This window comes from Huintestinicola sp., assembly GCF_050874005.1.
In the GTDB taxonomy this organism is placed as follows: Bacteria; Bacillota; Clostridia; order Oscillospirales; family Ruminococcaceae; genus Huintestinicola.
Map to the genome: position 1 here is coordinate 1 of NZ_JBNMJV010000024.1, position 45,380 is coordinate 45,380.

Sequence of the window (45,380 nt, forward strand, 5' to 3'; positions counted from 1 at the left end):
AAAATGGTTGAGGAAATCAAGGACTTGATGGTGGACGTTCTATGCGGAGAACGGACTGTAATATCCGAGGGAAAACGTGTGTCCGAGGAAACGGCGAAAGCTGCTTACAGAAAGATAACCTTTGACCACGTTCAGTATGTTATGCACAGCCTTGTGAATTACCCCGACAAGATAAGCAGGATAGACCGCTTCCTGACAACTTCGCTGTTCAACTCCGTTTATACGCTGATGAACTCCACCTTTGCAGGCTTTGAACACGATATGGGAATGAAGCTGCTGTTATGATATGGAAAATTGAAAGGAATGAGGAAAGTGGCTGAACTTTTGCTTGTGGCAGCTGTATTTGAGATTTGCCGAAGAATGACCAAGCACAGGCTTAACGGAAGAAAAAATCACAGCACCCGTTATGAGTGCTGCGATAAAAATGTGACAAAAAAATCTTATTTTTTAAACAGTGACTTTAATTCCGAAGGTACTTTTCTTGGACTTTGAATGTTTCCACAAATTCCGTATTCTCGTAATAAAGACATCGGATATTTATTGTCATACTTTTCCAAAAGGGTAAGTTCCATATGAGTTGGATACTTTTCATAATTGCTGCCATCAATAACAAAATCTGAATCATCAATTTCAATTGAATCAAGAAGAACTTTTGTTATTTTGCATTTGAAACGAATTTCTGAATAGGGCTTGCTGACATAAATATATATTATGTCCCCGATTTGCATATTTTTATTAGATTGTTTCCAATCAAGCTTTGTGATTGTTGCAAAGGCTTTTTCAACATCATAATACTTTACATTGCAAGGAATGATCCATTCTTCCATAAGTGCTTTCTCCTTAAAAGTATTACTTGGTTTGGTGGTAAACTCTATCAACTTCAATATCGTGACAATGCCATACACGGTATAATTTTTCTCACAACATATTCCGATTGTCGAGCAGTTTATCCCGACCAATTTCCAAAACCATTATACCATATCCGCACAGAAAAATCAAATATAAATTTAAAAGAAAGGACAACAAGCCAATGAGAAAGAACAAGAAATCCTGTTCCATTTCCGAATTTTGCAGGAACAACAATTTCCGAACGCTTGAGTTTTACAAAATGTTGAGCAGACACCCGGAGCTGGCAAGAAAAATGAAAGCCAATTCCGCAGGGGAACGTGTGCTTGACGAGGAAGCAATGATGACAGCAAGGGCAATTCTTCGGAAAGAGAAAATCGAGGACAGGCGGAAACGTTCTGCTGCCGATGCTGCCAATGAGATAAATACTCTTGCTACTCAGATCGAAGAACTCAGAAAGGAGGTCGGCAGGCTCAAATGTGAAAATCAAAGATTGAAAAAAGTTATCGTATCACTTAGAACAGAAATAAGAAAACAAGACGAGGTGTTATTATGTCAAAGAAGAAAATGACGCTGAAGGAATTTTCCGAACGCTATGAGTGCTGTTATTCGGCGGCAGGCGTTAGGCTGAAAAAGCTGATTGCAAAAGACAAGAAATTTGCAAAGCACGTTTCCCGTAAGGGCAGAATGTATCTGCTTGACGAATATGCGGCGGAGCTTCTCAAACCAAAGACAACAAAGAAAGCATCGGTATCAAGCTCCGACATCGAAAAGCTGAAAGAGGAACAGCAGCTTTTGGCTGCCAAGCAGAGGGAGATTTCCGAGAAAATCAGACAAACGGAAAATTCTCTTTTCATTCAGAGGAATGAGAAGATCGCCGCAGCGGTTTTCAAAGCTCTGGGCAGAGAGTATATGCCCGGTGATGAAGTCCGCATATCCGAATATCTTGCAGGGTGCGATGATTTCAAAATCTATATGAACACCAAAACAGAAGAAGTGGAGGAAGAAAATTGTGTGTGACAAGAGAAATGAGAGAACAACAAACGGCGGTACATTCAGAAAAACGTTCAGCCGAACAGACAGAAGGGCGATAATATGAACGGTATGCTTATAGAGGAAATAGAAAAGCTGGATCGGAACTTTCTTATCCGACCTTGAATCCTGCTACTTTTAGTTGCGGGCACGTATTTACGTTATTTTCATGTGTTATGAAACCCAAAGATAACAGAATGCTAGCTGATCTTTGCCTTGCCCTGCAGGCACAGTGACAAAACAGACAATGCTACAGATGCGGGCATTTCAGGCATGACCTGTACTGTTTCTGAAATAAGCTCCACCATTTCTCTCAGCACCGGCGGCAGGCAGCCTACCGGGAACGGAGGAGTGGATTTTACACGCTTTAGTGGTGTGGGGTAGGGAATATTGTCGGAAATAGGGGTTACTGTTGTCTCGTTCAATTTTTGCTCCTTTCTACTTGACTTTTGTAAAATGTACTGTTATACTTAATACATACAAATGAAATTCAGAATTATTTGCATTATCTGAAATGGTGGACAAGAATATGGCATTTATTTGTTGTATTCAGTGTAACTGAACATATTATATAATATTCAGTTCAGAATGTCAATAGAAAATGAAGCAAAATTCAGTGTGTCTGAATATTTTGTAAGAATTTACAATAATATGGAGGGCGAATTGTGGATTATTTACGATTAGAAGAGCTGTGCAGAGAAAAAAATATCTCTACAAGCAAGCTCGCAGAGATAGTAGGAGTTAGCAAGGGAAATACCAGCACATGGAAAAAAGGCGGAAATCCAAGCCTTGAAGTGCTATGTAAAATGGCCGAAGCCCTCGACTGTACTATAGATTATCTGTTGGGTAACGAGAAAATAAATCTTATGCCAAGCAAGAAATATAATGCGTTAATGGTACTGGAAGCATCTCAGGCTGATTATCTGAGTAACGGCTGCAGGACAGATCGACCCGATTCCATTGATTTAGACGAATACAGCATTATTGCAAAATATCTTAATTGTGACCCTAAATTTCTGATCAATGGGTCAAACACTACTTATGTTCCTGCTCTGAAAGATAGAGCTGCTGATTCTTTTGATAAGGATATGGTTTTTGATATCATCAACCTTATGAGCTATCTTCCCGGAAATGATGAGGAGAGGGTAATGCAGCTGCAGATATCAAGGATAGTTCTGCATAATCTCGCAATGTGTGGCTTTGATGAAGCGTCTGTACGGGGATATAATGCTATTGCATCAAAAACTCTTGATTTTCTGTATTCGGGAGAGGTCGATTACAAAAAGCATCACGCATATGGTCTGAGATTTAACGATCTTCGAAGCCTTAATGTCAAAACGGGTATGAGCTATCAGTATATGTTTACGGGTATAAAGAACAGTAGGGACAAGGTGTAATTCTATTGTCCGCGGTTGTCCCGCCATTGTCCCGAGATAATAAATGTAGCAAATGGCTTTATAGCGCTGTTTTAAGGTGGTTTTGCTTCTATTGTCCCATTGTCCGTGCTTTTCTATGTTTCTGTGAAGATTTTTACACAACAGATATGGTATAATGACAATGGAGAATATTTTAGTAGGATAATGGAGTGAGGATAATGAAAGCATATATACAGACTGACAGCAATGGAATACCGGATTATGACCATTTCAATGCATATCATGGCTTTTCACAGATGGGCTTTGAAACAATATTTTTTATACATATGAGCAGATAAATAAGTCCGAAAGGCAGGATATAATAGTTGGCTTTTCCGGTCCTGTTAAGGTACGGTTAAGAGATTTCGGTATAGAGATACCAAATATAGATTATCCTGAGTCTATTCAGAAATATCTTGGAAGAAACATTAGAAAGACAACATTGAACACCGTAAGCAATGATCCTCAGATGTGGAATGCTTTCATCAAGCCCATTAATAATAAAAGCTTTTCCGGGCGTGTAGTCAGAAGTGCTCATGATCTTATAGGTTGTTCTTCAGGAGGCGAGGATCAGGAAGTGTATATAAGCGAACTGCTTGATTTTGTTTCGGAATATCGTGTTTTTGTGAGATATGGTCAGATACTTGATATGAGGCACTATCATGGCAGGTGGGATATTTTTCCCAATTCTGAGATCATCAAGACATGTATCAAGGATTATTCCGATGCTCCTAATGCCTATGCTATTGATTTCGGAGTGACTTCAGATGGTGGAACATACCTTATAGAGGTAAATGCTTCCGGGTCAATTGGCTCTTACGGCTTGGAACCTATTTCATATGCAAAATTTATGTCCGCCAGATGGGCAGAGCTTACAGATACACAAGATGAATGTGCATTTGATATTTTATAAAGAAAAAGGTGATAATATGCTCCCCGAAGGATTATATGAACAGGTAATTTCAAAAGCACTTGACAAAAAGCTCAGCGAGGATAACGGGATAAAGTATGATGCTGCGCCTATCGACAATGCAGAAGCACCGTCTATCCTATCGAAATACATAGCCGAAATTGTAGAAAAAGGACTTATGCAGGTGCAGGGAGAAGACATTTCGGGACAGCTTTCCCTTGCAAACAAGATCATTTCCGCAATAACAGAGGTAACAGGTGACGAAGAATTTGACGGGAGCAGCGTTGAGGAAAAAGCACAGCAGCTTCTTGCAGTGGTGAAGAAGCAGAATAATATTGTCTCTGTTACCGATAAAATAGACATTCCCCGTCCCGAAACATCACTTTCTGCAAGCTCACTTTTCACAGGCTCGCTTAATGAACCGAGCATGATGACCGAGCTGAAAAAGGAGATATGCTCCGCTGACAGGGTGGATATGCTTGTTTCATTTATCAAGTGGAGCGGTCTGCGCCTTATAATAAATGAACTGAATGATTTTACAATGAGAGGCGGAAGGCTGCGGATAATCACGACTTCATATATGGGTGCGACCGATGTAAAGGCAGTCGAGGAGCTTCGCAAGCTGCCGAATACCGAGATAAAAATATCATATGATACCAAACGCACAAGGCTTCATGCAAAATCCTATGTTTTTTACAGAAATACGGGCTTTACCACTGCATATATCGGTTCGTCAAATCTTTCAAATGCTGCTATTTCAAGCGGGCTTGAATGGAATCTGAAAATTACCGCACACGATCAGCCAGATACCATAAAAAAGATAAATGCAACCTTTGACAGCTATTGGAATAGTGCCGAATTCTCCGACTATTCCGAAAATGATGTCGATAAGCTTGCCGAGGCTTTATCTGCGGAAAAATACAGCTTTACCGACAATGATAACTATTCCTTTGACATAAATCCATATCCATATCAGCAGGAAATTCTTGACAGTTTATTGGCAGAACGCAAGATCAGAGGGCATTACAAAAATCTTGTTGTTGCTGCGACGGGTACGGGCAAAACCGTCATTTCTGCATTTGATTACAGGCGATACAGAAAGTGCAATCCGCAGTCGCCGTGCAGATTATTGTTTGTTGCGCATCGTGAAGAAATTCTGCGTCAAAGTCTGAAATGCTTCCGAGGTGTTCTGCATGACGGAAATTTCGGTGATTTGTTTGTGGGCGGCAGCAAGCCTTCAAGTTTGGATAATCTTTTTGTGTCCGTGCAGACGCTTAATTCACGTTCGCTTACAGATATTACAACTCCGGATTATTATGATTTCATAATCGTGGACGAGTTTCATCATGCGTCTGCGCCTACATATCAGAAGCTGCTTGAATACTACAAACCGAAAATTCTCCTCGGTCTGACTGCAACTCCCGAGCGTATGGACGGAAAGGATATACTTGATTATTTCGACGGGCGAATTGCTGCGGAGATACGTCTGCCCGAGGCTATTGACAGAAAGCTGCTTTGTCCGTTTCAATATTTCGGCGTGTCGGATAATGTTGATCTTTCCGATTTGAAATGGTCAAGAGGCGGATATGACAGGACTGCCCTTTCAAATGTTTACACGGGAAATGACCTGCGAACATTTCAGATACTTGACAGCGTCAGAAAATATGTTACCGACATAAATGCGGTTATCGGAATTGGCTTCTGCGTTTCAAAGGCGCATGCGGAATATATGGCAATGCGTTTTTCGGAGAATAATATTCCGTCTGCAAGTCTGACCTCAGACAGCAGTGATGATGTGAGAAAGAGTGTTCAGAAGCAGCTTGTAAGCGGCGAGATAAAGTTTATATTTACCGTTGATCTTTATAATGAGGGTGTGGATATCCCCGAAGTAAACACGATACTTTTTCTTCGTCCAACAGAAAGCTTGACTGTATTTCTGCAGCAGCTGGGACGTGGACTGCGTTTATCCGAGGGCAAGGAATGTCTGACAGTTCTTGATTTTATTGGTCAGGCAAACAAAAAATATAACTTTGAGCAGAAGTTTGCGGCACTGCTTGCTAACACAAACAAAAGTGTTCAGAGTGAGATAAAGAACGGTTTCATATCACTTCCGAAGGGCTGTTATCTGCAGCTTGAAAAGAAGGCGAAGGAGTATGTTCTTGAAAACATAAAGCGTGCTATAGGCAATAAAAATGCTATTGTTTCCCGTATTGCAACGTTTACCGAGGACAGCGGAATGGAGCTTACTCTTGCAAATTTCCTTGAATATTACCGACTTGACATTAGTGCGATATACGGGACAAAATCCAGCTTTGCACGTCTTTCAAAAGTAGATTTTCACGAAGAAATTGAAGATGTGATGACAAAGGCATTTGCGAGAATTTGTGCAATAGATTCCCGAAGATGGATAGAATTTCTCATAGAATATCTGCCGAAAATATCTCAGTATTCACTTTCCGATTTTGATGAATGTCAGGTGCGAATGCTTCAAATGATGCAGTTTACCATATGGCAGAGATCCTATGAGGACTGCGGATTTTCCGATTTGCTGGAAGGCTTCAGACAGCTTGAAAGGTCGCCTGTAATGCTTGGTGAAATGCTTGATATTCTGCGTTATAATTATGACAGGATAGATTTTATAGACAAGCCTGTTGATCTCGGATTTGATTGTCCTCTCGATCTGCACTGCACATACACCCGTGATCAGATACTTGTGGCGCTTGATTTTATGAAGCCGAATACTGTCCGTGAGGGTGTGAAATATCTGCCTGATAAAAAGGTCGATGTACTGTTTGTTACTCTGAACAAGTCGGATAAGGATTATTCTCCCACAACGATGTACAATGATTATTCTATTAACGAGGTGCTTTTCCATTGGCAGAGCCAGAGTACCACATCTGACACAAGCGCAACGGGACAGCGTTATATCAATCACAGGGAAACAGGGGACAGAGAGCTTATTTTTGTCCGTGAGTACAAGAACAACAAGCTGGGTGCAGCACCGTATACGTTCCTCGGGATCGCTGATTATGTCAGACACGAAGGCTCAAAGCCCATGAATGTTGTTTGGAAGCTGCGGGAGCCTATTCCTGCTAAGTATATTAAGAAAACTAATAAGTTGGTGGTGTAAATGTTAGAGGTAGTTGCAGCAATAATCCGCAAAGGCGAAAAATTCCTTATCTGTCAGCGTCCTGCAAATAAAAATCTGGGTCTGCTGTGGGAATTTCCGGGCGGCAAGGTCGAAGCGGGTGAAACCAACGAACAGGCTGTCGTTCGTGAGTGTATGGAGGAGCTTGGAGTGACATTGCAAGTTGACAGCTTCTTTATGGACGTTACTCATGAGTATCCCGACAGGACTGTGCATTTATCGGTGTATAACTGTTCGCTGACCGACGGTGAGCCTGTTATGCTGGAGCACAATGATATGCGTTGGATAACTGCTTCACAGTGTGGCGAATTTGAGTTTTGCCCTGCGGATATGGAGATATTAGTGAGGCTTGTTAAATGTGAAAAGGCATATTTATATGATCATTTCTGTCCTGTTTATAATAGAATCATTGATTCTGAGTTGTGTTACGAAAGTGTTATGTGTTTAAGTGGCTTCTTTACTATTTCTTCGATTGAGGAGCTGCATAGAATCTTTATTCCTGAAATGCGTGAAATGTGTGATAAATGTCCGTTCAGTGATCTTTCATGATATTTCTCGTTAGTGATTCTCAGCTTATTGATCCACGATATATGGAATACATTCCTTCTGAAAATTATTTCAAGCTAATGATTATGCGGTTCTGTGATGGTAAAGAATAATATTGACTTGACAAATATTCGCAAATGTGTTATTTTATATTTGTAACCTAAAATGCGTTGCAAATATAAAAAGGTGATCAAATGAAAGATTATTTAGAAAAAACACTCCGGCAGGAGGTATCAATAAAAGCCAATAACAGCTTGTGTGATAAGCTGCCATTGGCTTTTAACCCAAGAATTGCCGCAGCAGCAGGGGATATGCAGATGAACAGGACCGTAGGACTTATCGCAGGCGTTATAATTATGGTGCTTTTCACCTACGTTATTTCCGTTTTCGTCATACATCAGATACAGCGTGAGTCAAGCGTTATCGGCGCTCTTTACGCTCTGGGAGCAAAAAAGAAAGACCTTATCCTGCATTATATCGCTCTGCCCACGATCATAAGCCTTGCAGGGGGACTGGCAGGCTCTGCGCTGGGTTTCGGCAAATGGGGAATAAGTGTGCAGATGCAGGACACCTATAATTATTACTCCGTGTCCGCACTTGAGCCTGTATATCCTTTGTATCTCATAATTTATGCGGTGGTGATGCCGCCCGTTATATCAGCCATAGTAAATTATTTTGTGATAAACAAGCGGCTTTCACGGACTGCGCTCTCGCTTATAAAAAACGAGCAGAAGACCGATTTCCGCACAGGCATTGATCTGAAAAAAATGGGCTTCCTGCGCCGCTTTCAGATAAGGCAGACGCTTCGTGAGGCGAGAACGGGACTGACCGTTATTTTCGGAATGGTCATCTCGCTTATGATATTTATGATGGGTATCAACTGCTTTGTGCTTTGCGAAAATATCAATGCCGAAACGGTGAGGGACACAAGATACGGGTATATGTACGTGCTGAAATACCCCGAAAAAACGCCGCCCGCAAACGCCGAAGCCTGCTATATGGAATCCCTGTCAAAAACGTCATACGGCTATACTCTTGACGTAAGCGTTATCGGCATTGACGGAGACAATAAATATTACGGCGTTATTCCCGAAAAGGGCAAAAGCAAGGTCACGGTAAGCGCTTCCGCAGCTCAGAAATACGGCTTGAATAAAGGTGAAAAGCTGATACTCACCGACAGCGCAAACGATATGGACTATGCCTTTACCATTACGGACATTGCCGATTATTCCGCAGGCCTTGCCGTGTTTATGGACATTGACAGTATGCGTGAGCTTTTCGGCAGGGAGGATGACTATTACAATATGCTCCTTTCCGATAATGCTCTTGACATTCCGGAGGGACGGCTGTATTCGGTAACGGCACGAAGCGATATTGAACGCTCCTCGGCGGTGTTTACCGAACTTATGATGCCTATGGTCATTATGATGACTGTCGTTTCCATAATAATTTTCTGCGTGGTAATGTATCTTATGCTGAATGTGATGATAGAAAGAGCGGCTTTCGGTATCTCACTTGTGAAGATATTCGGTTACCGCACAAACGAGGTGAGAAAGCTGTATCTTAACGGCAATACCGCTGTTGTGGCGATAGGCGCACTTATTGCGATCCCTGTTTCAAAGCTTGCGATCGACGCCATTTATCCTTATGCCATATCAAATGTTGCCTGCGGAATGAACCTGCATTTTCCGTGGTATATGTACGCAGGGATATATCTTGGGATCATACTGATATACTTTGCAGTAAACGGTCTGCTTACTGCGAAGCTTAAAAATATTTCGCCTGCGGAGGTGCTCAAAAACAGGGAATAGTAATGTGAGCAGATATTGTAAAAATAGCTGCGTATATAAAAGATCAGTCTTATCTGCAAAAACGGCAAATAAGACTGATCTTTATTGTATTATCTCTCAGAGCCTTGAGGCGGCTTTAAAACATTGTCAAGAAGCGACATATCTCCCGCTTCGGCATAGGCAAGCTCATGGGTAGGAAAATCCTTTTCCGCTTTGGTCATTTCCTCTTCGGTGGACATCATTGATAAATTATAGATATCCTCGGTGGAAATTTTAGTGCCGTCGTAAATGATCTTTCTTAACCACATACCCTGCCATGCACCGCTCACGACAAGTTTTTCATTCTTATCCAGACAAAGCTCTTCGTGGAAAAATTCATACACGCCCAGAAGTATTGTTGATTTTCTGTATTCGTCATAGGTGTAAAATTCATACATTCCCGAAAGACCGTCGGAATAATCGTAGCCCCGTTTAACTATCAGCTCACAGAGACCGTCATTATCCATATCAAAAAGGTAATATCCGAATAAGTTATCGGTGTTTTTCAGCCGTTCGGTATATGCCTTTTTAATATCAGATGTGTCAATGGCTCCTCCCTGTTCGGGTCCGCTTTCTTCGGGATCAGGCCGGGATCCGGGCTTGCTTTCCTCCGTTTTTGGCTCGGGGGGCTGTTCCGGTTCACTTTCCTCCGACTTCGTTCCGGAAGGCTGTTCGGGTTTTGTGCCGGAGGAGCCTTTTTCTCTTATTTCCATTTTGGCTCTGACATTATTGTCAAAAGCTGAATCGGACACATCACAGCCGGCAGGTATTGACATATCTTTTAGATCATAACAATATTCAAAGGCGTTATCACCAATATATGTCACGCTGTCGGGTATAGTTACGCTTGAAAGATTGACACAGTGGTAGAAAGCATAATAACCAATATATGTCACGCCGTCCTGTATGGTTACGCTTGTAAGATCGGAACATTCGTAGAAAGTCTCTCTGTTAATAGATGTCACACTACTGGGTATGGTCACGCTTGTAAGACTGCTGCAGCCTGAGAAAGCAGAATAACCAATAGATGTTACGCTGTCGGGTATGGTCACGCTTGTAAGACTGCTGCAGAACTTGAAAGCCCTATCGCCAATAGAAGTCACGCTATTGGGTATAGTTACGCTTGTAAGACTGCCACAGCTATAGAAAGCCTCCTCATCAATAGATGTCACACCATCCGGAATATTAACGCTTATAAGACTGTCACATTCGTAGAAAGTCTCATTGCCAATAGATGGCACGCCACCGGGTATGGTTACGCTTGTAAGACTGCCACAGCCGTAGAAAGCCTTCTCACCGATAGAAGTCACGCTATTGGGTATGCTTATGCTTGTAAGGTTTACACAGCCGCTGAAAGCATTAGCACCGATAGATGTTACGCTGTCGGGTATGCTTACGCTCGTAAGGTTTACACAGCCGCTGAAAGCATTACCACGAATAGTTGTCACACTATCGGGTAGGGTTATACTTGTAAGACTGTCACATTCTTTGAAAGCGTTTCTGTCTATAGTGACCACAGGCTTTCCGTCAATCTCACGGGGTATCACAATGTCACCGGCAGAGGCGTTTCCTTTTAACCCTGTTATTATGATATTACCGTCCGACGATCCTTTATATTCGAGATCGTCAGCGTTGCCCGATGATGTTTCCTGTGCGGGAGCGGAAGACTGTTCGGGTCCTGTGTTCGTTGAATCATTTCCTCTTGTTTTAATTTTAACATTGTCGCTTCCGAAAAAAGCATCTTCGTCCACATCACAGCCTTCGGGTATAGAAACATTAACAAGATCATTACAGTAGGCAAAAGCCATACAGTCTATAGATTTTACACTATCCGGTATTGTTATGCTTGTAAGACTGTCACAGCTTATGAAAGCAGAATAATCAATAGATGTCACGCTGTCAGGTATGGTCACGCTTGTGATCTTACTGCTGCGAAAAGCTTCTTTTCCTATGACGGTTACAGGTTTTCCCTTTATCTCTGAGGGAATCACAGCAGCTTCATTGCTGCCGATATATTTTGTTATGGTTATCTCTCCATCTGATGACAAATACTTGTAGTCGCCGTACTTGTGCTCGGAATTTGCAAAAGAAACTATCAGAAATATTATCACAGCAGCAATAGCGGCAATAATGCATATCATCTTTATCCGCTTTTTAGGCGCTTTGGCAATTGCAGCCGTATCACCGTTGCCAGGCGGCGTCGTTTTTTCCGCAGCGGAACTGCTCTGCTTCAAAGGCATAGTCACGTCCATATCGGAGCTGTTCTGCTTTAATGGCATAGTCACGTCCATATCGGAGCCGTTCTGCTTTAATGGCATAACGTTCATATCGGAGCCGTTCTGCTTCAAAGGCACGGTCACGTCCGAAGCGGGCTTTTCCGTTTTAACAGCCTGAGTCCTGCTGTGAGCGGCTTTTCTGTAGTCCTCTGCCTGCTGTTTGAAGTCACGCTTTATAAACGGCTCGGGCTTTATGGAAATATCCGCAAAGGCTTCCTTGAACTCATAAATATCCTGATATCTGTCGGAAATTTTAAGTTCGGTAGCCTTCTTGATTATCTCCCACAGCTCGGAAGGGATATTGTGAACATTGGAGCTGTATTCCTCATCATCTTCAAGCCTTGACATAGGGTCATCAAGAAGGTCAAGGGTGAGGGAATAGTAAAGAGTTGCACCAAGAGAATATATATCCGTCCAGGGACCCTGCTTTCCCTTTTTCTGATACTGCTCAAGAGGAGCATAGCCCTGCTTGAGTATTACCGAAAGGCTCTGGGAGCCTTCGGCAAATACCTGCCTTGCAGCGCCGAAATCCAGCAGCTTTAATGTGCCGTCATTGCAGAGCATAATGTTGTCGGGAGAGATATCACGGTGGAGCACGTTTGAATTGTGAGCGGTGATAAGGGCGTTTGAGACTTCGTTTGCGAGGAACACCGCCTGTCCGGGAGTTATGGCGCCGTTTTTGTTTATGTATGCTTTAAGGTTAATTCCCTGCAGATATCCCATTGTGAAATATACCGTATCGTTTCCGTAGAAGAAATCGTAAACGCTTACGATGTTGGGATTGCCGTTAAAGCCTGCCACAAGGCGGGCTTCGTTGTAAAACCTGTCAGCACCTTCCTTGAAGCTCGTCTGATTATCGTCAGAGGTCATGACCATAGTGCTGCCGATGTCTCTTACTGCAACTCCATAAGGGTAATATTCCTTTATTGCCACCTTGCAGCCCAGCTTCATATCATAGGCAAGATAGGTTATACCAAAGCCGCCCTTGCCTATAACTCTGCCTATCATATATCTCCCCTCGAGAACACTTCCCACAGGCAGCACCGCAGGGTCGCAGGTATATTTGCTCCTTTCAAATCCGCACCGGCTGCAGGGCTCGCTGTTTGTTTCAGCAAAGCAGTTCTCGCAGAGAGACTTATTCGACATTCTTATCATTTGTTAACCTCCTGAAGGTCATTCGGAAAGCTCGTTGTCAAGATAGGGATTTAAAGGACCGTCGGCAAAATTCTCTCTGGGGAAGGGCTTGTACATATTGGAATTATACTGCTCGCATACCTCGTCGGCAAGAAATCCGCCGATCTCGGTCAGCTTTACGACCTTGCCGTTGTCCTCGATAAGACCGTATTTTTTCAGCGTTTCTGTCTTCTTTTGGAAAACGTCGTCAAAGTTCACGCCGGTTTTTCTGAGGAAATCCGACTTGATAACGGAGCGGTTTTTCAAGGGAAGGATTATCGCCTGACGTATCTGTTCCTCACGGGAACGTCTGCAGCCTCTTGTTATGGGCAGCTCGCCGCTGTCTATCTTGCTGTAATACTCGTCAAAATACTGGGAATTGATGTCGAAGCGGTCGTGATAGCTGGAAAATCCCGTAAGTCCGAAGCCCACCTGGTCGTACATATTGCAGCACTGATTGTATGCGTAGTGGGAAAATACCCTCTTATCCTTGGCATACACACGTCTGAGAGTTTCGTGGTAGCCGTTTTCGTTCAGTATATCTATGGCTATCTGCTTCATCATCATAGTTGTTTTGAAATCGGGGATAGCCGTTCCCTGTCTGCCGCCCTCGTAGGTGTTTATCTTGCCCTGCCTGTCGCCGTATGCCTGGACTTTCAGACGGTAGATCTGTATCTCGCCCACAGGCAGGCGGACTGCCCTGTCCATTACCTCTATCCAGTTGTCAATTGTCTCGCCCGGGTGACCGTAGATAAATTCAATATTTACGTCAAAGCCGTATTCAACAGCTTTCCGCACCGCTTCCTCAGCCTGCTCCGCATTATGGGAGCGGTTCATTACCTTGAGAACATCATCGTCAAGCGACTGTATGCCTATGGTAAGTCTGGTTATGCCGTGCTTTTTCATTATTTTAAGGCGCTGCTCTCCTTCTTCGCCAATGATGGAGTTGGGGTCGTGGTCAACGTTATACTGCTTGCAGCAGGACATATCCATTCTTTTTCCCAGCTCCTCAAGGAGGTGGTCAAAAAGCTGGGGAGGCAGATATGTAGGAGTGCCGCCGCCCAGAAGTATGGAACGGGGTTTCAGCTTTTCTATATTAAATCTTTTAAGATAAAGGTCGATCTCCCTTATAAGATAGCTTACATATTTTTCCTTTTCATCCCTGCACTCTCCTGTTTTGCCGGGATAGTGGCAGAACAGGCAATGGCGGATACAGAAGGGTATGTGAACGTAAACGTCCATAAATCCGTCAGCGGGATATTCAAAATCTTTCAGACATTCGTCGGCATTGGTGTCGGGATATCTGGTGATGGGGGGATAATGCACCGAGGGAACGAAATCTCCGTCCTTGCAGATAAGCCCCATATCCTGGTACTCCTTTACCTTAGAAAATACCTCTTCAGCGTGCAGTATCAGCTGCTTTTTTCTTTCATTCGAAGTCATATTAAAAATTCCTTTCGCTTTTATTTTTTAGGAAAAACAGAATGTCACAGAATAAATTTAAATGCAGCCCCGACCCATAGGGGAACTATAATTATCATACTTAACTGTATCCATACCGTGGCCCTGGGAAGCTCGAACATTGTAAACGCTTTTTTGTCATAAGCCGCAGCCAGAGGTGCGTCAAGGGGGAAAAGATAGATGTTTGATACGCAGAGAGCGCTTGCTATGACAAGCATTATGGGTTCCAGACCGTTGTTTTGTGCAAAGCTAATTATTATGGGCGTAAGGATAGTAGTTACCGCAGGCGCCGACGGCAGCAGAGCCATAAACACAAAGGTAACAGCAGCCGTCTGCATAAGTATGACTATCAAGGGGAGACTTGTTTTTTCGGGAAACAGAAGCTTTGTGAACTGATCGCACAGCCCTGTGCCGATGACAGCGTTTGCCACGGAAATAAGATTTCCCGCAATAAAGAATGTGGGCCAGCTTATAGCTTTTGCAAACTCCTCATAGGTCAGCACGCCGAATTTCGGAACAAAAAGCAGCGCAAGACCTGCAATTGCTGTTACTGTAATGTTTATGGAAGGCACCCAGGAGCTTATGAGCCAGGCGGATACAACAGCGAATATCACCAACGCCGCATAGATATCCTTTGATGAAACAGGAGTTTTCTCCGAGATATTGCTCAGATATGCGTTCATCTCGTCCTCGTTCGGTTCCTTCGGAGGGAACACTGCCGTGATAATGAAAAATGCGATGAAGACCATAATGACCGCAAGGGGCAGTCCTATCTTTATCCAGTCGATAAACCTGACGGTCTGACCGGTATATCTTTCCAGCATATCAAGGCAGATAAGGTTCATACTTGAGCCTGCGGGAGTTATCATTCCGCCTATCATTGCGCCCACCGTAATGCACATCATCATACAGCGCTTTGTTTCCGATTTTTTTTCATTATCGGACATAAAATCAAGGAACGTTTCCGCAAAGGGTAAAAAAATAACCGCTGCGGCAACATTAGACATTATTGACGAAAGCAGCGCCGAGCACATCATAAAAATAAAGATCAGCTTTTTTACCCCGACTTTTTTCCCTCTTATCACAAGAATTAACAGGCGGCGGCTCAGCACCGATTTCTGAAATGCGGCTGATATTCCGAAGGAGGCTGTTGTAAAATAAAGGATATGGTTTGAAAAGCCGCAGAAGCCTTCGCTTACGGTGTCAACACAGCCGAATGCAAAAAGCATAGCCGATGAAAGCATACAGGTAACGCATATGTTGAACGGCTCAAAAATCAGCAGGAACAGGGTCGCTGCGGCAACGCCCATTGTATGCGCCGCCTGCTCCGAAAGACCGTCAATGTTTATAAAATATGCACCGAGCAGGGATAAAGCTGCAAGAACTGCACCTGTGATCTGCTTAACAGATCTTGTATTAAAAGCACCGCTCATTTTATATCTCTCCTCATATCTGCCAACACCTCACGGCAAGCTTTATTTTATCCGAAAAGACGGAATTTTTTCTTCGGAAGAATGACCGCCAGAACAGAGCATCGCTGCTTTTTCAGCTCCGATGATATCCTTCTCACCCATTCCTCTGCGTCCGATGAAGCCGCAAGTCCATCTTCAAGCACAGATATTTGTAGATCGATATTATCTGCTCCGCTTATGATAAGAAAAGAATTCACGCCTTTCTGCAGATCAAAGGCAGGCTCAAACTTACAATGAAGATTAAGCCTTTTTCCAAGGATAACGTCCTCGTTTCCCTCAGAAACAGCCTGCAGCTTTCCGTCGGAAAAATAGTATATCTTAGCATTTCCCGTGACTGCCCACCTTGCCTTGCTGCGGAAAATATACAAAGCGGCGGTGCTGCAGAAAATGCTCTTTCCCGGTTCCTGCATACCGTATATGCCTTCGTTCACAAAGCCTGTGATGGCTTCCACCGCCTCGTCACGCATAGAGGGGCGCTGTACAAAGCTTTCCGTACCAACGGTGACTGCTCTTTCACAGGCGGACGTTCCACGGCTGTTATCGGCAGGGTAAGCTGCCGCAAAAGCAGAGGCGGCTCCCCGTCTGCGGATCCCGAATAATACGTTTTCGGGGCCCTTGCAGTCATAACGGGAATAATGCTTGATGCTGATATCTGCCATTTTCGGATCATTCCTTTCAGAGAACAGTTTTACTGCGGCTTATAATTCTCGTCCTGTCTGAAGATCAGCACAAATCTCTGGGGAATGAGGGACAGGGAATCCACAAGCTTAAAGCCGTAATAGCTCAGCTGTGCAATAATAAGCTCGGGCATTATTCCGGGACCGTAATAGGACGGAACGCCCTTTTCGGTAATGTTATTATCCACGATGATAAGTCTGCCGTCCTTTTTCAGCGCCTTGTGCAGGCTGTCAATAAACTGATCCTTTACAAATTCAATATCAGTAATATAAACAGCGTGATACATTGAGCACATAAATACGGTATCAATGCTGTTTTCGGGAAGGCAGGCGTCATTCATTTTTGCGGTAAGGGGAATGATGTTTTTCACCTTATTCTGCTTTTTGAAGCCTTCAACATATTTAAGTGCTTCCTTGTTTATTTCGGTGGCATAGACTTTGCCGTTCCTGCCCGCAGCCTTGGAGAACTGCCAGGTAAAATATCCGCCTCCGCAGCCGATATCCGCCACGGTCTCGCCCTCACGAATGTTTATGTATTGAAGCATTTCTACGGTTTTTTCCCACATATAGCGGTTGGGATTATTGAATACCAGAAATTCATTCCATTCGTTCAGCGTCTGCACGGAAAATTCCTTGCCGCTGTATTCAAAATTGGTATCCTCGGAGGCGTCGTCGGGGTCGGGAAGCTCAAGATGGAATTTATAGAAAAGATACTGCTTTAGCCGCTCGAAATCATTGTCCGCAAAATGGCTGCAGTAATATGCTGTAAGCTCGTCCGAGGTCATTTCTTCACGCCGCTCCTTTGACGCAAGGCGGTATTCGATAAACCACATCAGAGCCGTATAATCATCGCCCACTCTTTCAAGGGGATAAAGCTCTTCAAATCCCTTACAAGCCTCTCTCAGCTTGCTTTCATTGTTTTCCGCAAAGCCCTCGTACATTATCCGTCCCACTTTTTTTCCACGCTTTGTATATCCCGAGGTGGAGGTGCCGATTATCCTGTATCTCACAAGGGAAGCGGAGGAATTTACAAGTATTGTTTTCTCGTCTGCCATACTGCTGCGGCTTGTCTTTTCGGGGATATCCACCATATCAAAAAGCAGCACATATCTCTGAGGAGTAAACTGAAAGGTATCGGTAAGCTTGAAGCCGTAATACCACAGCTGGCTTATAAGCATCTGCTTGTTTACATAGGGACCGTGATAGGGAAGTGTCTCTCCCGTAACAAGGTCGTTATCCACAATTATGAGCCGTCCGCCTTCCTTCAGCGCATTGCGTATGCTTGCAGCAAAGCTGTCACGCTCGGCGTCGGTAAATGCGGCGTAAACATTGTGGTAGAGGGAGCACATATACACAACGTCCACCTTTATATCCTTTGAAAGACCAATTCCGTCAAAGCTGCTCTCCACGACCTCCACATTCTTTATATCATAATCGCTGACATATTTGCGGAGATATTCCAGATGTCTGGGATTTGTTTCAATGGCGTATACCTTGCCGCTGTCTCCCACAACATCGGCAAAGCGGAAGGAATAATAGCCCGGACCGCTGCCTACATCGGCAATGTGCATACCCTCTTTAAGGTTGAATTTCTCCATATTTTCTCTGGTGGTCTCCCAGCGCTCCCTGTCGGGATTGCTGAAAAGTATGTAATCCTCCAGAAATCTCATACGGGCTTTCATTTCGGTATTATCTCCGGGACCGTATTCAACAATGTGGTATTTGTATTTCAGATATGTTCTGAGATTATCGTAGTCATTGTCGGTCATCATATGTCTGAAGCTGTTTACCATAGGCTTTTGGGTAAGCTCTTCCTTCACGCTGTCGTCTGCAAGAAAATATTTGCAGAGCCATTCAAGGGCTGTGTATTCTCCGCCGAAGTTTTCATTGGGGATTATCTCGTCATATATCCTTATCGCCTTTTGCAGCTTGTTGTTATTTTTGCTGTCAAGATAGTCCAGAATAAGCCGTGCCGCTTTTTTTCCGCCTTCGGTGATGTCAAAGGAGTCGAGACTTCCAAGATGAATGAGGGACTGCTTATCGGTTATCTTTATCTCAGCAGGATTTTCGCAGTTCATACGGATCTTCCTTTCGTTACTTAATTATGTACCGATAAGATCCGGCAAAGATCTTATCGGTACAGAGCAGCATTATCAGTTAAGAGTTTCGTATCCGTCGGTGGAGGGCAGCGTGATGTCAACTGCGCTGCCGGGGTCAACGAAGGAGATGTCAATGACAAGATCCAGATCATAGCTTGTTTCCGTTCCCGAAGCCATAAGAGAGGCAGGCACAGTTACCTTCATAGTGCCGCTGTACTGAGCTTTGGTAACGATGTCGTTTGTAACAGTCACCTTGTTGGAGAAATTGTTCAGCTCGTCGATAACAAGAGTGTCTCCGTCGGTGCTCTGAGTTTCGTTTGCGATGATGATGTTAAGATATTTCTTGACAAGAGTGTCCGAAAAGCTGAGGGTGTATACATCTCTCGATGCGGAAATATCGGTTATCGCCGCACGCTCGATGGGAGATAAAAGACCCAGTTCCTTTATCTTTCCTGCCTCAAGGAAGCTTGAAAATTCGTTCAGGAATTCCTCTGTGTTGAAGGTGCTGTCTGTGTCAGAGCCCTTTTTCTGTGCTTCCTCTCTGTCGGAGGACATAGCAGGCTTTGAGTTCATAGCATATCTGGTCTTATGACCGTCAGCTTCGGTATAGATATAATCGCCGTCGGAGAACTGGATTATCTTGTTGCCGTCAACGTCCATTTCATAGTAAAGGATATTTTTGCCGTCGGAAGTGTCCAGCTTGAAAAGGCCGTCTGTTTCGGTGGTAACGCCGTCCATTTTAAGGGAGAGGTCGATATTTGCTTCCATTCCGCCCTGTGCGGATACCTTTTTGTAGGCGGAAGCGTATTTTTCATAATCTCCTCCGCCTCCGCAGCCTGCAAATAACATACAGGAAAGGGAAAGACCGGTCAGAACTGCAATAAACTTTTTCATAGTGATTACTCCTTTTTAAATATTATTATTTTTTCGGGTGTATTCCGGCACTTAGCCTGACACCGTTTTAACTTTATTACTGCCTTGCTTTTCTGTGGGGAGCGGAAAAACGTATATCCCTCAGATACAGGAAAACAACAGCTGCCGCAACGCATACGACCGACATTATGAGCAGCATTATCCAGGAACTCCACACAGGGTCAAGTCCGAACAGATATGTTTTGTATTCGGAATATGCCTCGTCAACTCCGAAGCCGTTTGAAAATTCCGTATCTGTCCATATGCCCGTATCGTAGCGGCAGGACTCATACATACTGTTTATTTTTGATGAGGTGAAGTAGGCTATGCACGCCCAGCGGCAGGTAACTGCCTTTGACATAACTTCCGTAAGTCCCGAAAGGGTGCAGGCAACGCCCGACAGAAGTATCTGGGGCAGCAGGCACACGGGACATATTACAAGCGCCATATCGTTTGACACCGCCGCAGATATGGTCAGACCTATGCACATTGCGCTGAGCATTGACATAAACGTGGTTATGTACAGCTCCAGCCACAGGCAGTTTTCAAAGACTATACCGCCCTCGTTCATTCCCAGCGCTCTTGCCGTTGCCGATTCCACATCTCCGTCAATGGTCGCCACGGTATCGGTGAAAAATACCAGCATAGCTGTCATTATAGCTGCCTGGACGGCGCAAAGTCCTGCTGTTATTACAAATTTCGACATAACATAGGGAACGGGCTTTACTCCCGTGAAGCGTTCTCTCTCGTATATGGTGCGCTCCTTGCTTATTTCCTGGACGGAATTGAAAATTCCCACCCAGAACGCCGCACACCCGAAGGAAAACATCAGCTTCATCGTGTCCTCAGCTACCATAAATGGCATACTCGTTCGGTTTATAACTATCCCTAACAGGTTATACAGATTTCCGTCCGCCTGAAAGGCTATGCACACAAGTATGGTAAGAACTACGGGCATTGCAAGCAGCAAAATGAGACATGTTCTGCTGTTGAAGGTTATTTCAGCATATCTCCGGGTCAGGACACTAAATTGCCTTATACCCTCCGCAATACCGTTTTTCTGCTTCTTTTCCGTAATGGGAGTTCCCGTGTTATATTCCGTTATGGTGTTTGTCCCGGCAAATCTTTCCGAGACTTCCTTGGAATGTTCGTTCAGGTCGTCGTAAATATCGGTGATATTCTCTTTGCGGAAGAAATCAAGAGCCTTTGAGGGCGCTCCCGAGTAGCAGAGCAGACCTCCGCTGCCCATACAAATGAGCCTGTCGCACAGATTTATATTCTGCACGGTATGGGTGACCATAATCACTGTTTTTCCCGTCATTGCAAGTTTTTTGAGCATCTTCATAAGATTTTTTTCCGTTCCGGGGTCAAGTCCCGAGGACGGCTCGTCAAGGAAAAACAGCTTGGGTGAGGCAAGAAGTTCCACCGCTATGCTTGCACGTTTTTTCTGACCGCCCGAAAGCTTGTTTATCAGCGTGTGTCTGTGCTTTGTAAGCTCGACCATTTCCAGAGTCTCGTCTATCTTGCGGTTTATCTCCTCTTTGGACATATCCTTGGGCATTCTAAGCCTTGCGGAATGGAGGAGCATTCTTTCAAGGGTGAGGGTATCGTAGACGATATCCTTCTGAGGAACATAGCCGATAATGCTTCGTATGCTCCTGTTATTGGTCTTGATGCTCTCACCGTTTATAAGAACATCGCCCGAAGTAAAGTCGGTCATACCCGACAGGCAGTTTAGGAGCGTGGTCTTTCCGGCGCCCGAACCGCCCACGATAGCAACAAATTCACCCGGTTCAATGGAAAGGCTCACATTGTCGGTGATGACCTTCTCGCCCTTTCCCGCCTTGACCTTTTTGACCACATTGCACGCCGCAATGCTGACTCCGCCCGAATTGCCCAGCAGATAAAGTATCTTTCCGCTGAAAACCATAGCTGTGTCCGCAACGGTTATCTTGTCCATCTGTTCAAGGCGCTGTTTTTTGGTAAGCGGCTTTCCGTTAAGGATAACGCCGTTCATCGAATTGTTGTCGGCTATGTAATAACCGTCATTTTCCTTTGTGATGATGCAGTGGAACCTTGAGACCGACGGGTGGTCCACAACGATGTCACATTCGTGACTTCTGCCTATGACAAACTTGTCCTTTCCCTCCAGCGTAAAGCTGTCAGGCTTGCTGTCAGGAGCATTTTCGGCGTTTCTGATACCCGAAAAAGCTATAACGCAGCGTTCTTCCGGATTTTGCCCGATATAGAATTTATCGCCGTCGTGAAGCGGCTTTGAAGTGACCTTTACGCCGTTGAAGGTCAGTCCGTTTACGCTGTTGTCGTCTTTAACGTTCCAGCCCGAGTCTGTCCTGAAAAAGGTGCAGTGTGCACGGGATATGAAGGAAACGCCTGAGTCAATGGCAATATCGTTTATTTCGCTGTCCTCGCCGCCGTGATGATCTCCTCTGCCCATTCGCACCGTGCTCTTGTTATATGAGTCAAGATCGTAAACACGAGGCTCGTTCTGCCCGATAAAAACGGTAATGTAATTTTTGGCAGGCACTCTAAACCCCCTCCTGTTAAAATAAATGAAGTCAGTTTAAAGAAAAATTTTTGATGAAATATTCCTGATTATTATATTAACATATACAGCAGTGCTTTTGGTGTGCAATTCTGCATTTTTTTAGACACCGAAAATCTGTGATTTTTTGGTCTGCTGAGTGACTGAACACGGTGTCAGGACGGAAAACGGGCAGAAGGATTTTTCACGAATAATATTTAATATCTTGGAGCATCCGTTTATGGTTTTGCTGCTTTCGGAAAGAAATGAGAAGAAAATTTTATGCCGATGAAGGAAAGAATTACACTCTAACAGTACGTTTAGCAAAAAAAAATCCCCTCAGCTTAAAAGCCGAGGGGATATTTGTTTATAACTTGCATTTAAAGCCGTTTAATTTGTCGTCCATATAAACTCTCAGGGGACAATGCTCGCAGTCGGGTTTTCTTGCGGAGCAGGTGTCTCTGCCGAAAAGCACAAGCCTGTGGCAGAAGTCAGAACTTTTTTCGGGCGGGATAAGCTTTCGGAGGTCCTGCTCGACCACCTTGGGGTCGGTGGACTTTGTAAGCCCGAAACGTCCGGTTATACGTATGCAGTGGGTGTCCGCAACGATGGCAGGCTTTTTGTGAATGTCACCCATGATAAGATTTGCGGTCTTTCTGCCGATGCCCGAAAGCTTGGTCAGCTCCTCGATAGAATCGGGGATAACGCCGTTAAAGTCATAATAAAGCTGATGAGCCATTTCCACAATGCTTTTGGCTTTGGTCTTGTAAAGTCCGCAGGGACGGATAATTTCCGCAACCTCGTCAATGTCTGCATCTGCGAAGCTTTTGAGAGTAGGGTATTTTGCAAAAAGCTCCTTTGTGACCACATTTACCCTTGCGTCGGTGCATTGGGCGGACAGCCTTCCGGCTATCATAAGCTCATAGGGGTGAGTGTAGGTGAGGGAGCATTTCGCTTCGGGGTATATAATTTCAAGCCCCAAAACGACCTGCTCGGCGATTTGTTTTTTAGAAGGCATAGTTTTTATCCTTTTACTCGTTATCGGGTCTGCTGCTTAAAATATTCGGGATATCGGCGCAGGTAGGGCAGGAAATGTCCGCCTTGTCGGTGAGAATGGGAGCGCTTTCACGCTTTTCACCCTCCGATTTTCCGCTTGATATGTCTGTGAGTATCTTTCCGTCCGCAGCCTTGAAATAGCTTCCGCCGCTTTCCATATAGCCGTCAAGCATTTTTATAAGCTCTTCTTTATCCATTATCTGTTCCTCCTGTGTCGTGACGGGGCAGTTTCTTTCTGGGGATAATTATCCTTATAAGCTGCATAAGCACCGACTGCTCCTTGTCAAGCTTTATTTTCTGCGCCCGTTTGAGGTCGGCGTCGCTTTTTACCTTGACTATTATGGGACGTATCTTGTCAAAGGCTTCAACGGTGGCTTCCGCCGAGCATCGGCTGCAGCTGCAGACGTTGAACCTCTTCATTACAAGAGGCAGCCATTGTGAGATAAGCTCCGAGGTGATATTTATCTCCGTTCCGCCCTCTTCCGAGGGAACGGGCTTTACGGGAGTCGGATTATTCCTTGAGCGGATTATCTCCTCTTTAAAGTTTTCGTCAAGAATAGGATTTGTGACCTGTGAGCCGCCTGTAAGCAGCTTCATAAGCTGAGGGGTCTTGTGAGTCTTGGGCGGCATAATGGTCTCCTTTCCTTAATATTTTTATACTCTTAAAAAGTCTTTCCGGCAAGGTCGGGGTAAAGCTCCTCCGCAAGTCTTGTGTATTCTCTTGCTGCACGGCATCTGGGGGAGTATTCCACTAAAGTCTGCTGATGTGCGGGAGCCTCTGCGGCTGCTATGCAGGCGGATATGCGGATATCGAATATCTGTGTGCCAAGCTGCTTTGCGATTATTTCCGCCATCTCCGCAACTTCCTCGCTGAGAAGATATTTGGAGCTGTATTTTGTAAGAAGTATGCCTCTTACATCAAGGCTTTTGTTGTAATATTTTTTCACCGCAAGAATAGTGTCCTTCACCTGTGCGATACCCTGCAGGGACAGCACCTCGGGAGTCATTGGGATAATAAGGTCATCTGCGGCTGTATATGCGTTTATTGTGAGGATAGAGAGTGCAGGGGGAGTGTCTATGATAACGGCGTCATAGTCGCCTTCTGCCTGGGACAGGGCACGCTTTAAGACAAATTCCCTGTCGCTGCCGTCAAGCTCAAGCTCCGTTCCCGACAGCAGTATATTCGATGTGATAACATCGCATATACGAGTATGCTTCACAGCCTGACGGACAGTGCATTTTCCCTGCATAACGTCGTGGATAGTAAGCCCCGTGTCCTCTGCGCCCAGCGAAAAGGAAAGATTTCCCTGGGGGTCGAGGTCAATGGCAAGCACCCTTTTACCGTTTTTTCTGAATATGCCTGCAAAGGCGGCACAGGTCGTTGTTTTCCCCACGCCGCCTTTCTGATTTGTCACAGCAATAACCTTGCTCATTGTTTATGACCGTCCTTATTGAGAGCTTTTGATTTTCACTTACCGTCCTTCGTTCTTCCTGCGCTCCCTTTCGGCAAGCTGGCAGTTGAAGATGAAACGTGCGATCTTTTCCTCCTGAGGGGGAGTCACATCGAGAAAACGGCAGCCGTAGCCTATAAGCTCCTCCTGATCGTTCAGCTGCAGCCGCAGTATCTCGGAGTTAAGCTCAATAGGATCGTCAAGCAGCTTTAATCTTACGATATCGCCTACATTAAGCGGGATATCGCACTTCATCAGCACGCCCGTAAGGTTGATGTTAAGAATAGCGGCGGTATGAGGCTCCTCAAGGTCTGTGATCTCCTCTTCGCCACGTTCGATATGCAGTATTTTTGCAAATGCTCCGGGGGTATTCACCTTATATGAGCCTCTGCGCTCCTCAAGCACCATACCGTCATCAACGTGGAAATTGAGCTGCAGATCGGTGCTGAGGTCAATTCTTGTATTGCATTGGATACGGGTGCCGTTCAGATATTCAAAAATAACGGTGATCTGGTCTCCCTTGGAAAGCAGGGGGAGATCGTTTCCCTTGATGGCTACAAGCTCATAACCTTTTATTTTGAAAAAGTCCCTGGGAAATGAGAACGATTTTGTGGAAAGGACACGCTTGCCGTTCTGATCGTAAATATCCACCCTCTGGATTTTATCTTTATTTATCATTTAAGGACCGACTCCATTTCCGCAGGAGGAGAATACCCCGCAAATTTTAATGTGGATCAATACGTCGACACATTATAACAGATAATATAATTATAACAGAAAATAGTGCACTTTTCAATAGCTTATACAAAAAATCCTCAATCAGTTCTTACAAAATATCCTGCCTTGAATTGGCAAGATTAACAACTTTGATTTTCCTTTCCGGCAGGCTTGCCGCTTACTCCTATGACAAGAGCGGAGACTACAAGGACAATGCCCACGGCTGCAGAGGGGGAAGGTATCTCTTTATATAGTATCATACCGAATATGGTCGCCGCCACAGGCTCCACAGAGGCAATTACTGCGGCGGTGCTGTTGTCCGTGCCTTTTAATCCTATGGAATACAGCAGATAAGGAAGCACCGAAGCCACTATTGAAAATACGGCGGCATAAAGTCCCATTGAGGGCTTTTCCGAAAGCATATCCCCGAGGGTGGTCATATCCGCAGCCGCAGCGGAAAAGAGAGCCGCAAAGGTGAATGCCCAGCCTGTGACTGTAAGAGCGCTGTAGCCTCTGTTAATGGCAGCACGGCTGAATATGCTGTAAAGGGAGTAGCCGAATGCCGAGCCAAGACCGTACAGCACGCCCGAAGGGGTGATGGCTGCGGCGTCGCCTATAACTCCCGTCACAAGCACAAGTCCGCATATGGCAATGCCTGCCGACAGTACCTTCCTGCGGGTTATGCGCTCCTTGAAGAAAAGCGCCGACAGCAGCATTACGAACACGGGAGAGGTGTACAGCAGTATCGCCGCCGCAGAAAGGGGCATTACGGTAACGGCGGTGAAGTAGCAGTAGTTGAAGAACACAATGCTCAGCAGCCCCATTCCCGCAAATATCCATATGTCCCGAAGCTTTATTTTAAGACATTCACGGCGTGCTGCAGCCATTGCACCCATTGTGAACAGGGCGGTGAGAAGGGAGCGGAGAAATACCACGCTCATTGACTCCACACCGTATTCATTGAATTTTCTTACAAATATTCCCAGCGTGCCCCATAGACAGCCCGAGGCAATTACGCAAAGGGCAGATATTTTCTTGTTCATAGCTCTTATCCTCTTGATAAAAATATTCCGTGAAGATTATAGCATTACGGCATAATAAAATCAAGGTAAATTCGGTTAAACGTTTTGGACTGCGTTCATAAAAAATTAATACAACAAATTTGCCATATCCCCTTGACAAATTTCAGATATATGTTATAATTGTAAAGGTCGATAACTTTACAGCAAATAACGAGGTGTGTGTCCTTGAACGGAGAAAAAAATCTTGAAGTGGCTGTGCTGCTGGATTTCTATTCCGAGCTGCTCACCGAGAAACAGCGTGACGTTATTGATCTTTACTATAACGAAGATCTGTCGCTTGCGGAGATCGCCGAGCACGAGAACATCACAAGGCAGGGCGTAAGGGACAGCATAAAGCGTGGCGAGCAGGTGCTTTTCGAGATGGAGGCTGCTCTTCATCTCGCGGAAAAGTCACGCAGGCTCGAGAGCATAGCTCAGAAGCTTGAGGAGAACGCAGGAAACGCAGCTCCCGAGGATATCCGTGCCGCTGCCGCCGAAATAAGAAATATTCTTTAGACTTTAAATAAATCAACATAGAAACGGGAGGGTTTGCTGTGGCTTTTGAAGGACTTTCCGAAAAATTGAATGCAGTTTTCAAGCGGCTCAAGGGCAGAGGCGTTCTTACCGAGGCTGATGTCAAGGAGGCTATGCGTGAGGTCAAAATGGCGCTTCTTGAGGCGGACGTAAGCTACAAGGTCGTTAAGGACTTTATAGCAAAGGTCACCGAAAGAGCTGTGGGCACCGATGTTCTTGCAAGCCTTACTCCTGCTCAGCAGGTCATCAAGATAGTTAACGAAGAGCTTATCGCTCTTATGGGCAATGAAAATGCCCGTATAGAATTTCCGAGCAAGGGTCCCTGCGTCATTATGATGGTGGGTCTCCAGGGTTCGGGTAAGACCACTCACGCAGCAAAGCTTGCCAAGCACTTCAAAGAGCAGGGCAAGAGACCGCTGCTGGCAGCCTGCGACGTTTACCGTCCTGCGGCTATAAATCAGCTTCAGGTAGTGGGCGACAAGGCAGGGGTCAAGGTATTTGAAATGGGTCAGATAAATCCCGTTGTCATTGCCAAGGAAGCTGTTAAGCACGCCAAGGAACACGGCAACGAGGTGGTTATACTCGATACCGCAGGCCGTCTCCATATTGATGAGGAGCTTATGGACGAGCTCAAAAACATCAAGGCAGAGACCGAGCCTAACGAAATTATGCTGGTAGTCGACGCAATGACAGGTCAGGACGCAGTTAACGTTGCCAAGGCGTTTGACGACGCTCTGGGCATTACGGGCGTTCTGATGTCAAAGCTCGATTCCGATACACGAGGCGGAGCGGCGCTTTCCGTTCTTGCCGTAACGGGCAAGCCTATCAAATTCGTGGGAACAGGCGAAAAGCTTGATGATTTCGAGCCTTTCCACCCCGAGAGAATGGCTTCGAGAATTCTGGGAATGGGCGATATGCTCACTCTTATCGAGCGTGCTCAGAGCACCATTGACGAGCAGGAGGCAATGAAGCTTGCCAACAAGCTCAAGGAGGAAAACACCTTTGACCTTAACGACCTTCTCGACCAGATGAAGCAGATCAAGAAGATGGGTCCCCTGAAGCAGATAATGGGTATGCTCCCCGGCGTGGGTGATAAGATCAAGGACGTTGACATCGACGACAGGCAGCTTCTCAGAATAGAGGCTATGATCACCTCTATGACCCCTGCGGAGAGAGCGAAGCCCTCTATCGTAAATCCCAGCCGCAAAAAGCGTATCGCCGCAGGAAGCGGAAATACCGTTGCAGACGTGAACAGACTTCTCAGACAGTTTGAGGAAATGCAGAAGATGATGAAGCAGTTCGGCGTTATGGGCAGAAACCAGAAGGGCAAGAAAAATAAGCTGCGTATCCCCGGAATGAGATTCTGATATGGCAGGCGGGGAAAAGATCATTTGCTGCATATTTTTTATTGCAGCAGGGGTATTCAGTCTTGCAGGTTCGTTTTTTAACTGGAATTTTTTCTTTAATTCAAGAAAAGCGCAGACCTTTGTAAGACTGTTCGGAAGAACGGGTGCGAGGATATTCTACGCCGGACTCGGAATATTTATCATATTCTGCGGCATTATGGTACTTGTTGCTCCCGAGTAACAAAGTTTTCAATGTGTGAAAACACTTTGATATAAAAAATTGATTTTAAGAGGTGAATACAATGGCAGTAAAGATCAGACTCAGAAGAATGGGCGCTAAGAAGAACCCTTTCTACAGAATAGTTGTTGCTGATTCCAGATATCCCAGAGACGGCAGATTTATCGAGGAGATCGGTTATTACGATTCCACAACTGAGCCCAGCACCGTTAAGGTTGACGCTGAAAAAGCTAAGAAGTGGATGGCAAACGGCGCACAGCCTACCGACACCGTAAAGAAGCTCTTTGAGAAGAACGGCATTACTAAGTGATCCGTCTGACGGATATATCAGATAATCGTGACACTTCTTCGAGGTATGACACCTCTTTGAGGTGTCCGAATATACTGATTCTGAACGCTTAATGCTCTGCGTAATGCAGAGCGTTCCTATAAATCCCCAAAATACAGAAAGGCAGGCTGTCTATGGAAAAGCTCCTTATTACAATCGCATCGGGTCTTGTTGAGAACAAGGATGCCGTTACCGTTGACCGTGACGAGCCCAATGAAGAGGGCGTTGTGGTATATCATCTCCACGTTGCACCCGACGATATGGGCCGAGTTATCGGCAAGCAGGGCAGGATCGCCAAGGCGATAAGAACTGTTATGCGTGCAGGCGCAGGCAGGATCAACGAGAAAATTATGGTCGAGATCGACTGATCTTATTTTAATAAACGAAAAATGCATTTTCAGACTGCGGGAGCTTTCCTGCAGGCAGAAAGACGGTGGATTTTATGATTCTTACACTTCTTTCGCATGTGACTGCAGTTCGGATATTGTTCGCTATCGGCATTGCTGTTACAGCCCTGCCGATATTTTTTTATAAAATGAGCAAAACTAAAGGAGACGGACTGCGAAAGCTGCGGAATGTGTCTGTCCTTGCGGGAATTCTGATGTGCCTGCCGATGGCGGTCTACATTTATGCGGATATCCGCTATGACCTCAGAAATTTTTCACAAAATGACAGGCTGTATCTTGCCGCCGAGAATAAAAATCTGTCTGCCGCAAAGGAGTTTGTGGAGGACGGCGCAGACCCCTGCGGCAAAAACCGCTACGGAAAGACCGCAATTGCCCGTTCGGCGGAGCTTGACGATGTTCCGATGGTAAGGCTGTTTCTTGAAAACGGTGCAGACCCCAATTCTCCTGCGGGAGAGCATAAGACAATTCTTGGCGCAGCGGCGGAAAATCATTCCCTTGAAATGACGGAACTGCTGCTTTCGGCAGGCGCTGTTCCCGATTATGACACAGATACGTTTATCCCTGCGCTCCATTTTGCCGCAGCAAATGACGAGGAATATTCTGCCGAAATTGTGGAGCTGCTGGTAAATGCAGGTGCAGACCCTGCCTCTAAGGCGGTAAGAAACGGCAAGGTAATGCTTCCATACCGTTATTATTACGATTTTCACAAAGAGGACGAGGACATTACCGAGGAGGAAGAAGCCCGTTTCCAAAGGATAAAGGATATCCTCTATGAGCCGTATATGAATTGGCTAAAGGAAAAAATGACGGCGGAAAACGAAAGGTTGAGTGCAGATGAAGAGATTTCTTGAAATTGGAAAAATAGTCGCCGTTCAGGGACTTAAAGGAGAGATAAGGGTCGACCCCTGGTGTGACAGCCCCGATTTTCTCTGCGAGTTTGAGCAGCTTTATTTTAATAAGGGAGAAACTCCCGTCACCGTTGTCCGTGCCCGTCCCCACAAGAATATCGTTCTTATGAAGATAGAGGGCGTGGACACCCCCGAGGACGCTCAGAAGCTTCGGGGAAAGATACTTTATATGGACAGGGAAGATGTGGAGCTTGAAGAGGGCTGCTATTTTGTACAGGACCTTATCGGTCTTGAGGTCATTGACGCAGATGACGGAACGGTCTACGGCAAGCTTTCTCAGGTGACAGCCACAGGCGCAAATGATGTTTACCACATCAAAAACGGGGAAAACGAGTACCTTATCCCTGCCATACCAGATGTTATCGTAAAGACCGATATCGAAAACGGACAGCTTCTTATAAGAAAAATGGAAGGACTGTTCGACTTATGATGTCGGGTATTGAGCTTCCCGTATGCGCTGTAGGGACCTGGGCGTGGGGCGAGGGCACAAACGGTTCGAAGATGATTTTCGGCGGAAAACGTGACACGGAAACGCTCAGATCCGCTTTTAAGATCGCTCTCGGAAAGGGTTTTACCCTCTGGGACACCGCCGAGGTATATGGTATGGGTTCTTCCGAGCGGCTTCTCGGGGAATGTATCCGTGAAGCGGGGGAGCTTGGCAGTAAGGTGCTTATTTCCACAAAGCATATGCCGCTGAAAAAGTATTCTCCCGGTGAGGTCCGTTCGGCGCTTCTTGGCAGTCTTGAGCGTTTAGGCGCAAACCGTGCGGACATTTACTGGCTGCATCTTCCGAAAAATACAAGACAAAATCTGAACGAGTGCGCCGAGCTTGTAAATGAGGGCAGGATAGGCATTATCGGTCTGTCTAATTTCAGCCTTGAGCAGATAATTGCCGCAGATGAACAGCTGCGTGAAAAGGGGCTGAGAGTGGGAGCTGTTCAGAACCATTTCAGCCTTATAAGACGTGACCCCGAGCAGCTTCGCATACTCGACTGGTGCCATAAAAACGATGTGCCTTATTTTGCATATATGGTGCTTGAGCAGGGCGCTCTCAGCGGAAAATATGACGATGAACACCCCTTTAAGGGAATTTCTATGCGCAGTCTGCAATACAATAAAGGTGTGCTTAAAAAGCTCCGTCCCCTTATTGACTGTCTGCGTGAGCTGGGCATAAAATATAATGCACAGCCTGCACAGATAGCCGTTTGTTGGGCGATATCCAAGGGAACTGTGCCTATCGTGGGCATTACAAAGCCACGTCAGGCGTAGAAGCTTGCAATGGCAAAGGATATTACTCTTGAAGCTTCGGAGATAAGCCGTCTGGAGGCTCTTGCGGACGCTTCGGGCGTGGTGAGCAAGGGCGTTTGGGAGCCTAAGCTGCCGATGTGAAAGGAAGGATATTTTGCGTTTCGATATAGCAACTCTTTTTCCCGATATGTGCGAGGCTGTGCTGGGCGAAAGCATAATCGGCAGAGCACGGAAAGCGGGGCTTATTGAGCTTTACTGCCATCAGATAAGAGACTACACCCTTGACAAGCACAACAGGGTGGACGATTCCCCCTACGGCGGCGGAAAGGGTATGGTTATGCAGGCAGAGCCTATTTACCGCTGCTGGCAGGCGGTGTGCGAGGGACTTGACGAAAAGCCCTATGTCATATATATGTCCCCCAAGGGCAGCGTTTTTACGCAGAAAAAAGCGGCAGAGCTTTCAAAAATGAAGAATATTTTCGTGATTTGCGGGCATTATGAAGGTGTAGACCAGCGTGTCATCGACAAGATAGTGGACGAGGAGATATCTATCGGTGACTATGTTCTCACGGGCGGAGAGCTTCCTGCAATGGTCATATGCGACGCAGCGGCGAGAATGGTACCCGGGGTGCTTGCGGCGGAGGAGTGCTTCACCGAGGAAAGCCACTTTGCGGGACTTCTGGAGTACCCTCATTACACCCGTCCCGAGGTGTGGGAGGGTATGGAAGTGCCCCCTGTTCTTCTCACGGGACATCACAAAAATATTGCAGCCTGGAGACACGAGCAGGCGGTGAAGATAACCGCCGAAAGGCGTCCGGATATGCTGTCGGAAAAGGAGCGGTGAGCTTCAAAAAACAGGGTCGCTTGTTTTTAAAATATTCATATATTTACAAACAGTTTAAATCTATAAGATGTTTGATGAACAAATTCCTGTGGATTTGCATATAAAACTCTGTTGAAAATTGTACAGGTGTCATAAAATTAGTAAAAATCCACAAATCAAAAAGCTAAAAAAACGGCTCTGTAATTCAAAAGGCAGAAAATTCCGCAAAAACGGAAAATTATCATATTTTTCTGTTGACTAAGGTTAATTTGCAATGTATAATTTAATTATAGCTTAAAGCAAGTTATAGTTATTCTCTTGAATTTAGAAATAGCTACTTAACGGATAGGAGAGAGTGTTATGTTTGTTAAAGATGTAATGGTTCAGAATCAGGTTGGCTTACACGCACGTCCCGCAACATTTTTCATTCAGAAGGCTAATGAGTTCAAGTCCTCTATCTGGATCGAAAAGGAAGAGAGAAGAGTAAATGCAAAGAGCCTTCTCGGTATTCTCTCACTTGGTATTGTTGGCGGCACACAGATCAGAATTATCGCTGACGGAGCTGACGAGCAGGAAGCTGTAACAGCACTTATCGAGCTTGTTGACAGCGGATTTGCTGAGGAGTCCAGATAACTCTGCACGGTATTTTGGATTTTTAGGGAGTATGTTCTCAAGGGACGTACTCCCTTTGCTTTTTAAATTCAGAAAAAAATTGTGATATTTGACTAATGTTCATAAAAAGTTAACACAAATAAAGGCATAATATGATAAAATTAAACTATATAAGAAGCGGTCAAGGGTGATCTGTCTGATCGAACAATGCGGCTTAATGCCCGAGGCAGGTCATCTGAGCGCATAGCAGAGCCGTTTATAATGACCGCAGCGCAGCTATGATCGGCAACACCCGACCCCCGCAGCTTCGGCGGAGAAAATGAAAGGAAGACTGTAAATGTCAAACAGACTGTTTCAAGGCCTCATTCATCAGATGAGAGATACAATGGACTGCGTTATAGGAGTAGTGGACTCCACCGCCACCATTATTGCCTGCAGCGAGCTTACCAAGATAGGCACCACCAACGAATTTGTGTCCCTTGACCTCAGCGATTCCCACGATATTTTTGTAAGGGACGGATATACTTATAAGCCCTTCGGCTCCCACATAAAGCCCGACTATGCGGTCTTTGTGGAGGGCACCGATGAAAATGCGGCAAAGTATGCGAATATTATGGCGATCACTCTCTCAAGCATAAAGCAGTATTATGACGAGAAGTACGACCGCAACAACTTCATCAAGAACGTTGTTCTCGATAACGTCCTCCCCGGCGATATCGTTGTAAAGGCAAGAGAGCTGCATTTCAATGCAGACGTGAGCCGTGTTGTATTCCTTATCAGGATAATTTCCTCAAACGACGTGTCCGCATATGACGTTATCCAGAATCTCTTCCCCGATAAGACCAAGGATTTCGTTTTCAACATCACAGAAAGCGATATCGTACTTGTTAAGGAAATAAAGAGCAACGTAGAGTCAAAGGATCTTGAAAAGCTTGCCCGCTCCATTTCCGACACTCTCTCGGGCGAGTTCTATACCCGTGTCAACGTGGGTATTGGTACTGCTGTTGTGGGCGTAAAGGATCTTGCTCGCTCCTTCAAGGAGGCTCAGATAGCTCTCGAGGTCGGCAAGGTGTTCGATACCGACAAGGTCATCGTTTCCTACGATAATCTGGGTATCGCAAGACTTATTTACCACCTTCCCACCACTCTCTGCGAGACCTTCCTCCAGGAAGTGTTCAAGAAAGGCTCCATCGAGTCCCTCGACCACGAGACCCTTTTCACCATTCAGAAATTCTTCGAGAATAACCTTAACGTGTCCGAGACTTCAAGAAAGCTCTTCGTACACAGAAATACTCTGGTTTACAGACTTGAAAAGATAAAGAAGCTCACAGGTCTCGACCTCAGAGAATTTGACCACGCTATCATCTTCAAGATCGCACTTATGGTCAAGAAATATCTCTCCGCAAATCCCACAAAATTCTGATGATATGAATTTGTGCTTCGGGGAGAAATAAAACCGAATAGATTTTCAGGGGGCAGTTGGGGATCTCTACTGCCCTTTTATCTGCTTTATTTATACTCAGGCGGTGAATTTTTTGATAGAACTCAAGAACGTATCGGTGACATATAAAAACGGAGTTGACGCTCTGAATGATGTGTCCCTTAAAATAAAAGACGGCGAGTTTGCCTTTGTGGTGGGCGAGTCGGGTGCAGGAAAAAGTACCCTCATAAGGCTCCTTACAAGAGAAGTGAAGGCGGACGAAAGAGCCGATGTGAAAAGCGTTATCAAGGTAAACGGCTTCGACCTTATCAAAATGAAGCAGCGTGACGTTCACAAGCTGAGACGTACCATCGGCTTTGTGTTCCAGAACTTTATGCTCATAGACTCTATGACCGTCTATGACAATGTGGCGTTCGTCCTCAGATGTATCGACGCTCCCACCAAATACATAAGAAAAAGAGTGCCCCAGGTAATAGGTCTCTTAGGACTTCAGGAAAAGATAAACCGTTACCCCGGCGAGCTTTCGGGCGGCGAGCAGCAGCGTGTTGCCCTTGCCAGAGCGCTGGTCAATAATCCTCAGCTCATCATTGCCGACGAGCCTACGGGAAATCTTGACCCCCGCACATCGGTGGAGATAGTCAAGCTTCTCAAGGAGATAAACGACCGTGGAACTACCGTGCTTATGGTTACTCACGAGCACGAACTGGTGAGACGTGTGGGCGGCAGACTTATCAATATCCGAAAGGGTCAGATCTCCTTCGACGACCTAATTTAAGGGAAAGGAAAGCAAAAATTCAATGAGACTCAGCGGTGCAGGTTATCTTATCAAGCAGGGCGTGAGAAATATCCTGAACAACAATATCGCCTCCGTTGCGACCTTCTGCGTATTGACGGTGTCGCTGCTTATTGTTGGCTTCACAGGGCTCTTTTCGCTTAATATAAATACATTCATCAGCGGAGTGGAGGACAAAAACGAGGTCGTTATTTTCCTTGCCGACGACGCAGATGACGAATATATCGAGGAGCTTGGAAACAAGCTAAAAGCCGACGAAAACATTTCCGAGGTCATTTTCTGGTCAAAGGAGGAGGCTCTCGAGGGTATCAAGGCTGATATGAACGACGCCGAGGATATTTTCAGCTACATAGACGAAAATCCTCTCCCCGACGCATACCGTATCAAGATAAAGGATATCACCCGTATGAGCTCCACCCTTTATGCGATCAATTCCTACAGCCATATTGAAAAGGTCAAGGCTCCCTATGATTTTGTAAATATCCTTACAGGGCTTAAAAGCGCAATCACTGCAGTATGCGCAATTATCCTCATTTCACTTGTGCTGGTAAGCTTTGTTATGATATCGAATATCACACGTGCCAGCGTTGAGACCCGTCACAGGGAAATTGCCATTATGAAATTCGTGGGCGCTACCGACAGCTTTATTAAAATACCGTTTTTCATAGAGGGACTGGTACTTGGAATAATGGCGGGAGTGGCAGCTGCTCTGCTTACCTTTGCGGGCTATGACAGGCTTGTGGCGCTCCTCTCCACCGAGACCACTCTTTTTGCAGCAATGGGTTCTTCGGGATTTATCCCTCTGAACAGCTTTATGTGGCAGCTTGCGGTAATTTACGTAGCAGCAGGTGCAGTTCTTGCCTCCATCGGAACGGTTGCCAGCGTCAAGAAGCACGTTAAGGTATAAAAAAGAAATAAACAGAGAATGTGAAAGGGAAAATAAAATGAAAAAGAATTCGGTAAAAAAGCTTTTTCGGAGCGTAGGCGCCCTGTGTGCAGCAGGAGTTCTTGCTCTGTCGGTAATGACAGGTTCTGTTGTCACCGCCGATTACGAGGACGATATAGCCGAACTTGAGCGCAAGCAGGCAGATCTTGCCGAGGAGCGCAGACAGCTTGAGGCTTCTCTCGGCGAATACGAGCAGAACGCCGAGGAGCACGCAAAATATCTTGAAGTTTACGATGAAAAAATGAAGGTGCAGGAGCAGGAAATTGCCAATATCAAGGAGCAGATATCTCTCTTAAACGATGATATTGCCGACCTTGAGGAGCAGATAAAGGGCAAGGAAGATGAAGTTGCCGAGGGCATTGAGGAGTTCAAGGCACGTATCCGTGCAATGTATATGAACGGTAATGACAGCATCGCTTCAATGCTTGCAGGCTCCACCGATTTCTACGATATCCTTGCAAGAACGGAGCTTATGGAGAGAATGTCCCGTCACGACAAGGAAATGATCGACGAGCTGAATGAAAAAATAACCGCACTTAACAATGATAAAGCCGCTCTGGAGCAGACAAAGGCTGAGACCGAGCAGAAGAAAGCCGAGGCTGAGTCGGTGCTTGCCGATCTGCAGCAGACCTATGCCGACCACGAGGAAACAAAGGAGTGGTACGAGGCACAGGCTGAGTACAGCAGGAACCGAACCGAGGAAATAAAGCAGGAGGAAGCCGACGCCGAGGAAGAGCTGCAGGAATATATCAGAAAGCAGCAGGAAGAGCTTGAAAGAAAGCGTGAAGAAGAGCGCAGGCGCAGGGAAGAAGAGGAAAGAAAGCGCAAGGAGGAAGAAAGAAAGCGTAAGGAAGAGGAAGAGCGTCAGAGACAGCTTGAGGAAGAGCAGAAGCGTCTTGAAGCCGAAGCTCAGGGCATTGAATATGTTCCCGAGCCTGCCCCCGAGCCCGAGCCTGAGGACGATTCCGACGATACATACCAGTACGTAACAGGTGCTTCTCAGGGCTTTATCTGGCCCTGCCCCACCGTTCTCAATATGACCGATACATACGGCTACAGGACCATTGCCGAGGAAGGCGGAGCCAGCGATTTCCACAAGGGTATCGACATCAATAAGCCCGGCTGTGCAGGAGAGCCTATCGTTGCCTCCGCTTCGGGAACTGTTATCAGAGCCTCGGATACGGGCAACGGCTACGGCATACACGTTCTTATCGACCACGGCGACAAGATATCCACCCTTTACGGTCATATGTCCAGCTGCACCGTCAGCGTGGGAGACGAGGTGTCCCAGGGACAGACTATCGGCTACATTGGCTGTACGGGCTATGCATACGGCAATCATTGCCATTTTGAGGTCAGAGTAAACGGAGAGACTGTGGATCCGCTGAACTATGTAAGTATGGGATAAAGAGCCTGCCCCGCTGCCTATGCAGGCAGCGGGTATTTTGCGTTAAAAGGATAGAAAGAGATGAAGATAAAAGTATCACTTGGAATAACAATAGGACTTATGGCAATAACAGCCGCCGTGACCTTTATCATAACAAGTAATGTTACCCTTGATATGTTCAACAACAAAATAAAAAGCGTCAGCGAGAAGCAGGAATTTTACAGCAAGCTTTCCGAGATAGACACCTACAGCCGCACTCATTACATCGGAGAAATTGACGAAGCAAAGCTTATCGAGGGAATGGTGCAGGGTTATATCGGCGGAGTGGGGGACAGCTATGCCGAATATCTCACCGCCGAGGACTATGCAAAGCGCCTGAATGAGCAGACAGGTGTGTCCGTATGGCTGGGCTTTAACTATGAAAAGGAGCCGAGCGGATATATCAAAATAACCGAGGTCCACCCCGGCACCTCCGCTGAGGAAACGGGACTTCTTGCAGGCGATATAATCACCGCCGTTAACAATACGGACGTTATCGCTTTCGAGGGCGGCTATGACGAGGCAACTTCTCTTTTTAACTGCGAAGAAGGCACTCGTGTAAAGCTGTATGTTAAGCGTACAAACGATGACGGCACCAGCGATTTTATCACCTATAACGTTGTTGCCCAGCGCTCCGAGCAGGTCACCGTCACAGGCAGGGTCATAGATGCTATCGGATATATAAAGATATCCTCATTCACCGACAAGACCGAGTCACAGCTGAAAGCCAAGCTTGACGAGCTTATATCCGCAGGAGCAAGCGGACTTATATTTGACCTGAGAAACAACAAGGGCGGCTCAATGGAGTCACTGCAGAAGTGTCTTGACCATATCATCGGCGCAGGAACGGCGGTCACTGCCGAGTATAAAAACGGCACTGCCGAAGCTGTAGTGGTATGCACCGAGTCGGAGGAGATAAAAATGCCCATGTCCGTTATCGTAAATCAGAACACCGCAGGCAGCTCAGAGCTTTTCGCATTTGCACTTGCGGAAAAATGCGCCGCTCATACGGTGGGCAAAACTACCGCAGGCAAGGGATATTTACAGACAGCCTACACCTGCTCCGACGGTTCTGTGGTAATGCTTTCAACGGCGATCCTCAGAACGGACAACAGCGGGGATTTCAACGGCACAGGCTTAAAACCCGAATTTGACGTGGCTCTGTCATCAGAGATAGACCTTAATCAGATATCCGACGAAGCGGCGCTCCTTACCGACGCACAGCTTATCAAGGCACTGGAAGTCACCGTTCCCAAAGAGACGGCGGAGTAAGTAATATGTGAAAGGCGGAAGCATATGAATAAGATAGACATATTCAGCTACGGCTGGATATATGACGCAATACTGTTAATGCTGTTTGTTGTGGCGGCGGTAGACTTTTTTGGAATAATCAGGAGCATAAAAGAGGGTAAGGAGGAGCTGGCGGAATATGCTGCCCTCTGCGTGAAGTATCTCAAAATTGCAATGCTCCTGTTTGCGGGAGGCTTTTTTCTCATCGTGGCGTTTACCTACGGCTATGACATCACCACAACCGTCATTCACGGCTTTATGGGCTTCCTGCTCATTGCCGATGCAGTAGTGTCACTTATCATAAAGATAAAATATTCGAGAAGGTATGAAAAGAAATGAAAGCGGTGAAAAGCCTTAAAGATACCGTTAAAGGTTTTCTGAAAATGACCGGTCATTATGCGGATTCGGCAATGTATCTTGCCGAGCACGGCTACAATGATGAATATATAAAAATGCTCTCGGCAGAATGTGAGACCGCAGGAAGTCCCAAGGAAAAAGCAGAGGGGCAGGCTCTTACCGCTCAGGGACTGCTGTTTCGGGGAAAACTCAGAGACGCTCTCAAAGCTTTTGAGGAGACGGATATAAGCAGACTGCCGAAAACCGTAGGTCACGTGTTTGCAAATAATTATATACTCTGCATGTTTCTTCTCGGCAAGCCCGAAAGAATAAGGACGCTTTACGAGGAGCAGAATAAGCTTGTGCTGGGGGAAAGTACCCTGGTAATGCGCCGGACTGTAGGCATAAAGGAGTATATCGAAAAGCGGTATGAAAACGCTGTTACGGTATTCATAAAGCTGCTGAGCGAGCCTGACCCACGGTGTACGCTGATGGCGGACATCTGTATCGTAAAGGCAATGCTGAAGCTTGATATGAAGGATCGTGCGGCAGAAATAGCGGAACTTGGCTTCGGAAGATATACGGGTATGGGGGATATCACCGCTGAGGTGAACCGCCTGCGCCTTATGATAAGCGCCGCACCCCGTCAGAACGGGAGCGGAGCGAAAAATAAAAAGAAAAAAAGAAAGTGAGTGATAGCCTATGGCAGACAGGCATTACGCAAAATTTTTTGCAGGCTCGGTCATAAAGCTTATGATGTTCATAGTCCTCTGCGGAGCGGCAGGTTATGCTTCTGAAAGGTTTTTGCCGTATCCGTTTAACAGGCTTGCGCCTGCGGCGGCGGCAATAGTTTTAAGCTGGTTTTTCCTGACTGTTGTTGAGGGCAATAAGCGGTCGTTCTTTGCAAAGGGATTTTTGGCGGAAAATGTACTGCCCGGAGGTTCCTGGGGCTTTGGCGCTGCATTTGCCGGACCGCTTATCGGGCTTGCCTTCAAGGTGAGATACTTTAACTGGAATGCTGACATCGACATTACGGATATTTTGCTGACTGCCGTGGCTTCGGGTCTGTTTTATTCCATTGTTGTATTCGGCTACTTTTTCCATATTATCCGTCAGGACTTTGGGGCAGTCCCTGCGGTGATAATTTCCTCGCTGATGTACGGTCTGTTCTCTGCCTATGGGGTCTCATCGGGGCTTATAACTTACAACATTATTATTCCGGCGGCAGCATATTACACCGTTATCGGAGCGGCGGCAGGAATTCTCATTTTACAGCTGGGAGATATGCGCTCGGCGGCGGCGTACTTATTTATGTACAGCCTTACCTCGGAGCTTTGTGAAGCCTTTACAACCGGCGGCAGAAGCTTCGGAACGGATCTGGCCGCCCCCGGAATGGCTGTCTTATGCTGTCTTTCAATGTTCCTTGAGATGTACGAGGAAAAGAAAAAGAAGAAAAAAGAGCAAGAAATATAAAAGGCAGGTAATTTAAAATGGAGCTTTCACTTATTTGCGTAAAGCAGATCGCAGTTATGTTCATTCTTGTGACCTTAGGCTTTTTTTGCGGAAAGAAAAAGCTTATCAACAAGGAGACAAATTCAAAGCTGTCAAGCTTTGTTCTTGAGGTTGTAAATCCTGTCCTCATTTTTATGTCCTATCAGCAGGAGTTCAATACTCAGCTGCTTTTTGGACTTGGAATTTCAGTCGGATTTGGCTTTGTTTCCTATGTTATAATGATTTTTCTTGTAATGATACTTTACAGGAAAAACCACACCGACGAGGGTCGGGTAGAGCAGTTCGCAGCTGTTTATTCAAACTGCGCCTTTATGGGAATTCCACTTATCAACGGACTTTTCGGTGCTGAGGGAGTATTTTATCTCACAGGCTACGTTACCGTTTTTAATATTATGGTCTGGACACACGGCGTAATATCCTTCGGCGGAAAGGAGCAGAAGACCTCTCTGAAAAAGGTGCTTACCTCTCCTGCCATCATCGCTACAGCGCTGGGACTGGTGACATTCCTTATCCGTCCTGCCCTGTCGGAAATACCCTTCCCTGCATTTGTTAAGGAGACCGTGGGAGTTGTTCTTTCGGCTGCGGATTATGTAGGCAGTATGAATACACCTCTTGCTATGCTCTGCGCAGGCGTTACCATAAGCGAAACTGTCATAGGAGAGCATATCAGAAACGTGGGAGTTTACCGTGCGGCGGCTTTGCGGCTTATCGTTTGCCCTGTTCTGTTCTGGCTCATTTTCAGGTGGTTCCCCATTCCTCATACGGTGTTTATGGTGGTTATGGCGGCGGCAGGCTGTCCTGCGGCGGCAACGGGAACAATGTTTGCTATCAGATATAAAAAATGCCCCGAAATGGCGGCTGTCATTTTTGCGGTGACAACTCTGCTTTCGGCGGCTACATTGCCGATGATGGTAATGCTCGGCTCTGTATGAATATTATAGCACAAATGTACTTAAATGCCAAGTGCGAATTGACATTTAACTAAAAATTTACAAGGAAGGTAATATATGGAGGAAAGAAACGGCTTGCCCCCCACCACAGGCAGTGGACAGCCGCAGAAAAAAAAGAAGATAGACCCGAGGAATATTATCATTCCCGTTATGGGCATTTCCCTGGCGGTGCTCGGGATAAATAATGCAAGGCTTGACAAGGCGCTTAAAGAGGACGAGGAATATATTTCAGCCGAGGCTTCGAGAGTGTTTGAATATTTCGGAGAAAAGGACGTTATATATCTTAATGACCCCACATATGGTGACACGTGGCTTGCGGCGCTGACTGACGTTCCCCGTCACGAGATGGATTTTGACAATGTGAAGGCGGAAAACGGCTTCAAGAATTATTACATAGACGGGGTCAAGGTCAATAAAACAGGCATTGACGTGTCATATCATCAGGGGGACATCGACTGGGAGGCTGTGAAGGCGGACGGCGTTGATTTTGCAATGATACGTCTGGGCTATCGTGGATATGAGTCGGGGCAGATAAATGTGGACGAGCGTTTTCACGAATATGCGGAGGGTGCGCTTGACGCAGGACTTGACATCGGCGTTTATTTCTATTCACAGGCGGTGAGTGCCGAGGAGGCTGTAGAGGAAGCTGAAGCGGTTCTCAGCGAGATAGAGGGTTATGAGATAATGTACCCTGTTGTATTCGACTGGGAGATCGTGGGGGACGAGACTGCTCGCACAAACGAGGTCTCCGCAGATGTGCTGAATGAATGCGCCGCTGCTTTCTGCAACCGCATTGCAAAGGGCGGTCATATCCCTATGGTCTACAGCGTGAAGCGAATGGCTCTAACAAAGTTTGATATGAGCAGGCTTGCAGGCTTTGATTTCTGGCTTGCGGAGTATCGTGATATCCCCGAATATCCCTATTATTTCACAATGTGGCAATATGCTTCCGACGGGCGTGTCAGCGGCATTGAGGGAGATGTTGACCTGAATATGAGCCTTGTGGATTATTCGAAGGTGAAGAGGTAAATTTTTGCGGGGACATTTTTATGAACGGGAAAGGGCTTTCTGATGCGGCACACTTAGCAGCAAGCCTTATGAAATATACGGGTAAGCTTATAAGCAGAAAATAACTCCGACAGGGCAAAGACGTTCTGTCGGAGTTGTTTGATTTTTTCAAAAAAACTTTTGCTGTGAAAATTTTTACACAGATAGTGAGTATAATTATAATTAATGATATACAAGATGATCCTTATGAAAAAATTAAATGCAGAAAGGAAGATCATTATGGGCGAAATGACGGTAAAAGGATATGCGGAGAAAAGAGTAGAGTGTGATATTGTGAAATACACTCTTGGGTTCACGGCAGATGGAATGACAATTCCCGAAGCTGTTGAGGCGGTAAACAAAGAGCTTGAACATTTTCTTGAAATTATGGAAAACAACGGTATAAAATCAGATATGTTTGAACTTGAGGACAATAATACCTCGAAAAGATACAGTATTGATGAAGGGGAAAAGCCATATTATTCGGAGCGTGAAATATCCATCAGAATGCCGCTCAGCACTTACAATATAAACAGTATGATGCAGTATATTGCGAAATACAAGCTAAATGTTGTTTTGAGAGAAACATATTACTATTCTGATTTGTCTGATTTACACAAGGAACTTCTCAAAGAAGCTGTTGAGGATTCCAAAAACAAGGCAGAGTTAATTGCTTCATTTACAGGACAAAAAATAAAAGGAATAAAAAGTGTTATTACCAATTTCACCGAACGTGAAATGCTGTTAAAATCTAAACGTGATGAAGAAAATCGAATCTACAAAATCGGTGAAGTTGCTCCGTCTTATGCAGAAAATTTGTCTTCTCCTACAGATGTTGAAAAGGAAGATGTCGAGGTTGTCTGGCTGATAGAGGATTGAAGAAAGCACTTATATCATCGGCAAATATAGAAAAAAATTCATATTTTGAAAGCATTATCATTTTACAGGCTCGGAGAGCGATTTGCGGCTCTCTGAGCCGTCTTTCTTTTCAGAGGATCACAAATTATAAATGTGTTGCGTATTTTAAATATCCGAAAAAACTTGAAAGTATTCCGCAAATGTGGTATAATAACATAAATGAAAATCCCGAGGGAGATGAATTTGATGAAGAAAAAAATTGCCGCAGTTCTGGCGGTGCTTGGTCTTACCGCCTGCGGAAACGGGAATTCGGGGGAGCCTGTGACATCATATGCAGATACTGCGGCGGAGACAAATGTTATCTCCCAGACCTCGGAAACCTCTGCGGCTGCTGTCCACGACATTGACCCCGAGGCGGAGGGCAGAGGACTTGAGGGTATTCCGTATTTCTATTCGCCCCGTGCCGAGGAGGTAGTTTTTGTTCCCTCGGAGGAAACGGTGAAATTTAACGGTCGGCATATTGAGCATAATGACATCTGTTATCTGTCATACACCTGCTCGGCAGTCCGCTTCAATATGACGGGAGACAGGGTGGAAGCGGTGCTTGTTTCAAACGGCGGAGCATATTCAAGCAGGCAGCAGGGCTGGATAGGTGTTGAGATAAACGGTGAGCTGACTAAGCGTATCCGTCTGGAGGACGGGGAGCAGAGCTATGTTCTTTACGAGGGTGAGGAGCTTAAAAATGCCGAGGTGGCTATTGTCAAGCTGACCGAAAATCAGATGACCAATACGGGCATTAAGTCCATAACCTGCAATGCAAGCAGAATAGCCCCGACAGCCGAAAAGGAGCTTAGTATCGAGGTCATCGGGGACTCCATAACCTGCGGATATTCAAATGAAGCTGAGGGTCCCGAGTACGGCTTTAACTGCGATTATGAGAACGGTGCCGCCACATATGGCTATCTGACAGCTAAAAATCTTGACGCAGATTACAGCCTTGTGTGCATAAGCGGACTGGGGCTTATTTCCAATTACACGGAATACGTGGGGGAGAAGGAGGATTATCTGCTGCTGGGGGAGGTCTACGATTATACCGACACCAATTTCGAGCAGCGCCGTGGCATCGAGCCGCTTTCCGAGTGGGACTTCGGCGAGGGAAGCGACATTGTGGTCATAAATATCGGCACCAATGATTACAGCTACACGGGCAGGGACGAGGACAGGCAGTACGAGTTTTATGAGGCATACTATGCCTTTCTTGACGATGTGAGGGAGCATAATCCCGATGCGGAAATTGTTTGTACAATGGGCATAATGGGAGCAGAGCTTTTCGGTCAGATAGAAGAAGCGGCATCGGATTTTTCGAGAGATAATTCCGATGAGCATATCCACACTATGAAGTTTGACTATCAGAGCGAGGAGGACGGCTACGGCGGCGATTATCACCCCTCGGTGGCTACTCATAAAAAAGCGGCGGAGCAGCTTACGGCTTTTTTGGAGTCTCTTGAATGATGTGAAACTGCACATCTGATAGTGGATAATTCGTTTGGCAAATAGTACTTTTCAACAAATCCAAAAAACTTGTCGAAAAAGGCTTGACATTTAGAAATGGATATGGTAAGATAATAAAGCTGTCGGTGATACTGAGTAAACCGAAAGGGAAAACAAAGTAAAAACGGTGGCGAGTATTCATAAATGGTTCAAAAAGAATATA

General features: G+C 45.7%; 45 protein-coding genes. 30 read left to right on the forward strand and 15 right to left on the reverse strand.

Annotation, left to right across the window (positions count from 1 at the left end; translation table 11 throughout):
• On the forward strand, positions 1-285 hold a 285-nt coding region (locus tag ACR0QN_RS08910; RefSeq protein ID WP_432650859.1), incomplete at its 5' end, for a DUF6017 domain-containing protein.
• Between the two features lie 155 nt (positions 286-440).
• Here ACR0QN_RS08910 and ACR0QN_RS08915 read toward each other — a convergent pair.
• The gene (locus ACR0QN_RS08915) at positions 441-827 is read right to left on the reverse strand and encodes a hypothetical protein (RefSeq protein ID WP_432650860.1); all 387 of its coding nucleotides are present in this window, start codon (positions 825-827) and stop codon (positions 441-443) included.
• 203 nt (positions 828-1,030) lie between these two features.
• On the opposite strand from ACR0QN_RS08915, the gene ACR0QN_RS08920 reads away from it, so the two are divergent.
• Both ACR0QN_RS08920 and ACR0QN_RS08925 read left to right on the forward strand, forming a co-directional pair.
• Positions 1,031-1,417, forward strand: coding sequence for a hypothetical protein (locus ACR0QN_RS08920; protein WP_432650861.1), 387 nt, complete (start codon positions 1,031-1,033; stop codon positions 1,415-1,417).
• Positions 1,399-1,866 carry a hypothetical protein gene (locus ACR0QN_RS08925; protein WP_432650862.1) on the forward strand — a complete coding sequence of 156 codons (468 nt, stop codon included), beginning with the start codon at positions 1,399-1,401 and terminating at the stop codon, positions 1,864-1,866. The genes ACR0QN_RS08920 and ACR0QN_RS08925 overlap by 19 nt, the downstream gene beginning before the upstream one ends.
• Positions 1,867-2,078: 212 nt before the next feature.
• Here ACR0QN_RS08925 and ACR0QN_RS08930 read toward each other — a convergent pair whose 3' ends face one another.
• Entirely contained in the window at positions 2,079-2,303 is a 225-nt protein-coding gene (locus ACR0QN_RS08930) for a hypothetical protein (protein ID WP_432650863.1), read from the reverse strand.
• 240 nt (positions 2,304-2,543) lie between these two features.
• On the opposite strand from ACR0QN_RS08930, the gene ACR0QN_RS08935 reads away from it, so the two are divergent.
• The 5 genes from ACR0QN_RS08935 (at position 2,544) to ACR0QN_RS08955 (ending at position 9,708) form a co-directional block, all read left to right on the forward strand.
• Complete coding sequence (locus tag ACR0QN_RS08935; protein WP_432650864.1) at positions 2,544-3,275, forward strand: helix-turn-helix domain-containing protein; 732 nt, start codon at positions 2,544-2,546, stop codon at positions 3,273-3,275.
• A gap of 403 nt (positions 3,276-3,678) precedes the next feature.
• Positions 3,679-4,206, forward strand: a complete 528-nt coding sequence (locus ACR0QN_RS08940) for an ATP-grasp domain-containing protein (protein WP_432650902.1) — start codon at positions 3,679-3,681, stop codon at positions 4,204-4,206.
• Between the two features lie 16 nt (positions 4,207-4,222).
• The gene (locus tag ACR0QN_RS08945) at positions 4,223-7,333 is read left to right on the forward strand and encodes a DUF3427 domain-containing protein (RefSeq protein WP_432650865.1); all 3,111 of its coding nucleotides are present in this window, start codon (positions 4,223-4,225) and stop codon (positions 7,331-7,333) included.
• The gene (gene mutT, locus ACR0QN_RS08950; protein WP_432650866.1) at positions 7,334-7,900 is read left to right on the forward strand and encodes an 8-oxo-dGTP diphosphatase MutT; all 567 of its coding nucleotides are present in this window, start codon (positions 7,334-7,336) and stop codon (positions 7,898-7,900) included.
• Positions 7,901-8,091: 191 nt separating this feature from the next.
• On the forward strand, positions 8,092-9,708 hold the full coding sequence (locus ACR0QN_RS08955) for an FtsX-like permease family protein (protein ID WP_432650867.1): 1,617 nt from the start codon (positions 8,092-8,094) through the stop codon (positions 9,706-9,708).
• An 89-nt stretch (positions 9,709-9,797) separates the two neighbouring features.
• Here the strand turns inward: ACR0QN_RS08955 and ACR0QN_RS08960 are convergent, their stop codons facing one another.
• The 13 genes from ACR0QN_RS08960 to ACR0QN_RS09020 all read right to left on the reverse strand — a co-directional run bounded on the left by ACR0QN_RS08960 (position 9,798) and on the right by ACR0QN_RS09020 (position 26,605).
• Entirely contained in the window at positions 9,798-13,157 is a 3,360-nt protein-coding gene (locus tag ACR0QN_RS08960) for a leucine-rich repeat protein (protein WP_432650868.1), read from the reverse strand.
• Positions 13,158-13,175: 18 nt separating this feature from the next.
• Positions 13,176-14,618 (reverse strand): coproporphyrinogen-III oxidase family protein, encoded by a 1,443-nt coding sequence (locus ACR0QN_RS08965; protein WP_432650869.1) that lies wholly within the window; start codon positions 14,616-14,618, stop codon positions 13,176-13,178.
• 44 nt (positions 14,619-14,662) lie between these two features.
• Positions 14,663-16,069 (reverse strand): SLC13 family permease, encoded by a 1,407-nt coding sequence (locus ACR0QN_RS08970; protein WP_432650870.1) that lies wholly within the window; start codon positions 16,067-16,069, stop codon positions 14,663-14,665.
• 47 nt (positions 16,070-16,116) lie between these two features.
• Positions 16,117-16,767 (reverse strand): hypothetical protein, encoded by a 651-nt coding sequence (locus tag ACR0QN_RS08975; protein WP_432650871.1) that lies wholly within the window; start codon positions 16,765-16,767, stop codon positions 16,117-16,119.
• 29 nt (positions 16,768-16,796) lie between these two features.
• Positions 16,797-18,863, reverse strand: coding sequence for a class I SAM-dependent methyltransferase (locus ACR0QN_RS08980; protein ID WP_432650872.1), 2,067 nt, complete (start codon positions 18,861-18,863; stop codon positions 16,797-16,799).
• 75 nt (positions 18,864-18,938) lie between these two features.
• Positions 18,939-19,778, reverse strand: a complete 840-nt coding sequence (locus ACR0QN_RS08985; protein ID WP_432650873.1) for a hypothetical protein — start codon at positions 19,776-19,778, stop codon at positions 18,939-18,941.
• A gap of 76 nt (positions 19,779-19,854) precedes the next feature.
• Positions 19,855-22,341: an ATP-binding cassette domain-containing protein gene (locus ACR0QN_RS08990; RefSeq protein WP_432650874.1), complete on the reverse strand. Its 2,487-nt coding sequence runs from the start codon at positions 22,339-22,341 to the stop codon at positions 19,855-19,857.
• Between the two features lie 364 nt (positions 22,342-22,705).
• Positions 22,706-23,356 carry an endonuclease III gene (gene nth / locus ACR0QN_RS08995; protein WP_432650875.1) on the reverse strand — a complete coding sequence of 217 codons (651 nt, stop codon included), beginning with the start codon at positions 23,354-23,356 and terminating at the stop codon, positions 22,706-22,708.
• A gap of 13 nt (positions 23,357-23,369) precedes the next feature.
• Complete coding sequence (locus ACR0QN_RS09000) at positions 23,370-23,591, reverse strand: hypothetical protein (RefSeq protein ID WP_432650876.1); 222 nt, start codon at positions 23,589-23,591, stop codon at positions 23,370-23,372.
• Complete coding sequence (locus ACR0QN_RS09005; RefSeq protein ID WP_432650877.1) at positions 23,584-24,024, reverse strand: hypothetical protein; 441 nt, start codon at positions 24,022-24,024, stop codon at positions 23,584-23,586. The genes ACR0QN_RS09000 and ACR0QN_RS09005 overlap by 8 nt, the downstream gene beginning before the upstream one ends.
• Positions 24,025-24,056: 32 nt before the next feature.
• Positions 24,057-24,827: a ParA family protein gene (locus tag ACR0QN_RS09010; RefSeq protein WP_432650878.1), complete on the reverse strand. Its 771-nt coding sequence runs from the start codon at positions 24,825-24,827 to the stop codon at positions 24,057-24,059.
• A gap of 39 nt (positions 24,828-24,866) precedes the next feature.
• Positions 24,867-25,523, reverse strand: coding sequence for a PilZ domain-containing protein (locus tag ACR0QN_RS09015; RefSeq protein WP_432650879.1), 657 nt, complete (start codon positions 25,521-25,523; stop codon positions 24,867-24,869).
• 179 nt (positions 25,524-25,702) lie between these two features.
• Entirely contained in the window at positions 25,703-26,605 is a 903-nt protein-coding gene (locus ACR0QN_RS09020) for a DMT family transporter (RefSeq protein WP_432650880.1), read from the reverse strand.
• A 204-nt stretch (positions 26,606-26,809) separates the two neighbouring features.
• On the opposite strand from ACR0QN_RS09020, the gene ACR0QN_RS09025 reads away from it, so the two are divergent.
• From ACR0QN_RS09025 to ACR0QN_RS09130, 22 genes are all read left to right on the forward strand, one after another.
• Positions 26,810-27,139 carry a putative DNA-binding protein gene (locus tag ACR0QN_RS09025; RefSeq protein WP_432650881.1) on the forward strand — a complete coding sequence of 110 codons (330 nt, stop codon included), beginning with the start codon at positions 26,810-26,812 and terminating at the stop codon, positions 27,137-27,139.
• Positions 27,140-27,177: 38 nt separating this feature from the next.
• Positions 27,178-28,524 (forward strand): signal recognition particle protein, encoded by a 1,347-nt coding sequence (gene ffh, locus ACR0QN_RS09030; RefSeq protein WP_432650882.1) that lies wholly within the window; start codon positions 27,178-27,180, stop codon positions 28,522-28,524.
• A 1-nt stretch (position 28,525) separates the two neighbouring features.
• Positions 28,526-28,744, forward strand: coding sequence for an Imm17 family immunity protein (locus ACR0QN_RS09035; RefSeq protein ID WP_432650883.1), 219 nt, complete (start codon positions 28,526-28,528; stop codon positions 28,742-28,744).
• Between the two features lie 61 nt (positions 28,745-28,805).
• Positions 28,806-29,051, forward strand: coding sequence for a 30S ribosomal protein S16 (gene rpsP, locus ACR0QN_RS09040; protein ID WP_432650884.1), 246 nt, complete (start codon positions 28,806-28,808; stop codon positions 29,049-29,051).
• Positions 29,052-29,203: 152 nt separating this feature from the next.
• Positions 29,204-29,437: a KH domain-containing protein gene (locus tag ACR0QN_RS09045; RefSeq protein ID WP_432650885.1), complete on the forward strand. Its 234-nt coding sequence runs from the start codon at positions 29,204-29,206 to the stop codon at positions 29,435-29,437.
• A 167-nt stretch (positions 29,438-29,604) separates the two neighbouring features.
• A complete protein-coding gene (locus ACR0QN_RS09050) occupies positions 29,605-30,327 on the forward strand; it encodes an ankyrin repeat domain-containing protein (protein ID WP_432650886.1) in 723 nt (240 codons plus the stop codon).
• Positions 30,311-30,814: a ribosome maturation factor RimM gene (gene rimM / locus ACR0QN_RS09055; protein WP_432650887.1), complete on the forward strand. Its 504-nt coding sequence runs from the start codon at positions 30,311-30,313 to the stop codon at positions 30,812-30,814. The genes ACR0QN_RS09050 and rimM overlap by 17 nt, the downstream gene beginning before the upstream one ends.
• A complete protein-coding gene (locus tag ACR0QN_RS09060; RefSeq protein ID WP_432650888.1) occupies positions 30,811-31,653 on the forward strand; it encodes an aldo/keto reductase in 843 nt (280 codons plus the stop codon). The genes rimM and ACR0QN_RS09060 overlap by 4 nt, the downstream gene beginning before the upstream one ends.
• 133 nt (positions 31,654-31,786) lie before the next feature.
• Entirely contained in the window at positions 31,787-32,476 is a 690-nt protein-coding gene (gene trmD / locus ACR0QN_RS09065) for a tRNA (guanosine(37)-N1)-methyltransferase TrmD (protein ID WP_432650889.1), read from the forward strand.
• Between the two features lie 339 nt (positions 32,477-32,815).
• Positions 32,816-33,088 (forward strand): HPr family phosphocarrier protein, encoded by a 273-nt coding sequence (locus ACR0QN_RS09070; protein ID WP_178727090.1) that lies wholly within the window; start codon positions 32,816-32,818, stop codon positions 33,086-33,088.
• Between the two features lie 316 nt (positions 33,089-33,404).
• Positions 33,405-34,490, forward strand: coding sequence for a PucR family transcriptional regulator (locus ACR0QN_RS09075; RefSeq protein ID WP_432650890.1), 1,086 nt, complete (start codon positions 33,405-33,407; stop codon positions 34,488-34,490).
• A gap of 103 nt (positions 34,491-34,593) precedes the next feature.
• On the forward strand, positions 34,594-35,283 hold the full coding sequence (locus ACR0QN_RS09080; protein WP_432650891.1) for a cell division ATP-binding protein FtsE: 690 nt from the start codon (positions 34,594-34,596) through the stop codon (positions 35,281-35,283).
• A gap of 22 nt (positions 35,284-35,305) precedes the next feature.
• Entirely contained in the window at positions 35,306-36,208 is a 903-nt protein-coding gene (locus ACR0QN_RS09085; protein ID WP_432650892.1) for a permease-like cell division protein FtsX, read from the forward strand.
• A gap of 37 nt (positions 36,209-36,245) precedes the next feature.
• The gene (locus tag ACR0QN_RS09090; protein ID WP_432650893.1) at positions 36,246-37,655 is read left to right on the forward strand and encodes a murein hydrolase activator EnvC family protein; all 1,410 of its coding nucleotides are present in this window, start codon (positions 36,246-36,248) and stop codon (positions 37,653-37,655) included.
• Between the two features lie 60 nt (positions 37,656-37,715).
• Positions 37,716-38,945, forward strand: coding sequence for a S41 family peptidase (locus ACR0QN_RS09095; RefSeq protein WP_432650894.1), 1,230 nt, complete (start codon positions 37,716-37,718; stop codon positions 38,943-38,945).
• 24 nt (positions 38,946-38,969) lie between these two features.
• Positions 38,970-39,302, forward strand: a complete 333-nt coding sequence (locus ACR0QN_RS09100; RefSeq protein WP_432650895.1) for a hypothetical protein — start codon at positions 38,970-38,972, stop codon at positions 39,300-39,302.
• Entirely contained in the window at positions 39,299-39,991 is a 693-nt protein-coding gene (locus ACR0QN_RS09105) for a hypothetical protein (RefSeq protein ID WP_432650896.1), read from the forward strand. Before ACR0QN_RS09100 ends, ACR0QN_RS09105 begins: the two co-directional genes overlap by 4 nt.
• A 10-nt stretch (positions 39,992-40,001) precedes the next feature.
• Entirely contained in the window at positions 40,002-40,772 is a 771-nt protein-coding gene (locus tag ACR0QN_RS09110; protein ID WP_432650897.1) for a hypothetical protein, read from the forward strand.
• A 17-nt stretch (positions 40,773-40,789) separates the two neighbouring features.
• Positions 40,790-41,743 (forward strand): AEC family transporter, encoded by a 954-nt coding sequence (locus ACR0QN_RS09115; RefSeq protein WP_432650898.1) that lies wholly within the window; start codon positions 40,790-40,792, stop codon positions 41,741-41,743.
• A gap of 75 nt (positions 41,744-41,818) precedes the next feature.
• A complete protein-coding gene (locus tag ACR0QN_RS09120; RefSeq protein ID WP_432650899.1) occupies positions 41,819-42,790 on the forward strand; it encodes a glycoside hydrolase family 25 protein in 972 nt (323 codons plus the stop codon).
• Between the two features lie 258 nt (positions 42,791-43,048).
• Positions 43,049-43,687 (forward strand): SIMPL domain-containing protein, encoded by a 639-nt coding sequence (locus ACR0QN_RS09125; protein WP_432650900.1) that lies wholly within the window; start codon positions 43,049-43,051, stop codon positions 43,685-43,687.
• Between the two features lie 225 nt (positions 43,688-43,912).
• Positions 43,913-45,178 carry a GDSL-type esterase/lipase family protein gene (locus tag ACR0QN_RS09130; protein WP_432650901.1) on the forward strand — a complete coding sequence of 422 codons (1,266 nt, stop codon included), beginning with the start codon at positions 43,913-43,915 and terminating at the stop codon, positions 45,176-45,178.
• Positions 45,179-45,380: the final 202 nt, after the last annotated feature.

Bases quoted from the DNA above. Each gene is read 5' to 3' on its own strand.
- ACR0QN_RS08915 (WP_432650860.1), bottom strand. From the start codon at position 827: ATGGAAGAATGGATCATTCCTTGCAATGTAAAGTATTATGATGTTGAA.
- ACR0QN_RS08920 (WP_432650861.1), top strand. From the start codon at position 1,031: ATGAGAAAGAACAAGAAATCCTGTTCCATTTCCGAATTTTGCAGGAAC.
- ACR0QN_RS08925 (WP_432650862.1), top strand. From the start codon at position 1,399: ATGTCAAAGAAGAAAATGACGCTGAAGGAATTTTCCGAACGCTATGAG.
- ACR0QN_RS08945 (WP_432650865.1), top strand. From the start codon at position 4,223: ATGCTCCCCGAAGGATTATATGAACAGGTAATTTCAAAAGCACTTGAC.
- mutT (WP_432650866.1), top strand. From the start codon at position 7,334: ATGTTAGAGGTAGTTGCAGCAATAATCCGCAAAGGCGAAAAATTCCTT.
- ACR0QN_RS08955 (WP_432650867.1), top strand. From the start codon at position 8,092: ATGAAAGATTATTTAGAAAAAACACTCCGGCAGGAGGTATCAATAAAA.
- ACR0QN_RS08960 (WP_432650868.1), bottom strand. From the start codon at position 13,157: ATGATAAGAATGTCGAATAAGTCTCTCTGCGAGAACTGCTTTGCTGAA.
- ACR0QN_RS08965 (WP_432650869.1), bottom strand. From the start codon at position 14,618: ATGACTTCGAATGAAAGAAAAAAGCAGCTGATACTGCACGCTGAAGAG.
- ACR0QN_RS08970 (WP_432650870.1), bottom strand. From the start codon at position 16,069: ATGAGCGGTGCTTTTAATACAAGATCTGTTAAGCAGATCACAGGTGCA.
- ACR0QN_RS08975 (WP_432650871.1), bottom strand. From the start codon at position 16,767: ATGGCAGATATCAGCATCAAGCATTATTCCCGTTATGACTGCAAGGGC.
- ACR0QN_RS08980 (WP_432650872.1), bottom strand. From the start codon at position 18,863: ATGAACTGCGAAAATCCTGCTGAGATAAAGATAACCGATAAGCAGTCC.
- ACR0QN_RS08985 (WP_432650873.1), bottom strand. From the start codon at position 19,778: ATGAAAAAGTTTATTGCAGTTCTGACCGGTCTTTCCCTTTCCTGTATG.
- nth (WP_432650875.1), bottom strand. From the start codon at position 23,356: ATGCCTTCTAAAAAACAAATCGCCGAGCAGGTCGTTTTGGGGCTTGAA.
- ACR0QN_RS09000 (WP_432650876.1), bottom strand. From the start codon at position 23,591: ATGGATAAAGAAGAGCTTATAAAAATGCTTGACGGCTATATGGAAAGC.
- ACR0QN_RS09005 (WP_432650877.1), bottom strand. From the start codon at position 24,024: ATGCCGCCCAAGACTCACAAGACCCCTCAGCTTATGAAGCTGCTTACA.
- ACR0QN_RS09010 (WP_432650878.1), bottom strand. From the start codon at position 24,827: ATGAGCAAGGTTATTGCTGTGACAAATCAGAAAGGCGGCGTGGGGAAA.
- ACR0QN_RS09015 (WP_432650879.1), bottom strand. From the start codon at position 25,523: ATGATAAATAAAGATAAAATCCAGAGGGTGGATATTTACGATCAGAAC.
- ACR0QN_RS09020 (WP_432650880.1), bottom strand. From the start codon at position 26,605: ATGAACAAGAAAATATCTGCCCTTTGCGTAATTGCCTCGGGCTGTCTA.
- ACR0QN_RS09035 (WP_432650883.1), top strand. From the start codon at position 28,526: ATGGCAGGCGGGGAAAAGATCATTTGCTGCATATTTTTTATTGCAGCA.
- rpsP (WP_432650884.1), top strand. From the start codon at position 28,806: ATGGCAGTAAAGATCAGACTCAGAAGAATGGGCGCTAAGAAGAACCCT.
- ACR0QN_RS09045 (WP_432650885.1), top strand. From the start codon at position 29,204: ATGGAAAAGCTCCTTATTACAATCGCATCGGGTCTTGTTGAGAACAAG.
- ACR0QN_RS09050 (WP_432650886.1), top strand. From the start codon at position 29,605: ATGAGCAAAACTAAAGGAGACGGACTGCGAAAGCTGCGGAATGTGTCT.
- rimM (WP_432650887.1), top strand. From the start codon at position 30,311: ATGAAGAGATTTCTTGAAATTGGAAAAATAGTCGCCGTTCAGGGACTT.
- ACR0QN_RS09060 (WP_432650888.1), top strand. From the start codon at position 30,811: ATGATGTCGGGTATTGAGCTTCCCGTATGCGCTGTAGGGACCTGGGCG.
- ACR0QN_RS09070 (WP_178727090.1), top strand. From the start codon at position 32,816: ATGTTTGTTAAAGATGTAATGGTTCAGAATCAGGTTGGCTTACACGCA.
- ACR0QN_RS09075 (WP_432650890.1), top strand. From the start codon at position 33,405: ATGTCAAACAGACTGTTTCAAGGCCTCATTCATCAGATGAGAGATACA.
- ACR0QN_RS09085 (WP_432650892.1), top strand. From the start codon at position 35,306: ATGAGACTCAGCGGTGCAGGTTATCTTATCAAGCAGGGCGTGAGAAAT.
- ACR0QN_RS09090 (WP_432650893.1), top strand. From the start codon at position 36,246: ATGAAAAAGAATTCGGTAAAAAAGCTTTTTCGGAGCGTAGGCGCCCTG.
- ACR0QN_RS09095 (WP_432650894.1), top strand. From the start codon at position 37,716: ATGAAGATAAAAGTATCACTTGGAATAACAATAGGACTTATGGCAATA.
- ACR0QN_RS09100 (WP_432650895.1), top strand. From the start codon at position 38,970: ATGAATAAGATAGACATATTCAGCTACGGCTGGATATATGACGCAATA.
- ACR0QN_RS09105 (WP_432650896.1), top strand. From the start codon at position 39,299: ATGAAAGCGGTGAAAAGCCTTAAAGATACCGTTAAAGGTTTTCTGAAA.
- ACR0QN_RS09110 (WP_432650897.1), top strand. From the start codon at position 40,002: ATGGCAGACAGGCATTACGCAAAATTTTTTGCAGGCTCGGTCATAAAG.
- ACR0QN_RS09115 (WP_432650898.1), top strand. From the start codon at position 40,790: ATGGAGCTTTCACTTATTTGCGTAAAGCAGATCGCAGTTATGTTCATT.
- ACR0QN_RS09120 (WP_432650899.1), top strand. From the start codon at position 41,819: ATGGAGGAAAGAAACGGCTTGCCCCCCACCACAGGCAGTGGACAGCCG.
- ACR0QN_RS09125 (WP_432650900.1), top strand. From the start codon at position 43,049: ATGGGCGAAATGACGGTAAAAGGATATGCGGAGAAAAGAGTAGAGTGT.
- ACR0QN_RS09130 (WP_432650901.1), top strand. From the start codon at position 43,913: ATGAAGAAAAAAATTGCCGCAGTTCTGGCGGTGCTTGGTCTTACCGCC.